We start from the raw sequence: 57671 nt of genomic DNA on the forward strand, positions 1-57671 counted from the left end.
GCCGGGTCGACCGCGAACTGGATGTTGCAGCCGCCGGTGTCGACCCCGACCCGACGGATGATGTCGATGCCGATGTTCCGCAGGTTCTGGAACTCGCGGTCGGTCAGCGTCAGGGCGGGCGCGACGGTGATGGAGTCGCCGGTGTGCACGCCGACGGGGTCGACGTTCTCGATCGAGCAGACGACCACCGTGTTGTCGGCGTGGTCGCGCATGAGCTCGAGCTCGTACTCCTTCCAGCCCAGGATCGACTCCTCGAGCAGGACCTCGGTCGTGGGGCTCGCGTGGAGGCCGTCCCCCACCATGCGGACGAGCTCGTCCTCGGTGTAGGCGAACCCGGAACCGAGACCACCCATCGTGAAGGACGGGCGGATGACGAGCGGGTAGCCGAGATCGAGCGCGAACGCCTTGGCCTCGTCGACGGTGTGGGCGATGTGGCTCCGGGCCACGTCGGCACCGGACTCGAGCACGAGCTGCTTGAAGAGCTGCCGGTCCTCACCGCGCTGGATCGCGTCGACCTTGGCGCCGATGAGCTCGACGCCGTAGCGCTCGAGGATGCCGGCCTCGTCGAGCGCGATCGCCGCGTTGAGGGCCGTCTGTCCGCCGAGCGTCGGGAGCACGGCGTCCGGGCGCTCGATCTTGATGATCTCCTCGAGCGAGTCGTTCGTGATCGGCTCGATGTACGTGGCGTCGGCGAAGTCCGGGTCGGTCATGATCGTCGCCGGGTTGGGGTTGACGAGGACGACCCGGACGCCCTCGGCGCGCAGGACGCGGCACGCCTGGGTGCCGGAGTAGTCGAACTCGGCGGCCTGCCCGATGACGATCGGCCCGGAGCCGATGACGAGGACGGATGTGATGTCGGGGCGCTTGGGCATCAGTCGTTGCTGCTTCCGGTCGTGGTGGCCGAGCTGTCGCTCGGCCGGTCGTGCGTCGGGTCGGCGGCGGGCGTGGTGGCGGCGGCCGTGGCGGCGTCGAGCGGACGCCCCTCGCGCCGGGCGATCACCATGTCCCGGAACCGGTCGAACAGGTACATGCTGTCGTGCGGGCCCGCCGCGGCCTCGGGGTGGTACTGCACGCTGAACGCGGGGATGTCGAGCGCGCGCAGGCCCTCGACGACGTTGTCGTTGAGGCTGAAGTGGCTCACCTCGACCCGTCCGAAGCCGATCGGCGACTCGAGCACCTCGCCGACGGGTGCGTCCACCGCGAAGCCGTGGTTCTGGCTCGTGATCTCGACCCGCCCGGTCGTCGTGTCGAGGACGGGCTGGTTGATGCCGCGGTGCCCGAACGGGAGCTTGTACGTCCCGAACCCGAGCGCCCGACCGAGCAGCTGGTTGCCGAAGCAGATGCCGAAGAACGGCCGGCCGTCACGCAGGGTCTCACGGAGGAGCGCGACCTGGGCGTCCGAGGCCGCCGGGTCGCCGGGGCCGTTCGAGTAGAACAGGGCGTCGGGGTCGAGTTCGCGCAGCCGGTCGATCGAGACGTCCTGCGGCAGCACGTGGACCTCGAATCCGCGCGCCGCCAGGTACCGCAGAGTCGAGGTCTTCACCCCGAGGTCGAGCACCGCGAGGGTCCCGATGCGGTCGCCCTCCGGCTCGAGCACGTACTCCTCGCGGGTCGAGACGGCCGCGGAGAGGTTCTGGCCCGTCATGTCGGTCTGCTCGCGCACGACACGGAGCTGCTCGTCGGGTCCGAGGTCCGCGTCCGCGCCGCTGAACACGCCGCCCTTCATGGCCCCGGCGTCGCGGATCCGGCGGGTGACCGCCCGCGTGTCGATGCCGGAGATCCCGACGATGCCGTCACGCTCGAGGTGGTCGTCGAGGCTCGCGTTCGCGCGGTGGTTCGACACGATGCGGCTCGGGTCCCGCACCACGTAGCCCGCCACCCAGATCCGACCGGACTCGGGGTCCTCGTCGTTCACACCCGTGTTGCCGATGTGCGGTGCCGTCTGCACGACGATCTGGCCGGCGTACGACGGGTCCGTCAGGGTCTCCTGGTACCCCGTCATGCCGGTGGCGAACACGACCTCGCCGAGCGTGCGGCCGCGGGCGCCGTAGGCCCAGCCCTCGTAGCGGGTGCCGTCCTCGAGGACGAGCAGTGCCCGTTCGCGTGTTGTCATCGTGTCGGTTCTCCTCCGTCGCCCGTGTCCGGGCCTCGCTCGCCCGTCACCGGGCTGGTCGTCTGGGTCAGTTCCCGCAGGGCCGCGAGCGGAGCCGCATCACCCGAGGGGAACCGGAAGTAGCTGTCGAGGTCCGTCGCACCTGCGGCGCCGGTCGCCCGCCATCGCAGTCGGACGAGTCCGCCGCGCTCGACGACGCGGTCGATCGTCCAGGTGGCGCGGTCCGCCCCGCGGACTGCACGACGATCCACGAACCGCTCGGGTTCGCCGGCGATCGAGAGCACGACGCCCTCGTCGTGGACCCTGAGCGCGGCGCGCCCACGGAACCCGAGGCCTCCGCCGACGATCCGCTCGAGCGGCTGGTCGGCGCGGGTCGTCGCCACGTACAGGCCGTCCCAGGAGCCGAGCGCCGTGTGCAGTCCCGGGGGCACCGGGACGGGAGGCACGACCGCGTCCTGCCCGCGTCCTCGCCGCCGCCACGTCCGCGCCATCACGACGAGCAGCGCGACGATCACGAGGAGGATCACGGCCTCCGTGGACCAGGTCATGCCGACACCGCCGTCGCGGCGCGCGCCGCTGCCGCGACGCGCTCGGCGTCGACCGCACGGCCGTCGAGGACCGTCGCGGAGCCGTGGTGGAACGTCGCCACCACCCGTCCGGGCAGGCGCATGCCGAGGTACGGGGAGTTCGTCGACTGGCCCGCCAGGTCCTGCCGCTGGAACGTCCGCGACGCTGCGGGGTCGTAGAGCAGTACCTCGGCCGGTGCGCCCGCCGTGATCGCCTGCCCCTGGCCGGCCACCTGCCCGATCCGCGCGGGCGCCGAGGACAACACGCGCGTCACGTCCGCCCAGTCGAGACCACCCGTGGCGACCACGGACTCGTGCACGACGCTGAGCGCCGACTCGAGCCCGACCATGCCGTTCGCCGCGGCCGGCCACTCGCAGCACTTCGCCTCGTCGGTGTGCGGAGCGTGGTCGGTGGCCACGATGTCGATCGTGCCGTCGGCCAGCGCGGATCGCAGCGCCTCGACGTCCTCGCGACGGCGCAGCGGCGGGTTCACCTTGTACCGGGCGTCGTAGCCGTCGACGCCGTCCGGGCCCCCGGCGATGAGGTCCTCGGTGAGGAGGAGGTGGTGCGGTGTGACCTCGGCCGTCACGGCGATCCCGCGGGACTTCGCCCACCGGATGACCTCGACGCTGCCGGCGGTCGACACGTGGCAGACGTGCAGCCGCGCGCCGACGTGGTCCGCGAGGAGGACGTCGCGGGCGATGATCGCCTCCTCGGCGACCGCGGGCCACCCGGCGAGCCCGAGCTCGGACGAGAGCGCGCCCTCGTTCATCTGCGCGCCGATCGTCAGACGCGGTTCCTGGGCGTGCTGCGCCAGGACGCCGCCGAAGCCCGTGATGTACTCGAGCGCCCGACGCATGAGGAGCGGGTCCGAGACGCACGAGCCGTCGTCGGAGAACACCCGCACCCGCGCTCGGGAGGTCGCCATCGCGCCGATCTCGGACAGCTGCGCGCCCTGGAGCCCCTGGGACACGGCCCCGATCGGGCGGACGGTCACGTAGCCGGCGGCGTCGCCGAGCGCCTGCACCTGCTCCACCACACCGGCGGTGTCGGCGACGGGCGAGGAGTTCGCCATGGCGTTGACCGCGGTGAACCCACCGACGGCCGCCGCGCGCGACCCGGTCAGGACCGTCTCGGACTCCTCGAAGCCCGGCTCGCGGAGGTGCGTGTGCAGGTCGACGAGCCCGGGCAGGACGAGCAGGCCGTCGGCGTCCACGACCTGCGCCGACCCTGCGTCGACCCGCGCGCCGACCTCCGCGATGCGGCCAGCGCGCAGGAGGACGTCGGCTCGGGTTCCGTCGGCGAGGGTGCCGCCGCGGATCAGGTGGGTGGTCGTCATGCCGTCGCCTCCTCGGCGGTCGGGGTGCTCGTCGTCGGGGCACCCGTGCGGTCCCCTCCGGTGAGGCAGAGGTAGAGCACGGCCATCCGGACCGACACACCGTTCGCGACCTGCTCGACGACGGTCGACCGGGGGTCGTCGGCCGCGATGCCCGCGATCTCGAGACCGCGGTTCATCGGCCCGGGGTGCATGACGATGGTCCGATCCGGCAGCGCCGCGAAGCGTCCCGCGGTGAGGCCGTAGTGCCGCGTGTACTCGCGGGGGTTCGGGAAGAACGCGTCGTGCATGCGCTCCTGCTGCACCCGGAGCATCATGACGACGTCCGGGGCCTCCGCCAGCGCGGCGTCGAGGTCGTGGTGCACCGCGGCACCGAACGGCCGTGGCGTGACCGGCAGGAGCGTGGGCGGTGCCGCGAAGGTCACGTGCGCACCGAGCGTGCGGAGCAGCCACGCGTTCGAGCGGGCGACCCGGGAGTGCAGCACGTCGCCGACGATGAGGACCCGCACCCCGTCGAGGTCCCGGCCCCGCGAGTCGGCGCCGTGGATCCGACGGCGCATGGTGAACGCGTCGAGGAGGGCCTGTGTCGGGTGCTCGTGGGTGCCGTCCCCGGCGTTCACGACGGCCGCGTCGACCCAGGCGCTGTCGGCGAGCACGCGCGGGGCGCCCGACGCTCCGTGGCGGATGACGATGCCGTCGACCCCCATCGCTCCGAGCGTCTGCACGGTGTCCTTGAGCGACTCCCCCTTCGAGACGCTCGATCCCTTCGCCGCGAAGTTGATGACGTCGGCGGACAGTCGCTTGGCGGCCGCCTCGAACGAGATGCGCGTCCGGGTGGAGTCCTCGAAGAACAGGTTCACGACGGTCTTGCCGCGGAGCGCCGGGAGCTTGCGGACCTCGCGGGTGCCGGTGTCGGCCATCTCCTCGGCGACGTCGAGCACCTCGATGGCCTCGGCACGCGGGAGGTCCCGGGTGGACAGCAGGTGCCTCATCGGACGGTGACCTCGGGCGCGGTCCGGGCACCCTCGATGACGACCTCGTCGACACCGTCGGTCTCGGCGAGGTGGAGCGAGATGCGCTCGTCCGCCGCGGTCGGCAGGTTCTTGCCCACGTGGTCGGCCCGGATCGGGAGTTCCCGGTGCCCCCGGTCCACCAGGACGGCGAGGCGGACGGCCCTGGGCCTCCCGATCGTCTGCAGCGCGTCGAGCGCGGCGCGCACGGTCCGGCCGCTGTAGAGCACGTCGTCGACGAGCACGACGACCTTGCCGTCGATGCCGCTCGCCGGGATGACGGTCCGGTGCGGCGCGCGACCGATGCCCCGGCCGAGGTCGTCACGGTGCATGGTGACGTCCAGGGTGCCGACCGTGCCGGCGCCCGTCTCGATCGACTCGAGCACCCGTGCGAGGCGCTCGGCGAGGACGGCGCCGCGCGTCGGGATGCCGAGCAGGACGAGGTCCGAGCCGCCGTGGTTCGCCTCGAGGACCTCGTGGGCGATGCGCGTCATCGCGCGCGTGATGTCAGCGGACTGCAGCACCGTGCGGGCGCCCATGCCGACCTCCTTCCCCGCCTCACAGGACGGCATTAAAGGACTCGATCGCCAGCAACCCTACCGACCCGGATCGGGCTCCGCCACCGCACCGGCGTCGTCGGCCGTCGTGGCCGTCCGTGCCCGCCCGCGGCCGGCGACCGCCCCGAGGACCCCGTTGACGAAGCCGGCGGAGTCGTCGGTGGACAGCGACTGGGCGAGTTCGACGGCCTCGGCGATCGCGACCGCGTCGGGGACCTCGTCGTTCCAGCGGATCTCCCACACCCCCATGCGGAGGATGCAGCGGTCGAGCACGGGCATCCGCGCGATCGTCCAGCCCTGGGCGTGGTCCACGATGATCCGGTCGATCTCCGCGCGGTCGTCGTCCACTCCCGTGACGATCTGGCGTGCGTAGTCCCAGCTCGAGGCCCGCTCGGGCTGGTCGAGGTGGCGGACGGTCTCGGTCGCGAGGACCTCGGCGATGGGCAGGCCGCGGACCTCGGCGACGTAGAGCATGTCGAGTGCGCGTTTCCGCGCCTTCGAACGGGCGCTCATCGAACCCCCGCCTCAGTCGTTGACGCGGCCGAGGTAGTCACCCGTGCGGGTGTCGACCTTGACCTTCGTGCCGGTCTCGAGGAAGAGCGGCACCTGGATCTGGTAGCCGGTCTCGACGGTGGCGGGCTTCGTGCCGCCCGTCGAGCGGTCGCCTTGGAGGCCCGGCTCGGTGTACGTGACCTCGAGCACCACGCTGGCGGGGAGCTCGACGTACAGCGGGTTGCCCTCGTTCATCGCGATGGTGGCCATCGACGACTCGAGCAGGAAGTTCTTGGCGTCACCGACGATCTCGCTCGGGATCGTGACCTGGTCGTAGGTGTCGGTGTCCATGAACACGTAGCCGTCGCCATCCGTGTACAGGTACTGGAAGTCGCGTCGGTCCACCGTCGCGAACTCGAGCTTCGCCCCCGCATTGAACGTGCGGTCGACGACCTTGCCGGACGTGACGTTCTTCATCTTGGTGCGGACGAACGCGCCGCCCTTGCCCGGCTTGACGTGCTGGAACTCGATGACGGACCAGAGCTGGCCGTCCATGTTGAGAACGGCGCCGTTCTTGATGTCCGTGGTGCTCGCCATGCGCGTGTGTTCCGTTCGATGTGGAGATGGTGGTGTTCGTCGGGTGGCCGGAGGCCTCGGACAAGTGTAGCGGAGCCGACCCGGTGCCCCTCCGGGCCGCCCGGGGAGGAGGGGCTAGACCCCGACCTCCTGGTAGGCGGTGAACAGGAGGGCCGGTTCCGGCCCCTCGAGCACGATCGGCTTCGCGAGGCCGTCCAGCACGATGAACCGCAGCATGCCGGCCCGTGCCTTCTTGTCGCGGCGCATCGTCGCGAGTAGGCCCTCCCATCGGCCGAGGGGGTAGGTCGTCGGCAACGAGAGCGACTCGAGCACGGTCCGGTGGCGGTCCACCGTCGCGTCGTCCAGGTGACCGGTCAGCCGCGCGAGTTCGGCCGCGAACACCATGCCCACGGCGACCGCAGCTCCGTGCCGCCACTGGTAGCGCTCCGCGTGCTCGATGGCGTGCCCGAGCGTGTGCCCGTAGTTCAGGATCTCGCGCTTGCCCTGCTCGGTGAAGTCCGACGAGACGACCCGCGCCTTGAGGTCGATCGCGAGCTCGACCACGCGACGGAACTCCGGGGTGGTCGGATCGGTGACGCGGTCGACGTCGCGCTCGATCGTGTCGAGGATCTCGGGCACGGCGATGAACCCGGCCTTCACGATCTCGGCGAAGCCCGTGAGGATCTCGTTCCTCGGCAGCGTCGTGGCCAGGTCGAGGTCGACGACGACGGCGCGGGGCGCGTAGAAGGCACCGACGAGGTTCTTGCCCTCGTTCGTGTTGATCCCCGTCTTGCCGCCGACGCTCGCGTCGACCATGCCGAGCACGCTCGTCGGCACCTGCACGAGCGCGACCCCGCGGAGCCACGTCGCGGCCACGAACCCGGCGAGGTCGGTGACCGCACCACCCCCGAGCCCCACCACGGCGTCCGTCCGCGTGAAGTCGGCCTGCCCGAGGATCTGCCAGCAGAAGGCCGCGACCTCGACCCGCTTGGCGGACTCGGCGTCGGGCACCTCGGCGATGAGGGCCTCCAGACCGGCGTCGACGAGACGCGCGCGGAGCACCTCGGCCTGCTCCGCGAGCGGCGCAGCGTGCACGATGAGCACCTTCGCGACGCCGCGCGGCAGGACCGTCGGCACCGCCTCGAGGAGACCGTGCCCGACGGCCACGACGTACCCGTCGTCCCCGCCCACCCGGATCTGCGTCGTGCCGTCCGGCAGCGCCGTGCTCGTCGTCATGGTTCCTCCTCTGGTGCCGGCGCGCCGGCGGCCGCCACTGGTGCCGATGCTGGTCCTGGTGTCTCGGCGGCGCGGACCCAGGCGACGACGTCGTCGACCACGCGGCTCATCGGACGCCGTGAGGTGTCCACGACCACGTGCGCGAGGGACGCGTACGTCGCTGCGCGCACATCCGCGATCGCGGTCCACGCGTCGATGCCGCCGACGGCCAGGAGCGGGCGGTCGGTCCCGACGATGCGCTCGGCGACGGCGTCGGCCGAGACGGTGAGCAGCACCACCCGGCACGTCGCGATGGCCGCACGGGTGGCGTCGTGCGTGACGGCGCCACCACCCACCGCCACGAGGCCGCCCGTGTCGAGCGCGGCGTCGACCGCGGCCCGCTCGAGGTCGCGGAACGCCGCCTCGCCGCGTTCGGCGAAGATGCGGTCGATGGATCCGTGTTCCCGCACGATCTCACGGTCGGTGTCGGTGAAGGGCACGCCGAGCGCCTTCGCCGCGCGCTTGCCCACGGTCGACTTGCCTGCGCCCATCGGACCGATGAGCACCACGGGCACCGCCAGCCGATGCAGCCGGGTCCACGTGTCGTCGTGGCGAGCGACGCCCGACGGTCCGGAGCCCGGCGGCGTCGCGCTCACAGGGACGGTGTGGGCTGCTGAACGTCGGCGGACGACGTCACGCCACGCGTCCGCAACGACGCCGGGATCGCCGCGAGGTACGCGTCGAGGTTCCGCTTGGTCTCGCCGACGGAGTCGCCGCCGAACTTCTCGAGCACGGCGTCGGCCAGGACGAGCGCCACCATCGCCTCGGCGACGACGCCCGCGGCCGGTACGGCACAGACGTCCGAGCGCTGGTGGTGCGCCGAGGCGTCCTCGCCGGTCGCGACGTCGACCGTGTGCAGTGCGTGGGGCACCGTCGCGATCGGCTTCATCCCGGCGCGGACGCGGAGGACCGTGCCCGTGGACATGCCGCCCTCGGTGCCGCCGGCGCGGTCGGACGTGCGGTAGATCTCGCCGTCGGCCTGGAACAGCTCGTCGTGGGCCGCGGAACCCCGCCGCGCCGCCGTCGCGAAGCCGTCACCGACCTCGACGCCCTTGATCGCCTGGATGCCCATGATCGCGGCGGCGAGCCGGGCGTCGAGACGCCGGTCCCACTGCACGTGGGACCCGAGCCCCGGCGGGAGACCGTAGAACAGCACCTCCACGACGCCGCCGAGCGTGTCGCCGTCCTTCTTGGCGGCCTCGACCTCGGTGACCATGCGCGCGCTCGTGGCGGCGTCGAAGCACCGCAGCTGGTCGTCGTCGAGCCGGTCGATGTCCGTGGGCACGGGCAGCGGCGCGTCGTCCGGTACCCGCACCGTGCCGACCTGCAGCGTGTGGCTCACCGACGTGATGCCGAGTTCCGCCAGGAACGACTTGGCGACGGCGCCGAGTGCGACTCGCGCCGCGGTCTCGCGCGCCGACGCGCGCTCGAGGATCGGACGCGCCTCGTCGAACGCGTACTTCTGCATGCCCACGAGGTCGGCGTGGCCCGGTCGGGGTCGGGTGAGCGGCGCGTTGCGACCGCGAGAGGCGTCCGTCGTCTCGACCGGCTCGGCGTTCATCACCTCGACCCACTTGGGCCACTCGGTGTTCCCGACGCGGATCGCGATCGGGCTGCCGAGGGAGGACCCGTGGCGGACACCGCTCGAGATGTGCAGCTCGTCCTGCTCGAACTTCATGCGGGAACCACGACCGTACCCGAGCTTGCGGCGCGCGAGGTCGGCGCGGATCTGCTCGTACGACACCGGGACGCCGGCCGGCAGCCCCTCGAGCACGGCGATGAGTTCGGGTCCGTGGGACTCACCTGCGGTCAACCAGCGAAGCATGGTGTCCATCCTCCCACAGCCCGAACGGCCGGCCGCCGCCCGGGATCACTTGTAGTCGGGGTGGGCCTTCATCCACGCCTGCCACTGGGCGACCGCGGCCTCGTGTTCCGCGTAGGTCGTCGAGAACACGGTCGCTCCGGTCTGCAGGTCGACCGTCACGAAGTACAGCCAGCTGCCGGCCGCGGGATGCATGACCGCGTTGATGGCGATGTCGCCCGGGTTCGAGATCGGACCGGGCGGGAGCCCCTTGTGCTGGTACGTGTTGTACGGGTTGCCCGCGTCCGCGCGCTCGGCGTCGGTCGTGGTCACCCGGTCCGTGTGCCCGGTGCCGTACGCGACCGTCGCGTCCGACTGGAGCGGCATGCCCTGGTCGATGCGGTTCTGGAACACCCGGGCCACCTTCGGGTAGTCGGCGGCGAGTCCGGCTTCCTTCTGCACGACCGAGGCGAACGTCACGACGCGCGCGCGTTCGGCCACCGGCACCCCCGCGTCGTCGAGGTGCTGGTTCATGGTGTCGACCATCGACTGGAAGTACTGCGTTGCCGTCCACGACGGGTTGATCGGGTACGTGGCGGGGAACAGGTAGCCCTCGAGGCTCGTCACGCCCGCAGGGAGGCCGTAACCCGAGACGTCCGCGGCGGCGGCGGTCACCGACGCCTGGGTGAGGCCGGCCTTGCTCACGAGTGACGCCTCGACGTCCTTGAGCACCGTGCCCTCGGGGATCAGGACGGTCGCGGTCACCTTGTTCGCGCTGTCCTGCAGCGCCGCGAGGGCCGCCTTCGCGCTCATGTGGTGCTTGAGCTGGTATGAACCCGGCTGGAACTGGACGTCCTGCTTGGTGAGGAGGAGCTGGTAGAACGCGGTCGAGGTCTTGACGACACCGCTCCGGTGCAGGGTCTTCGCGACGTCGCTGCCGATGTCGCCCTCCTTGATGGTGACCGTCACCTTGCCCGTGCCGCTCCCCGTGTAGTCGGTGGGTTCCTGCTTCTTCGTCAGGCTCGCGACGACCGACTGGACCTTCGGCACCACGAACAGGGTGGCGCCGGCACCCCCCGCGAGCACGATGGCGACGATCACGATGCCCGCGACGACCGCGCCCCGCGAGCGACGGCGGCGCGGCGGCTGCGAACGCCGGGAGGCCCCACCGCGACGCCCGGAGCGACGCCCGTCGCCGACTCCCCCGTCGCGGCCCGCCGCTGCTCCGACGGCGACCGCGGCGGCATCCTGCTCGGCCCGGCCGGGCGCGTCTCGGTCGGCGGTCTCGTCGTCGTGGTGGCCGAACAGCGCACGGACGTCGCTGTGGTGGTGGTCCTGTGGGTCGGTGACGACGTCGTCGCCCCCGCTGCTGCGGTCGGCCCGGGCCGCGGCCTCTCGAGCTGCGCGGCGGGTCAGGTGGGGAGGACGAGCATCGGCGGCGCTGGGTCCGAGCGGAGCTCCGGCGCGGTCCGGAGCGGAAGGTGCCCGGTCGTCGGCGGCCCCGACGGCGCGGTCGTCACGCTGCTGGTCGGCATCGTCGCCGGGCGCGATGATCGCACGCCAATCAAGGTCGTCTGCCACGCTGCTCGATGTTCCTCGGGTCGGTGTTGCTCGGATCGGGTCGCTCTCGCACGAGTCACGGGATCAGTGACCCCGGCGGAGTGCCTCCCGAGCGCTCTCGGTCGAGCGCATGTTGCAGAATGATAACAGCGGCGGCTTGATCGATGACGGCTCGCGATCTCCGGCTGTCCCGGCCCGCCTCGCGCATGCCCCGCTGGGCACTCACGGTCGACAGCCGTTCGTCCACGAGGCGCACCGGGACCCGCGTCGCGATCCGTGCGGCGAAGGCCCGCGCGTCCGTGGTCGACGGGGTGTCGTCCCCGGACAGCGACAACGGGAGCCCGACGATCACCTCGATCGCGTCGTACTCCGCCGCGAGCTCGAGGATCCGGGGCACGTCTCGCCGGTCATCGCGACGGACGGTCTCGACCGGGGTGGCGAGCAGGCCGTCGCGGTCCGACACCGCCACCCCGATGCGCGCCCGTCCGACGTCGACGCCGAGGCGTCTCCCGGTGCGCACGCCGGTCAGGCGCCGAGACGATCGGTGACCGCGCGGAGCGCTGCGGGGAGCGCCGCCACGTCGGTGCCGCCGCCCTGGGCGAGGTCCGGCTTGCCGCCGCCGCCCCCGCCGAGGACGCCGGCGGCCTCCTTCGCGAGGGGGCCCGCCTGGACGCCGTGCTGTCGAGCGGCGTCGTTGGTGGCGACGATGACGGCCGGTTTGCCGTTCACGACCGCACCGAGCACGACGACGGCCGCGTCCGTGCCGAGCTGCCCGCGCACGGCGGTCGCGAGGGACCGGAGGTCGTCCGACGAGTTCAGGCCATCGACCGTCTGCGCGACGACGGTGGTGTCACCGACCTTGCCAGCGGTCCGAGCGATGCCCGGGACGCGCTGCTGCAGGTTCGCCGACTCGAACTCGGCGATCCGCTTCTCGGCGCTCTTGAGGTCGGCCATCAGTCCGGCGACGCGGGCGGGGAGGTCCTCGCGCGGCGCCTTCAACGCGCTCGACAACTGCGACACGATGGTCCGCTCGACGGCGAGGTCGCGGAAACCCTCGAGCCCGACGAGCGCCTCGACACGGCGGTTCGTCGACCCGACGCTGCTCTCGCCCACGAGGTTGACGAGCCCGACCTGGGCGCTCGACGCCACGTGCGTGCCACCACACAGCTCGCGCGACCAGGGTCCGCCGATGTCGACCATCCGGACCTCGGACCCGTACTTCTCGCCGAAGAGTGCCTGCGCCCCGAGCGCCTTCGCCTCGTCGAGCGGCAGGACACGGGTCGTGACGTCGAGGTCGGACCGGATGGCGCCGTTCACGACGTCCTCGATCTCGGTCCGCGTCGCGAGGGACACGGGCTGGCTCCACGAGAAGTCGAGCCGCATGTACCCGGCCTTGTTGTACGAGCCGGCCTGCAGCGCGTCGGGCCCGAGGATCTCGCGCAGTGCCGCGTTCACCAGGTGCGTCGCGGAGTGGGCCTGGGTCGCACCGCGCCGGTACTCGGCGTCGACCACCGTGGTCGCGGCGTCACCGACCCCGACCTCGCCCGACCGCACCTGCACCGTGTGGCTGTACAGGCCCGCGACCGGCTTCTGCACATCGAGCACCTCGAGGTCGAAACCGTTGCCGACGATCGATCCCTGGTCGGCGTCCTGTCCGCCCGACTCCGCGTACAGCGAGGTCTCGGCGAGGACGATCTCGGCGATGTCGCCCGCCACCGCGCGGTCCACGCCCCGGCCGTCGACGATGATCCCGAGCACACGGGTCTCGGTCTCGAGGGTGTCGTACCCCGTGAACACGGTCTCGCCCTGGGCACGGAAGGCGCTGTAGACGCTGAGGTCCGCCAGCGCGCGCTTCTTGCTCTTGGCGTCGGCCTTGGCACGAGCACGCTGGTCCGCCATGAGGGTGTCGAACGCCGCGCGGTCGACACGCAGGCCGGCCTCCTCGGCCATCTCGAGCGTGAGGTCGATCGGGAACCCGAACGTGTCGTGCAGGAGGAACGCGGTGTCGCCGCCGATCGGGGCACCCCCGTCCTGCTTGGCGCGGTCGACGGCGACGTCGAGGATGGTCGTGCCCTGCTCGAGCGTGCGGAGGAACGCGTCCTCCTCGGCGAAGGCGAGCCGCGCGATGCGGTCGAAGTCATCGTGGACCTCGGGGTACGCGGCCTTCATGGCGTCGCGGGACGCCGGGAAGAGCTCCGGGAAGGTGGCGTCCTGGACCCCGAGGAGTCGCATCGCGCGGACCGAACGCCGGAGCAGCCGCCGGAGGATGTACCCGCGGCCCTCGTTCGACGGCTGGACACCGTCCGACATGAGCATCAGCGACGACCGGACGTGGTCCGCGATGACGCGCATGCGGACGTCGTCACCGTGGTCGGCGCCGTACCGACGACCGGAGAGCTCCGCGGCGCGGTCGAGCACCGGGCGGACCTGGTCGATCTCGTACATGTTGTCGACGCCCTGCTTGAGGAAGGCGACGCGCTCGAGACCCATGCCCGTGTCGATGTTCTTGCTCGGGAGCTCCCCGACGATCTCGAAGTCGTACTTCGAGCGGACGTCCTGGATCTGGTACTGCATGAACACGAGGTTCCAGATCTCGACGTAGCGGTCGTCGTCGGTCGCGGGGCCGCCGTCGGCGCCGTAGGCAGGACCGCGGTCGAAGAAGATCTCGGAGCAGGGGCCCGCCGGGCCGGGTTGACCGGTCGACCAGTAGTTCGTGTCCTTGTCGAGCCGCTGGATGCGCTCGTCCGGCAGCCCGGCGATCTGCTTCCAGTACCGGATGGCCTCGTCGTCGTCCTTGTACACGGTGACCCAGAGGTCCTTCGGGTCGAACCCGAGACCCCCGTCCGACTCGTTCGACGTGAGCAGCTCCCACGCGTACGTGATCGCCTGCTCCTTGAAGTAGTCGCCGAACGAGAAGTTCCCGTTCATCTGGAAGAACGTGCCGTGCCGCGGCGTCCGCCCGACCTCTTCGATGTCGTTCGTGCGGATGCACTTCTGCACGCTCGTGGCCCTGGGGAACGGCGCCGGCACCAGACCGGACAGGTACGGGATGAACGGGACCATCCCCGCGACGGTGAACAGCAGCGAGGGGTCGTCCGACACGAGCGAGGCGGAGGGGACGACGGTGTGGCCACGGTCCCCGAAGTACTCGAGCCAGCGGCGGCGGATGTCAGCGGTCTGCATGGTGCTTCCTGGTCGTGACGGTGGACTGGCGGGGTGACGGAAGGCGCCCCCGGGCGGAGACCGGGGCCGGCCGCACCGATGGGGTCAGGCGTGGTCGCCGGGGCGCGCCCGCAACTCGGCCTCGCGCGAGCGGTAGCCATCGGCGACGGCGGATGCGAAGGCCTTCGCCGCCGATCCGGCCCGGACCACGGGGCGCTGGGCAGCCTGCGACCGGTCGACCCGCCGCGCGAGGACGAACCCCACCACGAGACCGACGGCGACGAAGAACAGCTGCTTCACGTCCGGCTCCCTCCCACACCCGCAGGCGTGCCCTGCCCAGCTTAGTGCGGTCCGCCGGAACGCCGGAGGGCGGGCCGTCCGCTGTGGACGACCCGCCCTCGGCGGTGGTGCTGTGGATCAGCGGGCGGCGTAGTACTCGACGACCAGCTGGACCTCGCAGGTCACGGGGACCTCGGCGCGCTTCGGGCGACGCACGAGGCGGGCCTGGAGCTTGTCGATCTCGACCTCGAGGTACCCGGGCACCTTCGGGAGGACGTCCAGGTGACCACCGGCGGCGGCGACCTGGAACGGCTCGAGCGACTCGGAGCGCTGCTTGACGTGGATCAGCTGCCCCGGCTTGACGCGGAACGAGGGACGGTCGACGAGCTTGCCGTCGACCAGGATGTGGCGGTGCACGACGAGCTGGCGTGCCTGCGCGGTGGTCCGGGCGAAGCCGGCGCGGAGGACGAGCGCGTCGAGACGCTCCTCGAGGAGCTCGACGAGGCTCTCACCCGTCAGGCCCTTCGACTTGCGGGCCTCTTCGAAGACGATGCGGAGCTGCTTCTCGCGGATGCCGTACTGGGCACGCAGACGCTGCTTCTCACGGAGGCGGACGGCGTAGTCGCTGTCGGCCTTGCGGCGGGTGCGACCGTGCTCACCCGGCCCGTAGGGGCGCTTCTCGAGGTAACGGGCCGCCTTCGGCGTCAGCGGGATGCCGAGCGCGCGCGACAGGCGGGTCTTGCTGCGGGAACGTGACTTGGTAGACACAGGGTCCTTTTCTGTACTGAACGAACGGATCACGGTGGCCCCGCCGTGCGCACACGACGATCACCTGCGGAGCTCCGCTGACGCGGATCGGACCGCCCGTGACGGGATCCAGAGGGATGAGCCTGTGGGATCGGACGGCTACAGTCCGAACCGCGGTCACTGCGGTCCTCGACGCAGCCGCACGCGAGGACCCGGACGTGGGCGCGAACAGCATAGCAGGGCGGCCGCGGCCGTCGGAAGCAGCGAGGCCGTCCGTGTCAGGATCCGCGGATGATGCGCCGCAGTCGGTCGAGTCGCGGTCCGACCTCGCGCTCGTTCCCGTTCGTCGTGGGGCTGTAGTACTCGGTGCCCTCGAGGACGTCGGGGAGGTACTGCTGTCGCGCAACCCCGTGCTCGGCGTCGTGCGCGTAGACGTACCCCTTGCCGTGGCCGAGCCGCTTCGCACCGGGGTAGTGCGCGTCGCGCAGGTGGGTGGGGACGACTCCCATCCGGCCCGCCCGGACATCGGCGATCGCCGCGTCGATGCCGGTGTACGCGGCGTTCGACTTGGGTGCGGTGGCGAGGTAGACCACCGCCTCGGCGAGGGGGATGCGGCCCTCGGGCATCCCGATCAGCTGCACGGCCTGGGCTGCGGCGACCGCGATCGGGAGCGCCTGGGGATCGGCCATCCCGATGTCCTCGGACGCCGAGATGATCACCCGGCGCGCGATGAACCGCGGGTCCTCGCCCGCCTCGATCATGCGGGCCAGGTAGTGCAGCGCGGCATCGACGTCGCTGCCACGGATCGACTTGATGAACGCGCTGATGACGTCGTAGTGCTCGTCCCCCTGCCGGTCGTACCGCAGGAGCGCGCGGTCCACCGCGGCCGCGATCGTCTCGGCCGTGACGACGGGCACGGTCTCGTGGTCGTCCGACGCCGCGATCGCCGACTGCGCGGCCGCCTCGAGGGCGGTCAGGGCACGGCGGGCGTCACCCGAGGCGAGTCGGACGAGCGCCGCACGGGCCTCGTCACCGAGGACGACGGTCCCGGCCAGTCCACGAGGATCCTCCACGGCGCGGTCGACCAGGGTCCCGAGGTCCACGTCGGACAGCGGGCGCAGTGTCAGGAGCAACGACCGGGAGAGCAGGGGCGCGATGACCGAGAACGAGGGGTTCTCGGTCGTCGCGGCGATGAGGACGACCCAGCCGTTCTCGACCCCCGGCAGCAGGGCGTCCTGCTGGGCCTTGCTGAACCGGTGGATCTCGTCGAGGAACAGGACGGTGGTCGAGCCGTAGAGATCGCGGTGGGCGAGGGCGCGCTCCATCACCTCACGCACGTCCTTGACGCCTGCGGTGACGGCGCTCAGTTCGACGAAGGCCCGACCGGAAGAACGGGCGATGGCCTGCGCGATGGTGGTCTTGCCGGTGCCCGGTGGACCCCAGAGGATGACCGAGACGCCACCGGGACGGTCGTCCGCTCCGGACGCCAGGGACACGAGTGGTGATCCGCGCCCGAGCAGGTGCCCCTGCCCGGCGACCTCGTCGAGGCTCGTCGGCCGCATGCGCACGGCGAGCGGCGCCGCGCCCTGACCGACGCCCGGCGCGCTCTGCACGCCCGTCACCGACCGGTCCGCTGCCATGTCCCCCATGGTAAGCGGCGGCACCGACACGATGCGCGGGACCGGGAGGACGCCACCACCGCAGGCCGCGGCGATCGGTCATCGGGTCGTCCACTACGATCCTCCCTGGCACCGGGGCGGCCGGGACGCGGGACCAGGGCGGAGGACACGTGGCACCGAGGAACCAGGGCAGGGATGCCAGGGAGGCGCGCGACCGCCTCCGTCTGTACCAGGCGCGCCAGGGCCTCCACGACCGGCGACGCCGGAGGCGGCGGCGGGACGACCTCGTCGCACTCGTCGCACTCGTCGTCGTCGCGGCACTCGCCACGGGCTCACAGCTCGTGCACGACGAGCGGGCGACGGCCTCCGCATCGGCATCGGCATCGGCATCGGCATCGGCATCGGCGTCGGCGTCCGCCACGAGCACGCCGACCCCGTCCGCCAGCGCCACCGCGGCGGACACCGGGAACGTGCCGAGCGCGTCCATCGCGAAGGCCTCGACCTGGACCGGCAGGCTCACGCTCAACAAGACGGTCACGTTGGACATCGAACTCGACGGGAAGGCCGCACCCCAGTCGACGAGCGTCCTGGTCGACCTCATCCGCAAGCAGTTCTACGACGGCACGTCCTGCCACCGGCTCAGCGTCACGAAGGGGGCACAGTTCATCCAGTGCGGCTCCGCCAACGGCGACGGCACCGGGGACGCCGGGTTCGAGTACGGACCGCTCGAGAACGTCCCCGCGGACGGCGACTACCCGACCGGCACGATCGCCATGGCCAGGAGCAGCTCGCAGTACTCCCAGAACACGCAGTTCTTCATCACCTACGGTGACACGCACCTCGACGGCTCGACCGGCGGCTACACGGTCGTCGGCAAGGTGACCGCGGGGCTCCCCCGGCTCCGGAAGACGATCACGTCGAAGGGGATCGGCACCGCTGGCAGCGACGGTACCGGTGCACCGAAGGTCCCCACGACCATCACGGGCGCGACCATCGCCATCGAGCGGTGACCCACGGCCTCCCCGGCGGAATGGTTGGTCCTGTGTCGGAGGTGCCGCCGCCACCGGCCGCCCACGCCCCTGGCAAGTGACCCGTCGCCATCACAGCCCGTGCAATAGGCTGGCGTCCTGACCGGCCGACGGTGACGTCGGCGAGCACGACCACGATCGAGGCGAGACCTGTGGGACCTGACGAAGCAACGAGCTGGGGGCGAGTCGACGAGACCGGGACGGTGTACGTCCGGTACGGCGACGGCGAGCGTGCGGTCGGTGAGTACCCCGACGCCGCCCCGGAGGAAGCCCTCGCCTACTACGCCCGGAAGTACGCCGACCTCGAGGGTCAGGTGCGGATCGCCGAGCAGCGCGCGCAGCGCGGCGCTTCGGCGTCGGACATCGGCCGGACGGTCGAGCACCTCCGCACGGCGCTCGCCGACGCTCGGGTGGTCGGCGACATCCAGGCCCTCGAGCGGCGCGTGGACGTCCTCGGCGAGCAGGTCGGCTCCCTCGGTCGCGAGCAGGCCGAACAGGCCGAGCAGGCCCTGACCGACGCGCTGGCGTACCGACGGGGCCTCGTCGAGGAAGCCGAGGCACTGGCGGCGGTGGATCCGGCACGGGCGCAGTGGAAGCAGATCACCACGCAGCTCGACGACGTCTTCGCCCGGTGGCAGCGGCACCAGCACGATGGTCCACGGATCCCGAAGAACGAGGGCAACGAGCTGTGGAAGCGGTTCCGCACCGCCCGTTCCACCGTCGACCAGCACCGCCGTGCCTTCTACGCCGACCTCGACGCGCAGCACCGCGAGGCACGGTCCCGCAAGCAGGAGCTCGTCGACCAGGCCGAGGCGCTCGCGACCCGCGGCTCGGACGGCATCCCCGCGTACCGCCAACTGCTCGAGGACTGGAAGCACGCCGGCCGCGCGGGCAAGCGGTACGACGACGCACTGTGGAGCCGGTTCAAGGCCGCGGGTGACGTCCTCTTCGCGCAGAAGCACGACGAGGTCGCCCGCGAGTCCGAGGAGTACACGGCGAACCTCGACGCGAAGCTCGCGCTGCTGACCGAGGCCGAGCCCCTGCTGCAGGAGACCGACCGGGTCGCGGCACGCCGACGCCTGACCGACATCCAGCGCCGGTGGGACGAGATCGGTCGCGTGCCGCGCGACCGCGTCCGCAGTGTCGAGGACCGCATGCGTGCGATCGAGTCGCACGTCCGCGGGCTCGAGGACGAGCACTGGCGCGAGTCGGACCCCGAGCGCAAGGCCCGGTCCGCCGGGCTCGCGAGCCAGCTCGAGGACGCCATCGGCAAGCTCCAGGCCGAGCTGAACGACGCCGAGGCCTCGGGCGACACCGCTCGGATCAAGGCCGCGCAGGAGGCCCTGGACGCCAGGAGGATCTGGCTGGACGCACTGGGATCGTGACGTCGTCGGCGACCCGCTCGTCGGACATGCCCGGGTCGCGCCGCCGGCCGCTGGTCGACCCAGCAGCTAGTCGACGCCCAGGATCAGCCGGATCTCGCGGTCGTCCTGCCGCATCTGCGCCGCGAGCGCGTCCATGCCGTCGAACGCGACCATGCCGCGCACGTAGGCGACGAACATCACCGTGATGACGTCGTCGTACAGGTCGATGTCGACGTCGAGCAGGTGCGCTTCGATCTGCTTCTCGGGGACGCCCTCGAACGTCGGGTTGTTCCCGACGGAGACCGCGGCCGGGTAGGTCCGGCCCCGATGCAGCACCCGCGCGGCGTACACGCCGTCCGCGGGCACGAACCCCTCGCAGTCGGGATCGAGGTTGGCGGTCGGGTAGCCCATCTCGCGCCCGCGCTCGTTGCCGTGCACCACCGTGCTCCGCACGGCGTGGTCGCGGCCGAGCAGCCGCGCGGCCTCCGCGACGCGACCGACGGACAGCAGCTCGCGGATCCAGGTCGACGAGACGCGCCGTTCCCCCGCGGGCCGGCCGTCGTCGACGAGGTCCACGTCATCGATCAACCGGACGGAGAACCCGTGCTGCTCGCCGAGGCGCCGGAGCAGGTCGACGTCGCCGGCACCGCGGGCGCCGAACCGGAAGTCGCTCCCGACGAGCACGACCCGTGCGTGGAGGGCACCCACGAGGACGCGCGCGACGAACTCGGCGGCGGGCAGCGACTGCAGGGACTGGTCGAACGGCAGCAAGAGGGTCGCGTCCACCCCGGCCGCCTCGAGCAGCTCGCGCCGCTGCCGGATGCTCGTGAGCGCCGGTGGCACGTGCCCGGGATCGAGCACCGACAGCGGGTGACGGTCGAAGGTCACGACGGTGGACACGAGGTCGTGTTCACGCGCGGCGTCCTCGAGCTGCGCGATGACGGCGCGGTGCCCGACGTGGACGCCGTCGAACTTGCCGATCGTGACCGCGCTCGGACCGAAGCCCGCCGGGACCTCGGCGAGGTCGGCGAAGTACTGCATCGTCACTCCCCCGAGGTCGCGGCGTCGGCACGACCGGCCGCGGCCCGTTCCGCGTCCGGCTCGGGCGCGACGCGCGACGACGACGGGTCCGTCGCGATGGCCTGCACAGCGGCGCGGTGGTGGGTCCGCAACCACCACAGCCCGGCGACCGGCAGGACGAGGGGCACCCAGTAGTACCCGGCTCCGAAGCCCGACCACACGGTGTCGTCGGGGAACAGGGCGTGGTCGAACAGCGACAGGAACCCGATGACGACGACTCCGACCATCTCGAACCCGATCGTCACCCAAGCGACGCGGTACCAGGTGCGGCCCGGGGCGATGAGCGCGACCATCGCGACGATGTAGACCACGGCGGACAGGGCACTCAACGTGTAGGCGAACGGCGCGTGGTGGAACTTCTCGATGATCTGCACGACGCTGCGTCCGGTCGCCGCGAGGGCGAGGATGCCGTAGACGGCGATGAGGACGCGACCGATGCCGGTCGCGCGAGAGGACTTGGTCGGCATCGCCCCGATTCTAGCGGCCGGGAGGCGCGGCTCGGTCTGGCGCCGGCCGGTCACGCCTGGGCGAACCAGATCTGGGACATCCGGTAGACCATGACCGCGACGGTGAAGGCTCCCGCTCCGAGCACCACGGTGCTCCACCGGGTGCGGTCGATGAGGGCCCAGACGATCGCCGCAGGTGGGACGAGCAGCACCGACACCGCGTACACCCCGAACTCGAGCGCGTTGCCCCTCGGCGGGTTGCCCACCACGGGTTGCACGATCGCGACGACACCCTGGGCGATGAGCAGGAGCTCGATGAGCACGAGCGCGCCGACGGTCGGGTCGTTCGGCTTCCAACCGATCAGGCCGACCACGACGCAGAACAGGCCGGTGAGGGCCGCGAAGCCGACCTGGACCCAGGTGAACCAGTCGATCATGCGTCCGCTCCTGTCGGGAAGTTCGTGATGACCCGCAGCGCGCCACGTCGGACGGACACGAGTCCGACGAGGCGGTCGTCCGCCGCGGCGACGGCCGCGACCGGACCGTCGGTGTCGGCCAGGTCGGTCGGCACCCGTTTGCCGTCGCTGAGGTCCCGTGCCGCTGCGGAGTCGAGCACGACCTCCCGGAACAGGACGCGGGCGACGTCCGCCGGACGGCGCAGCCGGGCCCGGACGTCGAGGTCGTCGTCCTCGAGCACGACGGCGTCGGCGACGGCGAACGCTCCGATCCGGGTCCTGCGCAGTGCGGTGAGGTGGCCACCGGTCCCGAGGGCCACCGCGACGTCACGGGCGAGGGCGCGGACGTAGGTGCCGGAGGAACACTCGACGTCGACGTCGAGGTCGACGACCGGGGTCTCCACGCCCTCCACGACCACGACCAGGTCACGCCGGGCCAGGACGTCGAAGCGCGCCACCGTCACACGTCGCGGTTCCAGCTCGACGGTCTCGCCCGCGCGCACCCGGGCGTACGCCCGTCGGCCGTCGACCTTGATGGCGCTGACCGTGCTCGGCACCTGCGCGATGGTCCCCCGCTGCGCGCCCACGGCCTCCTCGAGCCGGACGTCGTCGAGCGCGTCCGGGAGCAGTCCGGGGGACGCGACCACGGCACCGTCGGCGTCGTCGGAGTCGGTCGCGACACCGAGGCGGATCGTCGCGGTGTACCGCTTGTCGAGGCCGACCAGGTGCGTCAGCAGACGTGTCGACGGCCCGACACCGAGGACGAGCAGACCCGTCGCCATCGGGTCGAGGGTCCCGGCGTGCCCGATCTTGCGGATGCCGAAGCGTCGGCGCGCGATCGAGACCGACCGGTGGCTGGAGATGCCGCCCGGCTTGTCGACGAGGAGGATCCCGTTGGGGGCCGGTTCGAGCACCGGGAAAGGGTAGCAGCGCCGGCGCTCAGCCGGCGTCGCACAGGTCGCCTCCGGCTAGCACGCGTCCGCCCAGTTCCGCCGCGGGTGCTCGGGGTCCGTCACGTCGAGGACGGCCGACGCAGCACCCTTCGGGTCGTCCTGACGGACGTACGTGGCGAACGGGTCGTCGGCGCGCGGCTCGGACCGATCGTCGCGCTCGACCCACAGGGACCAGCGCCAGAGGGACCGCACGGAGCGCGACAGCAGACGCTTGCCCGTGACGACGAGGATCCCGGGGTCGGTGCCGATCGTCCGGAACGGATCGACGACCTCGGCTCGGAGGCCATCGGCATCCGTCGAGGACGCCGCGGCGTGCATGGCCTTGACCCCCTGCTGCTCGAGTGCCGCGACGAGGCCCGCTGCGACGCGCTCCAGGTCGACGTCCGGCCCGCCGTCGACGGCGATCACCGTCCGAGCGGCGCCCGCATTGTGCGCGACCTCCGTCGCGATCGCCTGCATGGTGTCGGTCTCCTGCGGTGCCCATCGTGCCATCGCTCCACCGTAGGCTCTCCTGGTGGTCCCCGTTCCGCGCCCCGAGCAGCCCTCGGACGTCTCCCCAGACGTCGTCGCCCGGGAGGCCCGACCCGGCCCCGACATCGCGACCCCGCTCATCGCGTGGTTCCGCCAGCACGGCCGCGACCTCCCGTGGCGACGACCCGGGTTCCCCGCCTGGGGCACGATGGTGAGCGAGATCATGCTCCAGCAGACACAGGTCGCACGGGTCGTCCCACGGCTCGAGGCGTGGCTCGCGCGCTGGCCGACGCCGGCCGCCCTCGCCGCCGACCCGCCGTCCGAGGCGGTCCGTGCCTGGGACCGGCTGGGCTACCCGCGACGCGCGCTCGCGCTGCACGCCGCGGCGACCGCCATCGTCGACCGACACGGGGGCGTCGTCCCATCGGACGTCGACGCCCTCCTCGCGCTCCCCGGCATCGGCGACTACACGGCACGGGCGATCGCGGTGTTCGCCTTCGGGCTGCGCCACCCGGTCGTCGACGTCAACGTCCGCCGGGTCCTCGCCCGGGCGTTGCTCGGGCAGGCCGAGCCGGGGCCGGCGAACGCTCGACGTGACCTGCCGCTGATGGCTGCGGTGCTGCCTCCCGACCTCGAGGACGCGGCTGCGACGAACGCGGCGGTCATGGAGCTCGGCGCGCTCGTGTGCGTCGCGAAGCGGCCCGCATGCGACGTGTGCCCGATCTCCGATCGATGCCGTTGGCGCGCGCAGGGGCACCCCGCGCACGACGGCCCGCGGGCGCCCCGGCAGTCGCGGTTCGCCGGGAGCGACCGACAGGTCCGCGGGCTGATCATGGCCGAACTCCGGGCCAGCGACGTCCCGGTGACCCTGGACGAGATCGCGATGGTGTGGCCCGACGCCGAGCAGCGCGACCGCGCGCTCCGATCGCTGGTGCGGGACGGGCTCGCCGTCGGGTCCGACGCCGTCGGCTACTCGCTGCCCGGGTCCGCCTGACGGGTGACGACGTCGGCCGAGTCCTCGTCGTCGTCCTCGTCGTCGTCGTGTCGGTACGGGTCGGCGTCGCCCGCGTAGGACGCGGCCGACGCCTGTGCCCGCGCCGCGGCGTCGCGGTCACGCGCTTCGGCGAGCAACGCGTCGATGTGCGCAGCGTTCTCCGGCACGGCGTCGGCGATGAACTCGAGGGTCGGGGTCAGCCGAGCCGTGATGTTCTTGCCGACCTCGCTGCGGAGCATGCCGGTCGCGGACTTCAGCGCCGCTGCGGTGTCCTGCCGCTCCTCGTCCGAGCCGTACACGGTGTAGAAGACGGACGCGTGCTGCAGGTCGCCGGTCACCTGGACGTCCGTGATCGTGACGAATCCGAGACGCGGGTCACGGATGCCCTTGTCCAGCCGCCTGGCGACGATCTCCTGGATGCGGTCCGCCATCTTGCGGGCGCGCTGTGGGTCGGCCATGGGGTCCTCCTGGTGGTGTGGGAACGAGGGCGGGGCCCCGCCGGGACGCGGTGTGCGTCCCGGCGCGGCCCCGCCGGACCAGCGGACTCAGCCGCGCGGCTTCTCGACCATCTCGATGGTCTCGATCTCGTCGCCGATCTGGATGTCGTTGTACTTGCCGAGACCGACGCCCGCCTCGAAGTCCGTCCGGACCTCGGTGACGTCGTCCTTGAACCGGCGCAGCGACTCGATGGCGAGCCCGTCGGCGAGCACGACGCCGTCACGGATGACGCGCGCCTTGGCGTTGCGCGTGATCGTGCCGGACCGGACCACCACACCGGCGATGTTGCCGAACTTCGACGAACGGAACACCTCGCGGATCTCCGCCACACCCGACTGGACTTCTTCGAACTCGGGCTTGAGCATGCCCCGCAGGGACTGCTCGATGTCCTCGAGTGCCGAGTAGATGACCGAGTAGAAGCGGATGTCCACACCCTCGCGAGCGGCACGTTCCCGTGCCTTCGTGTCGGGGCGGACGTTGAACCCGATGATGATCGCGTTGTCGACCGTCGCGAGGTTGACGTCCGACTCCGTGACCGCACCGACACCGCGGTGGATGATCCGGAGCTGGACGCTCTCGTCGACCTCGATCTTGAGCAGCGACTCCTCGAGCGCCTCGACGGCACCGGAGACGTCACCCTTGATGATGAGGTTGAGCGCGTCGACCTTGCCCTCTTCGAGTGCACGGGTGAAGTCCTCGAGCGAGATGCGCTTGCGGGCCTTGGCCAGCTGGGCGTTGCGCTCGACGGCCTCGCGCTTCTCGGCGATCTGGCGGGCCGTGCGGTCCTCCTCCGTCACCAGGAAGGTGTCACCGGCACGCGGCACGCTCGACAGACCCTGCACCTGCACGGGACGACTCGGCGTCGCGGCCTCGACCGCGTTGCCGTTCTCGTCCATCATCGCGCGGACGCGGCCGTAGGCGGTACCCGCGACGATCGCGTCGCCGACGTGCAGCGTCCCGGACTGGATGAGCACGGTCGCGACCGCACCGCGTCCCTTGTCGAGACGCGCCTCGATGGCGACACCGCGGGCGTCCTTGTCGGGGTTGGCACGGAGATCGAGTCCCGCGTCGGCCGTGAGCAGCACGGCCTCGAGCAGGGCGTCGATGTTCGTGTTGTTCCGCGCGGACACGTCGACGAACATGACGTCGCCGCCGTACTCCTCGGCCACGAGCCCGTACTCGGTGAGCTGCTGGCGGACCTTGGCGGGGTTCGCGCCTTCCTTGTCGATCTTGTTCACCGCGACCACGATCGGCACGTTCGCCGCCTGGGCGTGGTTCAGGGCCTCGACCGTCTGCGGCATGATGCCGTCGTCGGCCGCGACCACGAGGATCGCGATGTCCGTCACCTGGGCACCACGGGCACGCATGGCGGTGAACGCCTCGTGACCCGGGGTGTCGATGAACGTGATCGGGCGCTCGATGCCCTCGTGCTCGGTGATGACCTGGTACGCACCGATGTGCTGCGTGATGCCGCCAGCCTCACCCGCGACGACGTTCGCGTTCCGGATCGCGTCGAGCAGGCGGGTCTTGCCGTGGTCGACGTGACCCATGACCGTGACGACCGGCGGACGAGCGACGAGGACCGAGTCGTCCTCGTCGTCGAGCTCGGCGTCGAGGTCGATGTCGAAGCCCTCCAGGAGCTCCTTGTCCTCGTCCTCCGGGGAGACGATCTGGATCTTGTAACCGAGCTCCTCGCCGAGGACCTCGAAGGTCGCCTCGTCCAGCGACTCGGTCGCGGTCGCCATCTCACCGAGGTGGAACAGCACCGTCACGAGGTTGCCGGGGCTCGCGTCGATCTTGTCCGCGAAGTCCGAGATGCTCGCACCACGACGCAGCCGGACGACCGTGTTGCCGTCGCCGCGCGGGACCTGCACGCCGCCGATCGACGGCGCCTGCCGCATCTCGTACTCGGCGCGCTTCGTCCGCTTCGACTTGCGAGCGCGGCTCTTGCCGCCACCACGACCGAACGCACCAGCGGTGCCACCACCCGGACCACGGCCACGACCGCCACCGCCGGCCGGACGCGCGGGTCCGAAACCGGGGCGCTGGAATCCGCCACCGGCACCGGCTCCGGCACCACCGGGACGCTGGAAGCCACCGCCCTGGCCGCCACGGCCGGGCCCACCCGGACGCTGGCCGAAGCCGTTCGGACGCGCACCCTGACCAGGCCCACCCGGACGCGGAGCACCGGGGCGGGGAGCACCCGGACGCGGCGGCTGCGGACGCGGGATGCCACCCGTACCGCCACCCGGACGCGGCATGCCCTGGTTCTGCGAGAACGGGTTGTTGCCGGGGCGGGGCGGGCGCGAGCCCATGCCCTGACTCGACGAGTAGGGGTTGTTGCCCGGGCGCGCGCCGCCCGGCTTCGGGCCGGGGCGTGCGGCGCCCGGCTTCGGCGCCGTCGACGATGCGGCACCGTCGACCTTGTCGGCCTGGTTCTTCTGCGCCTGGGCCTTCTGAGCGGCCTCGGCCTGCGCCTGCCGCTCGGCCACCGACATGGGGGCGGCCGGACGCGGCGCGTCGTTCACCGAGGGCTGCTCCGCTGCGACGGGCGCGGCGGGCGCGGGTGCCGGTGCAGCGGGGCGCGGTGCCTGCGGGCGCGGCGCGGCCTTCGGTGCCGCCGGCTTGGTCGCCGACGACGACGTCGCGCCGGATGCCTCGAGCGCCGCGCGGAGCTTGCGGGCGACGGGCGGCTCGATGCTCGAGCTCGGGCCCTTGACGAACTCGCCGAGCTCCTTGAGCTTCTCGAGCGCGGTCTTGCTGTCGACACCGAGCTCGCTGGCGATCTCGTGTACGCGTGGTTTTGCCACTGTTCTCCTTCTCGGGTCCCACCCGAGAAGGGTGGGACTCACTGAGTGATGGGTCTCATTTCGAGCCGCTCATCAGTTGTCCATAAGCCGTTCAGCCTGTCCTGTCGTGTCGAGGTCCCGTGCCGGGTCCTGGCCCGACCGGAGTCGTTCCAGGTACTCGCGGACCGCCGACGTGTCCGGTTCACGATCCAGCCGCAGCGCGCGTCGGAAGGCCCGACGCGAGACGGCCAGCTCGTACGCATCGACCGTCGGGGTGATCCACGCGCCCCGGCCTGGCATGACTGCCTTCGGATCCACCACGACGCGGTCGCCACGGGCGACGACTCGGAGGAGGGAGGATCGGGGTGCACGGCGACGACTGCCGATGCACGTTCTGACGGGTTCCACTCTACTCCCTGCCTCGGACGGACGCGATCCCGGCGCGCCAACGAGGCGGTGCGGTCAGCGAACGACCGCGCGCGCTCCGCATCCGGCGCTCAGTCGCCCTCGAGGATGGAGTCCGGCTGGATGTCGATCCGGGCACCGGTCAGCTTCGCCGCGAGGCGGGCGTTCTGCCCCTCTTTCCCGATGGCGAGCGAGAGCTGGTAATCCGGGACGAGGGCGCGGACCGCCTTGGTGGACTTGTCGATCACGAACGAACTCGTGACCTTCGCCGGGGAGAGGGCGTTGCCCACGAAGGTCGCGAGGTCCGGCGAGTAATCGACGATGTCGATCTTCTCGGCCCCGAGCTCGTTCGTGACCGCACGGACGCGCTGGCCGAGCTCCCCGATGCAGGCACCCTTGGCGTTGACGCCGGGCTCGTTCGCCTTGACCGCGATCTTCGTGCGGTGACCTGCCTCGCGCGCCATGGACACGATCTCGACCACGCCCGACGCGATCTCGGGGACCTCGAGCGCGAAGAGCTTGCGGACGAGACCCGGATGCGTCCGGGACACGGTGATCTGGGGGCCCTTGTGTCCCTTGCCGACACTCGTCACGTACACGCGGAGCCGCTGACCGTGCGGGTAGGTCTCGCCAGGGACCTGCTCCTCGGGCGGGAGGATGGCCTCGATCGTGCCGAGGTCGACGTGCACCATGCGTGGGTTCGGCCCCTGCTGCACGACGCCGGCGACGATGTCACCCTCTTTGCCACGGAACTCGCCGAGGACCTTGTCGTCGCCGATGTCCCGGAGCCGCTGGTTGATGACCTGCTTGGCCGCGAACGCCGCGATGCGACCGAAGTCGTTCGTCTCGTCGACGGACTCACCGACGACGGTGCCGTCGTCGTCACGCTCGGGGACGTAGACACGCACCTGGCCCGACTTGCGGTCGAGCTCCACCCGCGCCTGCGGGTCGGCCGGCTCACCGTTCTCGGCTGCGTGCTTCTGGTACGCGGTGAGGATGGCCTGCTCGATGATGGTGACGAGTTCGTCGAACGGGATCTCCCGCTCCCGTTCCATGAGCCGCAGCACCGCGAGATCGATCTGCATCGAGGGCCTCCAGTATTCAGATGATGGGAACCCCGCGCTCGGACACCGCGCGGAAGGCGGCGTCCAGGATAGCGCACGTCGACCGACCGCCGGCGCCGCACTTCCTGTCCGACGACCGGGAGGCACGACGCAGGCCCGTCGATCCGGACCGGATCGAGTGGACGGCGCGATCAGATCGCGCGCACGGCGGCGAGCACCTCGGCGACCGGGACCTCGCGACGCTCCCCCGCCGCACGGTCCCACAGCTCCACCACGCCGTCGCCCGCGTTCCGGCCCGCGACGACGACCACCGGGACACCGATGAGCTCGGCGTCACCGAACTTGACACCCGGCGACACCTTCGGCCGGTCGTCGTACAGGACGTCCATCCCGGCGCGCTCGAGCTCGGCGATGATGCCCGACGCGACGTCGTAGGCCACCTGGTCCTTGCCGGTGGCCACGACGTGGACGTCGAAGGGCGCGACGTCCTTCGGCCAGACGAGCCCACGGTCGTCGTTGTGGGCCTCGGCGAGGATCGCCATGATGCGCGTGATGCCGATCCCGTAGGAGCCCATCGTCACCGTGGCGAGCTTGCCCCGCTCGTCCTGCACCTTGAGACCGAGCGCCTCGGCGTACTTGCGCCCGAGCTGGAACACGTGCCCGATCTCCATGCCGCGCGCCGTCTCGAGCGGACCCGAGCCGTCGGGAGCGGGGTCCCCCAGTCGCACGTCCGCGACCTCGACGACGCCGTCGGCCACGAAGTCGCGCCCGGCGACGAGCCCCGAGACGTGACGCCCGGCGGTGTTCGCGCCCGTGATCCACGTGGTGCCGTCGACGACCCGCGGATCGAGGAAGTACCGGAGTCCGGTCTCGCTGTCCGCACCGAGGAACTGCCGCACCGAGCCCTCGGTCCCGTGCCCGGCAGCGGCCTCCTCGATGAACGACGCGGCCGTCGGACCGATGTAGCCCTTGACGAGCGACCGGTGCTTCGCGAAGTCCGCGTCCGTCGCGGGCTCGACCTCGGCCGGGGCGAAGGCGACCTCCGCACGCTTCAACTCGACCTCGCGGTCGCCGGGGAGCCCGACGACGACGATCTCGCGCGTGCCGTCGAGGTGGGTGAGCGCGAGCACCACGTTCTTCAGCGTGTCCGATGCGCTCCAGCCGCTTCCGTCGCGCCGCGCCACCGCGTTCGCGTGCTCCACGAGGCTCGCGATCGTCGGCGTCTCGGCCACGGGCAGGAGGACGGGTGCCGGGAGTCCGGTCGTGGGCGACGCCTCGGGCACCGGGGTCGTGTACGCCTCGATGTTCGCCGCGTACCCGCCGGCACTCCGCACGAACGTGTCCTCGCCGACGGCGATCGGGTGCAGGAACTCCTCGCTCCGGCTCCCACCCATCGCGCCGGCGTCGGCCTGCACGATCACGTACTCCAGGCCGAGGCGCGTGAAGATCCGCTCGTAGGCGTCGCGCATGACCTGGTAGCTGGCGTCGAGCCCGGCGTCGTCGATGTCGAACGAGTAGGCGTCCTTCATCGTGAACTCGCGCCCGCGGAGCAGACCGGCACGAGGCCGGGCCTCGTCGCGGTACTTGTCCTGGATCTGGAACAGCGTGACCGGCAGGTCCTTGTACGACGAGTACAGGTCCTTGACGATGAGCGCGAACATCTCCTCGTGCGTGGGCGCCAGCAGGTAGTCCGCACCCTTGCGGTCCTGGAGGCGGAAGATCCCGTCCCCGTACTCGGTCCAGCGGTTCGTCGCCTCGTACGGCTCGCGCGGGAGCAGTGCCGGGAAGTGGACCTCTTGTGCGCCTGCGGCGGTCATCTCCTGGCGCACGATGGCCTCGATCCGGCCCTTGACCCGCAGCCCGAGCGGCAGCCAGGCGAAGATGCCGGGCGCCTGCCGACGGATGTAGCCCGCGCGGACGAGCAGCTTGTGGCTCCTCACCTCGGCGTCCGAGGGATCGTCGCGGAGCGTGCGGAGGAAGAGGTGCGAGAGCCGTGTGACCACGCGGAAAGCCTACCGGCCGCGCAGGACGCCCGAGCGGCCCGCAGCAGGACCACCCGCGCGCCGTCCGGTCCGACGCATCTACGCGGTGACGACCTCGGGGCTGCCGACCTCTCCGGCGGGCATCTCGGCCGCGAGGCGGTTCGCCTCGGCGATCAGGGTCTCGACGATCTCGGCCTCGGGCACGGTCTTGATGACCTCGCCCTTGACGAAGATCTGGCCCTTCCCGTTGCCCGACGCCACGCCGAGATCGGCCTCGCGCGCCTCACCCGGTCCGTTGACGACGCAGCCCATGACCGCGACGCGGAGCGGGACCGTCATGCCCTGCAGGCCCTCGGTGACGTCGTTCGCCAGCGTGTACACGTCGACCTGCGCCCGGCCGCAACTCGGGCACGAGACGATCTCGAGCTTGCGCTCGCGCAGGTTGAGCGACTGCAGGATCTGCAGTCCGACCTTGACCTCTTGCGCGGGCGGTGCGGACAGCGACACGCGGATGGTGTCGCCGATGCCTTCACCGAGGAGGATCCCGAAGGCGGTCGCGCTCTTGATCGTGCCCTGGAACTCCGGTCCGGCCTCGGTGACGCCGAGGTGGAGCGGCCAGTCCCCCCGCTGCGCGAGCAGTCGGTAGGCCTGGACCATGACGACCGGATCGTTGTGCTTGACGGAGATCTTGAAGTCGTGGAAGTCGTGCTCCTCGAACAGCGAGGCCTCCCACACCGCCGACTCGACGAGGGCCTCCGGCGTGGCCTTGCCGTACTTCTGCAGGATGCTGGGCTCGAGCGACCCGGCGTTCACACCGATGCGCAGCGAGACGCCGGCGTCTTTGGCTGCCTTGGCGATCGCACCGACCTGGTCGTCGAACTTGCGGATGTTGCCCGGGTTGACCCGGACGGCCGCGCAGCCCGCGTCGATCGCCTGGAACACGTACTTCGGCTGGAAGTGGATGTCCGCGATCACCGGGATCTGGGACTTCTTCGCGATGATCGGGAGCGCGTCGGCGTCGTCCTGGCTCGGGACCGCCACGCGCACGATGTCGCAGCCGGACGCGGTGAGTTCCGCGATCTGCTGCAGGGTGGCGTTGATGTTCGTGGTCGGCGTCGTGGTCATCGACTGCACACTCACGGGTGCGTCGCCGCCGACGAGGACCTTGCCCACCTTGATCTGGCGCGACTTGCGGCGCGGAGCGAGGGTGACGGGGGCCTTGGGCATACCGAGATTGACTGCTGGCACGGTCGGCAGCCTACGCGTTCCCGGTGACAGCCCGGTGACCGGCGGCCGACAGTCCGCTGTCGGCGTGCCTCCCGGGCCGGGGCGACGGGCGGGGCCGACGGCGGGGCCTCCCGGTCGACCTCAGCCGAACACTCGGACCGGACGCACGATGTCCGCGTAGATGAGGAGCAGGCTCATGCCCCCGAGCAGGACGACGACGGCGAACGTGAGCGGCATCGTCTTGGCCAGGTCGATCGGGCCCGGGTCCCCGCGGCCGAGGAGCTTGGCCGTTCGACGCTTGACGGCCTCCCACAGTGCGCCCGCGACGTGCCCGCCGTCGAGCGGCAGCAGCGGCACGAGGTTGAGCACGAAGAGACCGATGTTGAGCGCGCCGAGCAGCGACAGGATCGTGTAGATCTTGTCGACGACCGGGACGCCGCTCGCCGACGCCACGGTCCCGATGGCGCGGCCGACGCCCACGACGCTCACCGGGCTGTCCTGCGCGCGCTGTTGCGATCCGAACGCGGCGTTCCACACCGCGACGAGTCGCTGCGGCAGGTCGAGGATGAGCGACGCCGACGCCTCGGTCTGTGCCCAGACCGCGGGCAGGACCGCCGCCGGCGACTGCCGGACGAGCGTCTGTCCGATCGAGACGCCGACGACGCCGACGCGTTCCGTCTTCGTGCTGCCGTCCTGCTCCTTCGCCACCGTGCCGTCGGCGCGGTAGACGTCGCGCGTCGCCAGCCGGGGCGTCACGGTGATCGTGCGCCGCTGCCCGTCGCGGAGGACCGTGAGTCGCACGGGCGAGCCGGCCGACCGCTGCAGGATCGTCGTCAGCTCGGTCGTCGAGACATCCGACCGGCCGTCGACCGCGAGCACCGCGTCGCCGGCACGCAGTCCTGCCCGCTTCGCCGGGGACACCGGATCGTCACTCGTGCACCGGGTCGACTGCGACGTCGGCAGCACGCACACGGTCGTGCCCGCGATGCTCGTCGTCGGCGCGCCGAAGCCGCACAGCAGGACCGCGAACAGCACGATGCCGATCACGAGGTTCATGGCCGGGCCCGCGATCATGACGATGATCCGCTTCCACGGTGTCAGTCGGTAGAACGCCCGCTCGTCCCCCTGTTCGGCGATCTGCTCCGCGCTGGCGTCTCGGGCGTCCTGCACCATCGCGCTGTAGAACCCGGTGTTCGTGATCGGTGCGGGTCTGCCGGACGCCCGCGGGGCGAGCATCCCGACCATCGAGATGTAGCCGCCCAGGAGGATCGGCTTGACCCCGTACTCCGTGTCGCCGCGGCGGAACGACCACAGCGTCCGCCCGAACCCGAGCATGTACTGCGTCACCTTCACGCCGAAGAGCTTGGCGAAGAACAGGTGTCCGAGCTCGTGGAGGCCGATCGAGACCAGCAGGCCGACGACGAACACGACGACGCCGAGGACGAACAGGAGCACGGATCCGGGGGTCACCGGGGTAGCGTACGGGACCCTCGCCAAGCAGCAGCCGAGGGACCGCTGAGCGGCGACTGCTCATCGCGGAGTCACCGTGCCGTGTCGGGCATCGACGACGGGTCGGGAGACGGGCGTCCTGCCGGGAGGCGCGGTGCGCGCGTCAGCGACGCAGCAGACGATCCGCCTCGGCGCGCGCCCACCGCTCGGCCGCGAGCACGCCTTCGAGCGAGGACTCCCCCGCGTCGTGTGCGTCGACGACCCGCTCCACGGTGTCGACGATGTCGAGGAACCCGATCGTGCCCGCGTGGAACGCCGCGACCGCCTGTTCGTTCGCGGCGTTGAACACCGCCGGATAGGTCCCGCCGCGCTCCCCCACCTGCTTCGCCAGCCGGACGGCGCCGAAGGCGTCCTGGTCGAGCGGCTCGAAGGTCCAGGCGGACGACCGTGTCCAGTCGAGTGGCACGCCGACGCCCGCGACACGGTCGGGCCACCCCAGACCGAGCGCGATCGGCAACCGCATGTCGGGCGGGGAGGCCTGCGCGATCGTCGAGCCGTCGACGAACTCGACCATCGAGTGCACGATCGACTGCGCGTGGACCGTCACGTCGATGCGGTCGTACGGGACCCCGAACAGCAGGTGCGCCTCGATCACCTCGAGGCCCTTGTTGACGAGCGTCGCCGAGTTCGTCGTGACGACGAGACCCATGTCCCACGTCGGGTGCGCGAGTGCCGCGGCCGGGGTCACGTCGGCGAGCTCCGCCCGTGAGCGTCCGCGGAACGGGCCTCCCGAAGCCGTCAGCACGAGCCGGCGGACCTCGGTGGCGGACCCCGCGCGGAGTGCCTGCGCGATCGCGGAGTGCTCGCTGTCGACCGGCACGATCTGACCGGGTGCCGCCGCCGCCTGCACGAGCGGACCCCCGACGATGAGGCTCTCCTTGTTCGCCAGCGCGAGCAAGGCACCCGTCTCGAGGACCGCGAGCGTCGGGCCGAGCCCGACCGACCCGGTGATGCCGTTGAGCACGACGTCCGCCTCGACGGCACGAACCAGCCGTTGGGCGTCGGCCGCGCCGAACGCGACCTCGGTCACGCCGAACCGCTCGGCCTGCTCGGACGCCAGTCCGCGGTTGGTGCCGGCCACGAGGCCGACGACCTCGAACCGATCCGGGTTGCGTGCGACCACGTCGAGGGCCTGGGTGCCGATCGACCCCGTGCTCCCGAGGACGATGACCCGACGCTTGCCGTCCGGGTGCGCGCTCGATCCGGCGCTCGTCACGCTCAGCCCTTGGCGAGGATGTCGACGACGAACACGAGGGGCGCGTTCTTCGGGATGTTCGATCCCTCGGGCGGGTTCGCACCGTACGCGTCCGCGGCCGGGATGGCGATCATCACCTGGGAGCCGACCTTCTGGCCGACGAGGCCGGTCACGAACCCCGCGATGAGCTGGCCGTCCTGCACGGTGAAGCTCGCCGGCTGTCCGCGCTTCCAGGTGGAGTCGAAGACCTTGCCGGTCGCGTAGACCTCGCCCTTGTACTGCACGAGCACGGTGTCACCCTTGGCGACCGTGTCACCCGAGCCGAGCTTGATCACCTCGGTCGTCGTCTTGGCGGGCGCAGCCGTCTTCGGGATCGTGATGGTCGGCTCGCCGCTCGAGGCGTCCTTGACGGTGGGGAGGGAGGGGTCCTGCGTCTGCGGGTGCCCGGTCGACTTCTTGGCGGTCGTGCCGATGACGTCCGCCACCACGACGATCTGGCCGGTGGTGCCGAACCCGAGCGCCTTGCTCGAACCGACCATGGCCAGGCGCGACCCCACGTTCGCGCAGCCGAGGACCTGACCGAACCCGGTGCCACCGACCGAGAGCACCTGTGGGTCACCCTGATCGAACCCGACGGAGCCGAGCTTCTTCGCCGTCTTCGCCTGGTACACGGAGTACGAGACCTTGATGAAGTCGCCGTCGGCGAGCGCCTTGCCGCCACCCTTGACGACGCGCGACGCCTGCGTGGGGCTCGCCGACAGACCCTTGGCGAACGTGACCTTCGGCGCGGTCGTCCCGCCGAAGTCCCCCGAGACCCGGATGCTGCGCGACGCGGAGCCGGGCGACGGGCAGGCCGCCGACGACGAGCTCGCGCTGGCCGAGCTGGAGGCACCACCACCCGACCCGGACGAGGAACACGCGGCGAGGCCGAGGACGACCGCCGGGACGATCAGGAACGGGACGAGACGGAGACGCTTCACGAGGACCTTCGGTTGGGGTTGAGGTGCGTTCGGGCGGACGACGGCCGCTTCGACCGGACCAGTCTGCCGCACCGTTCCCGTGTGCTCGTCAGCGCACGCGGATCACGGGCTCGTGCCGGACCGGGAACGAAACGGACCGGGCGATGAAGCACAGGGACGAGGCCCGGGCGTGCGCGGCGGTCGCGTCGGCCACGCGGTCCGGCTCGAGGATGGTGACCACGGGTCGGAGCAGCGCGTCGGTGAGCTCGCCGGAGCCGTCGGGGTGGACGTCGAGGTGCCCGGTGGCGCGGTCCTCGTACTCGACGACGGTGATCCCGGCGAGCGCGGCGACGTGGAGATAGCTCAGCATGTGGCACTGGGCGAGCGCCGCCACGAGGAGGTCCTCGGGGTTCCAGCGGTCCGCGTCGCCGCGGAAGGGCTGCGCCGCCGAGCCGGGGAGGTCCGGTTTGCCCGCCGCGGACACCACGTGGTCGCGGCCGTAGGCACGGTGGTCGGACGTGCCGGTCCCCCGGTCGCCGGTCCACCGGACCTCGACGGTGTGGTCGTGGTCGAGCATGGAGCCTCCTGCCGAGGGGGTGTGACACCGCGGTTACACTCCCCATCATGCCGGGAACCGCCGACGTCCGCTCCGACCGCCACCCCCTCACCGCGGACGGGTCGGTCGAGCTGGCCGTCGTGTCCCGCTCGGGCTTCGACGAGAGCCGGCACGTCGGCGCCGGCGTGGTCGTCGACGCGGACGGGCGGATGGTGGACGTGGTGGGCGACGCAGCCGCGAGCGTCTGGACGCGGAGCACGCTGAAGCCGTTCCAGGCGATCGCGGTCCGTCGGACGGGAGCGCGGTTCGAGGGAGCGCAGCTCGTGCTCAGCACCGCGAGCCACGCCGGTACGCCCGCGCACCAGGAGGTCGCCGCGGCGATGCTCGCCGCATGGGGTCACGACGAGGACACGTTGGGATGCCCCCCGGACTTCCCCTTCGACGGCGCGACCGCACGACGGATGACCGCACCCCGTCGTCTGGCGATGAACTGCTCCGGCAAGCACGCGGCGATGCTGGCCTCCTGCGCACTGAACGGATGGGACCGGTCGACCTACCTCGCCGTGGACCACCCGCTGCAGCGCGTGGTGGTCGACACGGTGGAGGACCTGACCTGTGAGTCGGTCGACGTCGTCGGCGTGGACGGCTGCGGTGCGCCTGTCGTCCCGTTGACCCTGCACGGCCTGGCCCGCGGCATCGCGACCGTCGTCGGCCCGACGGACGCGGACGGTCGGGCGTTGACGACGGCCGTGCTCGCGGAGCCGTGGGCGATCGACGGGCCGGGTCGCGCCAACACCCTCACCATCGAGCGTCTCGGGGTGTTGGCGAAGCTCGGTGCCGAGGGCGTCATGGTCATGGGGGTACCCGGCTCCGGTGCGGTCGCCGTGAAGGTGCTCGACGGATCACAGCGCGCCGGCACGCTCGCGGCGCTGACGCTGCTCGCCCGTTCCGGCATGGTCGACCCCGACGACGCGCGTGCCGTCATCGCGGCGTCCGTCCCGTCGGTCCTCGGTGGTGGGCAGCGCGTCGGGGGCGTGCGGCCCGGGCGCGGCCTCGTGGCCTGAGGTCGCGGGCGACGGACGGAGCTCGACCGGCGGTCGGCCTGGGACCGGCGGCAACACCGGCACGATGCCATCGGCACCGTCCGCCACGAGGTCGATCGGCTCGACGGACCCGCCGGGCAGCAGACGGCAACCTCCGGCGTCCACGAGCAGCCGGGTCCGGACGGCGGGCGGCACGTCGGCGCGCGTCGGGGCGAGGACGACCCAGCCGAGCGCGCCGGGCGGACCGTGCCTGGGGTGCACGACGGCCACCGCGGTCCCGTCCGACGTCCAGCCGAGCGCGCCGGCGGGCGGCCGCCCGGCGGCCGGCAGGCCCGACACCACCTCGTCGCCCACACTCCGGATCTCGACGTGCTCGCCTCCGGCGCCGTCGGCCAGCGCCGTCACGACCGCACGGAACACGGCGCGTGCGGCGACGCCCCGGCCGACGACCGCGAGGCCGCCGGCCACGTCGGCGACGACGGCGGACCAGCCGATGACCTCGTCAGGCACGCCGTCGACGTGGTCCCGCATCGCACCGATCCGGGACGCTGCCCCGCTTCGCTCCGGCCGGTGACCGAGGAGCACGGGCAACCGACCGAGGTCCTGAGCATGCTGGGCACGGTCGATGTCGAGGCCGGGTGCGCCATCGGGAGTCAACGGGGCCGGACCCGCCCGCCCCGTCGGAGACGGTCCACCACCCGGCCGACGCGACGCCCAGCGGACGGCCACGAGCGCGGCTGTGGTTGCGATGACACCGACGATGCGGGAGACGGCGGCATCAGCCGTCCCCGGGAGCGCGGACACGGCGCTGCCCAGGGCGACCACCGCCGTGGCGAGGGCCAGGACGGCGCGGCCATGGCCCTCCTGACCGTTCTGCATGGCACGAGCGTGACGCACACCGGACGCGACCCCGGCACCGAGGGGGCGCGCGGTGTGGGACCTCCGGATCCCCGCCGTCTGTGGAGGAGGAGCGTCGCCCGCCCTGACCTCGCGTGTTCTCGGATCCGGCCGTCGGCAGGGTCGACACCGCGACCCGTACGTGGACGCCGAGCCGCGTCGGGAGGGTTCAGGCCGCGTGCTCCTGGTCCCCGGTACCGGGGCTCGACGATCGCGTGCGAGGCCGCGCCGACGTGCTCGTGTGCGACCATCGCGGCCTCGACGCCCTCGACGGACGAGCTCTTGTACAGGGTCGGCTGATGCGCCCGCGAGGAGCGCCCCGGCGATCGGGAGCCCTCGAGCGCGCGATGGCGGAAGCGCGGATCGACCGCTCGTGGAACCGACCGCGGATCGCCGGGACGAAGGCCGAGTCGAGGGACACCACGACGCCAGCACGTCATCCCGGCCCCCGAAGGCCCCGTCCGGTCCGCCCGACGCGGCGCCTTCCGCCTACTGCACCAGGAAGAACTGCTCGCCGATGTCGACCCGTGCCCCGCGCTCGACTCGGTAGCGGCGTCCGGGCTCACACCGGCGGATGCTGCCGTCGATGTGCCGGATCACCGTGCCGTTGCCGGAGAACCGGTCGGACACCCACAGGTCGTCGCCCTCCCGCCCCAACTCGAGGTGCGTCTTCGACACCGACTTGCCGGGGTCGACGATCGTGATGACCTCGTCGATCCGCTCACCCGGCTCGGGGCGCGGGAGGCGTCCGAGCAGCCCGGAACCGACGAGTCCGACCCGCTCGCCCGTGCTGAAGTGCAGGACGACGGGAGCGCGCTGGGGCGAACGGGCGACGATGCGTGTCGCCTCGACGTCCTCGCCGTCATCGTCCTGCCGCCGTCGACTCCACGTGCGGAGGGTGTCCTCGGCGATCGGCGACGGTGGGATGGGTGGGAGCGTCGGGCGCAGCGGTGCGGCCGCGGGCGGCTCGTCGAGGCGACCCGGCATCGGCGGGAGGTCGTCCGACGGCGCTGAGGCGGCATGTCCGGCACGCATCCGGGACGCCGGATCCGGCACGGCAAGGGGTGCTGCGTCTCCGGAGTCGGCCTGCGGCAGCGGCTGCGCGTCAGCGACGTGGTCCGCGTCGGCGTCCTGGTCCGGGTCGCCCTGGTCCGCCTCGGCGTCCTGGTCCGCGTCGGTGTCCTGGGGCGCGTCGGCCTGGGACACGTCGGTGTCCTGGGGCGCGTCGGCCTGGGACACGTCGGTGTCCTGGTCGGGGTCGGGAGCGTCTACAGCGTCGGACCCGGCGTCGGTACTGGCCTCGTCCGCGCTCCCGGACACGGGGTCCGAGTCGTCCACGATCGACCAGTCGGGTCGCTCCATCGGGAGCGGCACCACGGGGCCCGTGTACGCCGCGGTCACGGCCGGCACGACGGCGCCGCACTCCTCGCAGAAGATGTCGTCCGGCTCGAGGGGGTGCCCGCACACGTGGCACGTCGCTCCCTGCGCTCCCGGCGCCACGAGCGGCACGGGGCGTGGCGCGACGCGCCGCTCCGGGAAGGGCATGATGACCGCGGTGTCGCCCGGTCCCGGGACGTCCGTGGTGACGCCGGCTGCCCGGGATCGCGAGTCGTCGTCCCGGGTGCGATCGTCCTGGCCACGGGCGTCCCCGCGGCCCTCGAGTCCGTCGTGACCCTCGGCATGGCCGTGCCCCTCGGATCCGTCCTGCCCCTCGGATCCGTCCTGACCCGCGGCTGCGTCATGACCGCTCGCGGCTGCGTCATGACCGCGCCCGGCGTCGTCCGCGCGGCCGTCGACGGCGGCGGGAGCGTCTCCGGCGTTCGAGCGCTCTCCCGGCACCGCGTCGTCGTCTCGGTCCACCGGGTCGGCTTCCGTGCCGAAAACGGCTGCGGTGTCGGCATCGTGGCCCGCATCAGCCGCTGCGGTGGGCCGGTTCCGCCCGACCCACCACGTGGGAGCGGCGGGTTCGGGAACGACCGGATCGGGGACGCGGCGCTGCGGCGTGGGCGGCGCGACGAGCGTCACCTCGGGGTCCTCGTCGAGCTGATCCGCCCGGGTGGCCGCACCGGGTGTGTCCACCGGAGCGCCGTCGTCGACCCGACCGGCTCGGTCGTCCGGGCGGTCGTCGACCGGAACGGGCCGGATGCGGTCCGGGTCGAGCGAGGGTTCCGTGCGTCGGCCGGCCCAGCTCGCGAGACCGCTGTCCGAGCCGTTCACATGGCTCGGTGCGCTCCGCGGCGCGAACCGACGGTCGCCGTCGTCGTCCGGGTCGTGCGGGCGCCGGATCTCGTCCCCACCGCGACCGGACTCGTCGCGCCGGTCGGACGCGCCGGTGAGCCAGGCACGCGTCGCGGGGTCGAGCGTGGTCTCCGGCAGCCAGGCATCGGCCGCGGGGTCCGGTCGCCCGGCCGAGGGGGCCGGCGGGCGGAGCGGCGGTGGTTGCGGGGCGCGTCCGGGCTCCGGTTCGACGGAGCGACGTGCCGTCGCCACCGACACCGACCGACCACACTCACCGCAGATGATGGCCCCGTCCGGGAGCGGCGATCCGCAGTGCTCACATCTGATCACTCGTGACCTCTGTCCTCGTTCGAACTCCCGCCATGCTACCCAGCGGAACCCGGCGTCGAGGACGACCGAGCCGGAGCGGACGCGCGCGGCGACCGTGGCCGACGCAGGGAACGGAGCGACGTGGCGGCCCGGAACCGCTGCCACCGCGTCCGGCCGTCCTGCAGCGCCCGCACCGCGGTGTCGGTCGCGGACCACATGCGGTCCGCCGTGGCACCGTCCGCGTCGGCGGGGCCGAACACGACCCGGTCGGCGAGCGCGGCCAATCCCGCTGCCGCCGGGTCCGGTGCCATGCCCGCGACGTCCCGCCGCGTGGCCGCACGTCCGATCGGGACGCCTCGGTCGGTCAGGGCGTCGCGGTACTCGTCCCAGGCGCCGACGACCCGTGCGCGGCCCGTGGGAGCACGACGGCGGCGACGTCGACGCAGGCGTTTGCGGGCGACGACCACGGCGAACGGCAGTGCGACGAGCGCCGCGACGGCCAGCGCCCCGATGACCCAGGGCAGCGCCGCCAGCAGGATCCGGAGCCACAGCGGCGCCTCCGGCGGGGTACCGCGGTCGCTCTGTGGCGGGGTCTGGGTGTCCTGGTCCTCCTGTGCCGCGGGCGGTGGCGGGACGACCGTCTCGGGTCGTGTGACGGGCTGCGGGGTCTGGTCCTGGTCCTCGGGGATCGCCCGGACGGGCGGGTTCGGGTCGATCATGACCCAGCCGTACTGGGCGGTGTCGACCTCGATCCGAGCAGTGACGTCCGCACCACGGAAGGTCGTCCGACCGGTGTCGACGCCGTCGGCCCCGGAACCGCCCGACGCGAACCCGAGGACCACCCGTGCCGGGAACCCGAGGTCCTGCGCCATGAGGGACGCGGCGACGGCGTACTGTTCGCCGTCCCCGATCATGAGCGGCGCGGTGAGGAGCTCGGTGATGCGGTCGGCACCATGGCCCGAACGGCTCGGTCGGTCGTCGCCCACACCGTGGCTGACGTACCCGTGCGTGCGCAGCGCCGCGATCACGGCCGCGAGCTTGCGACCCGTGCCGGTGACGCCCTTCGTCGTCGCGGCGACGGTGTCCGACACGGCCTCGGGGACCTGTGTCGGGGTCGGGACCCGGGCAGCACCGGGGCGCGCGCCGGCGAGCTCCCCTGCGGACGGTCGGGTGGGGACCACCGCGGTCAGCGAGTAGGCGGTCCCGCGGCCCACTCCGCCGACGACGGCCGCGGTGCCGGTGCTCCGGTCGTAGTAGAACGCGTTCCGTTCGGCATCGGCGTGGGAGCCGGTGAATCGGATCTGTTCGAGGTCACCGACCGTGGGCACCCAGACCCCGCCGTACCCGCGTACGTGCACGTCGACGTGCACCCGGCGGCCTCGGACACCGCTCGTGTCGACGGACGTCGGGACCCGACTGAACGTGCCGGACGCGGAGGCACCCGACGGCCCGCCGACGGAGTACACGACGCCGTCGTAGGTGTCGAGCGTCGCGATCCGGACGAAACCGTCGGCCGGGAGCCCGGTGACGGTGAGCTGCGGGGCGTCCGCGGTTCCCGCCTCCTCGTACGCGCGGAACCCGCTCAACGGGCTGACGTAGTCGCGGGGGTCGAACGGCGCGACGACGCTGCTCCGTGCGACGCGGCGGTCGGCGTGCGGGGTCGCGACCACCCCGAGCCCACTCGCGAGGACCCCGGCGGCGACGATGGTCGCGAGTCCCACGAGCGACGGGCGCACGATCGACCGACCGACGTGAACCCGGCTCCCGGCGGTCCCCGCGACCGCGACCGCGCGACGCACCCGCCGGGACACGAGCGCCCACGCCAGGGCCGCCCCCACGAGCACGACGCCGGACACCACGGGGTAGGCGAGCCGCGTGGGGCCGACGAGGACGCCGACCGCGAAGAACGCGAGCGGTGGAAGCGCCGCGATCTCCGGACGGGGTGTCCGGAGGGCGATGGTCACGCCGACGACGACGACGACGAGCGCGGACGCGAAGTAGGGCACGAGGAGCGCCTCGTAGTCGCCCACCGGCGGCCCGATGGTGAGCAGGCGCTTCCACCCGAGGGCGACCGACGAGAACAGGTCCACGAGACCGGCCGGAGTCGGCAGGACCCCGGCTGCCTCGGTCGGGACCGCGGCGGGCACGCCGACGAGGGTGAACGCCGCCACCGTCAGTGCCAGGAGCACCGGGCCGGGGAGGCGCCACCACGAGCCCGCCAGCGCGATCAGCGCCCCGGCGACCACCGCCGCGACGCCGGCCCCCACCATGGCGGACGACCGGTAGAGCGGCCACCACGCGACACTCGCGAGGCCCACGAGCAGCACGACCACGAGCGTGCCGCCGACGACGCGCAGGACCGCGGGACGCCGCTGCCGGCGCTCGCGCTCCGCCCGACGCGAGGAGACGTCGGCGGCGGCCGCGACCGGCTGGGCGCTCACGCCGCTGCCGATCGTCGCAGGGCGTGCCGGAGGTCTTCGAGGTACCCGATCGTGATGACGGTGAGTCCGGGCACCCGGACGACACGCGGCGGCGACTCGGTCTCGCAGATCACCGCGACGACCTCGACGCCGACGGGGAACCGGGTCGCGGCGAGCCGCAGCGCACCGAGTCCGACGGCGGAGCCCACGACGAGGAAGGCGACGGACGTCCCGACGCTGTCGTCACCGACGATCCGGGCCACCTCGCTGGTGGGCAGGGAAGCATCGGAGGCCGCGACGCGCGCGAAGTCGTCGAGCAGCAGCGACGGCGATCGTGTCGTCAGCGGGTGCACCGCGTACACCCGACGCCGCGCGAACTCCGGTGTCCGCGCTGACACGACCACGGTGACCTCGCGACCGTCACGGATGGCGCGGTCGCCGAGGGACGCCGCAGCGCTCACGGCGAGCTCGAACTCGTCGTCGTCGCCGAACTCGCTCCGGGCCGTCCCGAGCGCGACCACGAGGTGCGATCGGCGTGTCTCCTCGAACTGACGGACCATGAGCGCGCCGGTCTTGGCCGTCGACTTCCAGTGCACCGTGCGCGGGTCGTCGCCCGGCTGGTACTCGCGGATGGCGTGGAACGCGATGTCCGCGGGCGACAGGTCGCGCGTGACCTGCCCTTCGAGGTCGCGGACGAGACCGGTGCTGGTGGACGGGATCGCGATCGTGCGCGGGTGCACGATCACCTGCTCCCGCTGCGTCCAGACGACCTCGCGTCGGACGAGGCCGACCGGGTCGGCACGGACGCCGCGGACGGGCCCGACGTCGAGGACGCCGCGGCGGAGGGTCGGGACCGGGACCTCCCGCTCGACCGTGTCCTGCGGGGCGATGCCCGGCAACGCGACGTCGACGAGTCCGGGTCCGACGGGGACCTCGACGCTCGTGGCGACCGTGGGCACGCGGCCCGGGTTCTCCGCCGTGATCCGGACCGTGGCCGTGCCCCCCACCGCGACCCTGCGGGTGGGCAGGTGCATCCGGACGGCCAGGCGCGACCGCCCGACCAACGCGACGAGCGCCACGACCGCGAGCACGACACCGGTCCAGCCGACGGCGACGACCTCACGCAGCCCGTACCGGTACCCGAGGACGAGCGCGACCGCCGTGAGCACCGCCACGGTCCAGCCGAGTCCGGTGACGACCGACGCGACCTGCCCCCCGACCCGCGCGCCGAGCCTCCCGACCGCTCGCGCGAGACGGGCTGCGCCCGCCACGGCATCCGCCGCCCCGCCTCGGGAGCCGCCGACCAGGTGGGTGCGCGCGTTCGTCGCGCCGAGCGTCGCGGTCCGTTCGACGCCCGGGCGACGCGACCGGGTCCCTCCCGGCCGACGGGACGCCGTCCCGGTCGGGGCCCGGTCGCGGGTGGCGCGGTCGGTCACGGAGCCACCCGGTCGACGGGCGGCGGTGTCTCGACCACGAGCTGCGCGACGACGCTCGTCGTGCTGACGCCGTCGAACTCCGCCTCGGCGTCGAGCACGATCCGGTGTGCCAGGACCGGCTCGGCCAGCGCCTTGACGTCGTCGGGGGTCACGTAGTGCCGTCCGCTGAGCGCGGCGAAGACGCGGGCTGCTCGCATGAGCCCCATCGCGCCCCGCACGCTGACGCCGAGACGCACCTCACTCGACGCTCGGGTGCCGTCGACGAGTCGCGCGACGTAGTCCGCGATGACGGGGTCGACGTGGACGGTGCGGGCGAGCGCGGCCATCTCGGTGATCGTGGCGGCGGGCACGACGCTCGCGAGCGGCACCGACGCGGAGGGTGCGGACGGGGTCTCGAGGATCCGCACGGTCGCCGCGTGATCCGGGTACCCGATCGACGTCTTCATGAGGAAGCGGTCGAGCTGCGCCTCGGGCAGACGGTACGTTCCCGCCTGTTCGATCGGGTTCTGCGTGGCGATGACCATGAACGGTGCGGCGAGACGATGCGTCACGCCGTCCACGGTCACGGCGGACTCCTCCATCGCCTCGAGGAGCGCGGACTGCGTCTTCGGGCTCGCTCGGTTGATCTCGTCGGCGAGCACGACGTTGGCGAACACCGGACCGCGGTGGAACTCGAACTCGCTCGTGCGCTGGTCGTACACGCTGATGCCCGTGATGTCGCCCGGCAGCAGGTCAGGCGTGAACTGGATCCGGGCAGTCGAACCCTGCACGCTCTGCGCGAGCGCTCGGGCCATGCTCGTCTTGCCCGTGCCCGGGACGTCCTCGAGCAGCAGGTGCCCCTCGCTCAGCATCGCCGTCACCGCGAGTCGGATCACGAAGGTCTTGCCGAGCAGCACCTGCTCGACGTTCGTGACGATGCGGCCGGCGACGTCGGCGAACCAGGTCGCCTGCTCGGGGGTCATGCTCATGCGGATGTCGTTCCTCTGCGGTGGTGGTGACGTCGGTCACGCGCCGTTCAGCCGTCGGTCGATTGTGGAACGGCCGGCGTGGTGATCGGCGCCGACGCGCCCGTCGGGTCCTGCTGTCCGTTCACCGTCGCCTGCACGCGGATCGTGTCGTACCCCACGGGCACCGGGTCCGTGGTGGTGAACGCTTCGCCCGTCACCGGGTCCGTGTCGGTGCACAACCCCGAGGCTCCACCGATGCAGTAGCTGACGTCGTAGCCGGTGGGCGCGAGCCGACCGTCGTTGTCCGGGGCGTTCACGACGGGCGCCTGGCCCTGCACGGCGCTCGCGATGGTCGCACGCGTGGTGAAGGGCTGGACGGACACGGGGTCGCTCGTGCTGCAGTAGTCGTCCGACGCCGTCGCGCAGGCCACCAATTGGATGGCCGCCTGGTCACCGTACCCGGTGCCGGTCGACCACGTGTCCCCGGTCAGCGGCACCGCCGAGCCACCGTTCACGGTGTAGGCGTAGTGGTCCACGCGACCCCTGGCCGAGGACACCCCGCTGATCCGGATCTGCCAGTTCGGCGAGGTCGGGTCCACCTGCTCGACGTCGACGCTGCCCGTCGGCGTCGCCGGCGGCGCGTAGCTCGTGACGCTCGTCGGGGCGCTGGCGCTGCAGAAACGGCCGTTGTCGGCGTACGCGACGTACTGGTAGTCGCCGTCGCCGCTGATCGTGTCGGTGTCGGTCGCTCCGAACGTCGCACCGGCTCCCGTCGGCGGGCAACCGGACGGGATCGCGGCGCCCGGATCGAACCGGGCGATCGTCAGGCGCGTGGCCGTGCCTCCGGCCCAGTCGGCCTCCGCGGAGGACAGCCGCACCGTGGTCCGTCCTTGGCCGTCGGGGCTGCCCGTGGCCGAGAGCGACGGGGTTGCCGGCTGACCGACGGCCGTCGCGGCGGCGGACGTCCGCTCGTTCCAGTCCGCGGTCGAGAGGACGAGGGCCGCGTTCCGCGCCGACACGGTGGCGGTGTACTGGCCGCCCGGCTGCAGGCCGTCGAACGAGGTGGACGTGGTCGCCGCGCCGACCGTCTGCGCCTGCGTGCCGGACGGCCCCTCGAGGGTGACGACGTAGTTCGAGACCGTGGACCCCGTGCCCGGTCGTGGGACGGCCGCCCACTGCACGACGAGCCGACGTGGCGTCTCCTTGGCCGGCGTGACCGTCACCGAGGCCGGGGCCGCCGGGATGAAGTCGTCGCTCATCACGGCGCTCGCCCCGGACGGCTTCGAGCTGCCGGCCGCGTTCACCGCGGTGACGGTGAACGTGTACCGCTCCTGCGGATCGAGGTCGGTGAGCGTGCAGACGGTGCTCGCACCGCAGTCGTGCGTCGCGGTGCGGCCACCCGAGGTCCGGCTGGTCACGCGGTAGTCCGAGATGGCGGCGTTGTTGGCCGCCGGTGCGTTCCAGGTGAGCGACAACGACCCACCCTGGTACGTCCCCGTCCTGGTGGGCACGGAGGGCTGCTCCGGGACGTCCTGGACCGACACGGTGACGTCGCCCCAGACGTACCGGTCGCGGTCGTTCGTCGCGTCCGCGACCTCGTACTGCAGGTGGGTGTCGACGGGGCGAGCGGACGCGGCCACCCGGACCGTCAGGCGCGCACGGTCGGCGCTCGGGGTGATCGACACGCCCGCGGGGACGCCGCCGGACAGTCCGCGGATCGCGACCACCCGCAGGGGCCGACCGGGGAACGGGTTGGTCGCGGCGTCGTTCGCCAGGACGTCGACGTCGGCGGTCTGTCCACGCTTGACGACGGCGCGGTCCGCGGCCGGCTGCACGAGCGGACGGGTCGACGCCACGACCTCCACCGCGATCGTGCCGCTGCGACCCGCCGCACTCCGGTCGGCGACGCCGACGCCGACGGAGGCCGTCGAGCCCTTGGTCGCGTCGTCGTCGACCGCGAGCGTCATCCGCTGCCCGCTGATCGTCGCCGTGACGCCGCTGGCGGGGCGGCTCACGACGTCGTAGCGCAGCTCGCCGAGGTCCTTCGGGTAGGGGTAGTCCGTCAGCCTCGTGAGGTCCACCGTCCGGCGGTCACCCGGCTGCAGCTCGATCGTGCTCCCGGTGAACGACGGCGGCTGGTTGGTGCGCGGGGTCACCTTGATCGGCAGGACGAGCGTCGCCACGCGGCCCTTGCCTCCGTTCGCGTCGGAACCGTCGGTGACCTCGAACGAGATCGAGGCGTTCCCGTAGTAGAGCTTGGCGGAGGTGAACGACAGGGTGGTCGGGTCGACGACGAGGTCGGCCCCGTTCGCATGGGTCGCCTTGACGGTGCTCGGGTCGGTCACGTGCGCGACGGCGCCGTTGGCCGTCACCACGTACTTCGACAGCGGGATCTGGACCGTCGACTCGCTCCGCACCGTGATCGCCGGGGCGGTGCGGTCGATCTGCGGCAGCGCGTCGTCGAGTCCGGGCACGTGCACGAACGCGTACGAGACGACGTCAGGGTGGTCGCGACGCGCGACGGAGAACGGGATGATCCGGGACCGGGCCGTCACCGGGACCACGATCCGGCCCGACCGCGTGACCCGCGCGCCGTCCGCGTAGCCGCGGACGAGCCCGACGCGGAGGTCCGCGGTCGAGCCCTCGGCGAAGAACGTGTTCGCGAGGACGTCGACGGAGACCGCCTTGCGATGCAGGATGTCGACGAGGTCGAGGGTGGAGTCCGAGACCTCCGGCCGGAGCGGTGCGGCGTCCCGGTCGACGGTGACGGTGAGGAAGGCCGTGCTCGCACCGCCGTCGTCGTTCGCGACGGTGTAGAGGACCGCGAAGTCGCCGCGTCGGGCCGCCGGCGGGGGCGTGACCTTGACCTCCTGGTGCCGCAACACACGGGCCTCGAGACCGGGACCGTTCGGCTCGGCTCGCGTGACCCGCAGGTCACCGCCGTCCGGATCGGAGTCGTTCTCGAGGACCCGGACGGTCACGCTGCCGCCCGGCCGGATGGTGACGTGGTCCGCCTGGGCGACCGGGTTCGACGCCTGGTCCGCCCGCGGCGCGATGCCGACGCGGATGGTCCCGGTCGCACGGGCGCCCAGGGCGTCGACCACCGTGTAGGTGAACTGGTCCGTCCCTGCGGAGTAGTCCCCCGCCGCGTAGTCGAGCGTGGACGCGGTGACGTCGCTGACGGAGCCCTTGTCCGGGTTCGACGCGACTCCGACGAGCTGGACGGAGTCGCCGTCCGGGTCGATCCCCGACAGCGGCACGGTCACCCGCACCGTCTGCCCCGCCACCGCCCGCGCCGTGATCGTGTCCGGGACCGGTGCGGCGTTCGTGGCGGCGTCCCGCTCGCGCACGGCGATCGAGACGACGGCGTCCGCGTGTTGGCCGTCCGGTCCGTCCACGCGGTACACCGCCGTGTAGTTGCCAGGGGTGTCGGGGGCGAGGTACCGGAGGGTGTCTCCCGACACGAACAGCAGACCGGCACCGGCCGGCAGGTTCTGCACCAGGTCCGGCTCGAGCGTCAACGGCTCTCCGTCCGGCTGCGTGTCGTTCGCGAGCACGTCGATCGTCGCCACGTCGCCGACGCGGACGGTCGCGCTGTCGGGCTGGGCGACGGGTGGTTGGACGTGGTCCGGTTCGGGGACCTCGATGACGGTCACCGTGCCGGTGCTCGACGCGAGCCCGTTGGTCTCGGTGTAGGTGAAGGTCACGGGCCCGGAGAGCGGAGCGATCAGCGTCACCCGGACGGTGTGCTGGTCGAGCACGGTGGCCTGCACGCCGCTGCCGCCGTCGACCCCGCTGAGTCCCGTGACGAGCAGGACGCCCCCTGCCGGGTCGATGTCGGTGGCCGTGACGTCCGTGTCCTTCGTGGAGAGCGTGTCCACGAAGACCGTCTTCGGCGTCGTGATGGGCGCGGTCGAGGCGTCCGGCGCCGCCTCGACGGTGACGCGGACGACTCCGGTGGCGGTCTTGGTGCCGTCGGTCACGGTGTAGGCGAGCAGGTGGTCGCCCGGTACGGCGCTCGATACGACGAAGGTGCCCGCGTCGTAGCTCGGCGTCAGCGTGGTCCTGGCCACCGCCGGGACGCTGGTCAGGGTCACCGTGCCGTTGCCGCCGCGCACGTGGTCGAGCGGGTGCACCGTCAGGGGTTCACCCGCGTACGCCTGCACCGCGAACGAATCCGCGGACAGGGGCGCCTTGCCCTGTGCGTCCACGTCGACCGTGAGGGTCCCCCGTCCCTGCAGGCGCCCGTCGCTCACGACCAGCTGCACGGTGCGCTCGCCGGTGCGACCGGAGTGGTCGGTCACGTCCACGACCCCGTCGGGCGTCGTGGTCACGGTGTCGCCGTCCGCCGCGGAGGCAGAGGCCAGGTAGACGGGGTCGCCGTCGGGGTCGACCCAGTCCGACAGCACGTTCGTCGAGACCGTGCCGGCACGGACGACGACGGCGTGGGTGTCGCGGACCTGCACGGGAGCGCCGTTCTGCGCGGGGGTCTTCACGGTGACGCTCACGGTCGCCGAGGCGGTGCCGCCGTTGCCGTCGCTGATCTCGTAGCGGAAGCGGACCGTGCCCGTCGCTCGCGGCGAGAGGGTGATCTGGAGCTGTTGCCGCTCGTCGATGCGGGCGAGCGTCCCCGTCGTACGATCGATGCTGCCGAGGTCCTCGATGACGATCGGGTCCCCGTTGGGGTCGTAGTCGTTGAGGAGCACCGGCAGGACCGTCGTCCGGCCCGGCCGCGCACCGAGGACGTCGTCGGTTGCGACAGGCGGCTTCTGCTCGGTGTCCGCCGTCGCGTCGTCGGACGAGGCCTGTCGTTGCTGCCGGTCGTCCTGCTTCTGGATCAGGTCGCCCCAGTTGTCGATGAGCTGCCCACTCCGGTCGATCGCCCAGGTGCGCCCGGACTCCGGGTCGTTGGCCACGACCGTGTCGCCGTTGTGCTGCACGGTGAGTGACGCCCCCGACGGCACCGCGTCGAGTCGTTGCACGGCTCGACCGTCGCACGTGTCCACGGCCTGGCCCCCGCTCCACGCGCCGAACGTGCACGAGCCGTCGACGTAGGGGCGCGCGGGCGTGCCGGAGACGCCGAGGCGCACCGCCGTCACCCCGCCCGAGGGTGAGACCCGCAGGAGTCCGGCAGCACTCGCCACGGTCACCGCGGTTCCGGACGACGAGGACCGTTGGAGGGTCGCCCGACCGCTCACCCGGTCGCCGAGGGCGACGCGCCGGCCGTCGATCGCGAGCACGGAACTCGTGCGGTCCAACACGGCCAGGTGGTCGCCGACCACCGCGGTCTGGAGGTCGTGCTTCCGGGACATCGCGACGTCGAACGTCCGCCGGACGCTCAGGGACGTCCCCACCGCGACGAGCGACGCGGTGCCGGTGCGGGGCGAGTAGACGGCCACGTCCGAGTCATCGGCATCGAACACGGCGTCGGCACCGAGGGTGAGGTCGGCCTTCGTGGCGGTGTCGAACGCACCGATCGCGTCGGCAGGGGTCGCCCACAACTGCCCCGTGTCACCGTTGCCGATCACCCCCGTGCCGCCGGCCAGGAACACCTGCGGGGATCCCGAGGGCAACGTGACCGGATCCCCGAGGGTGGCGTCGGCGACGTCCACCCGCGTGAGCGTGCCCTTCGTCTCGTCGACGCTCCACACCCGGTGGCCTCGCTGCACCACCGCGAGGGTGTCCGAGGCGGCCGCGACCGCCGTGTTGAGCTGGAGCACGCCGGTGTTCGCGCGGCCGACCGCTCCGTACTGTCCGCTCGGGACCCACACGGTCCCGTCGCCGAGGTCCACCCGCTGCGTGTGGTAGCCGCTCGAAACGATCGCGGTGGTGGCGACGACGACCATCACCACGAACGCGACGATCGTGGTGATGAGCACCGAGCGGTGCCGTCGCAGTACGACGCGCAGCACCTAGTCGTCCCCGATGGTGACGCACTTCTGGGCGCTCTGGTCGCCGTTCTTGCCGTCCCGGTTGACCGCGACGGCGACGCATTCCTCGTCGCCCCGCTTGCCCGAGACGACGAAGCTCCGCCCGGTCTGCTGGCTCGTGCCGCCGTTCGAACTGATGACGTACGTGTCACCGGCGCGTGTGCCCGGGTCACCCCAGCGGAACGTGACGGTCGTGCCGACGGTCGTCGCCCGGATGTCCGACACGGTCGGGATCGATCCCGAGCCGGTCCGGGTCAGCACCAGCGTCGCCGACACGGCGACCACGGCGACCACGACGGCGGCCAGGGCGGCCCACAGCAGGGTCGACCGCGACCGCCGGCCGACCCGGGCCGTCGACGCGCTGCGGTGCACCGTGCCGACGCTCCGGGACGCCGTGGTCGTGAGCCCGCCGCGCGGGGACTGCCGCGCACGGCGCCGACGGCCACCGGCGACCGGCGCGGCGACGTTGCGGAGCATGGTGCGGTCCGTGGCGTCACCGACCGACGCCATCGCCCAGTTCTCGACCTCGACCTCGGCCGGGGTCTGCGGGAGACCGAGTTCTGCCTCCACCTGTTGGAGTCCGCGGACGAACTCGATCGCCGTCGCGGGCCGCTGTTCCGGGCGTCGGGACATCGCCGCCGCGAGGAGCCGCTCGAGCGACGGGGGGACGTCGGGCCGCCCGGTCGGCTTCGGCGTGCCCTTGTCGATGCGGCCCATGAGGTCGTCCGCACCGTTCGCGCCACCAGGTACCTCGAAGGGGCTCCGGCCGGCGAGCAACGAGTACACCGTCGCGGCGAGCGAGTAGACCTCGGACTGCACCGAACCGCGGGACTCGTCCATGAGCACCTCGGGCGCGGACCACGGGATCGACATCCCGATCGGTTCGTCCGGGTCGGCCTCGCCGATGGAAGCGGCGATACCGAAGTCCGACAACACCGGGCTGCCGTACGCGGTGCGGAGGATGTTGGAGGGCTTGACGTCCCGGTGCAGGACGCCCTCGCGGTGCGCGGTCTCGAGGGCGGACCCGACGCGGACACCGATCGCGAGGACCTCGGACACCGGGACCGGGTCCCGACGGTAGCGCTCGCTCAACGACGCCGAGCAGAGCTCCATCACGAGGTACGGCCGACCGTCGGCCGCCACGCTGGCCTGGAGCACCGTCAGGATCGACGGGTGGGTGCTGAGCCGCGCCATGAGGTTCGCCTCGGACTGGAACGACTGCCGCACCCGGTCGTCGACGACCTCGTCGAGGAGGACCTTGACCGCGACCTGGCGACGCGGCATGTTCTGCTCGTACAGGAACACGTCGGCGAACCCGCCCGATCCCAGGACGTGCACGTACGTGAAGCCGGGGAGCACGGGTGGCGTGGACGGCAGGCGGCGGGCCATGACCTCTCCTTACGACCACGTGCTCCGAGCGCGACCGCGATCCGGCCCGCAACCCCTCGATTCTACGGAGCGGTCCCGGCGTCGTCGGTCGGTCTGTGGACAACTGCACGGCGTCGGCACCCCAGTTCGGGGGTGGTGACGGACCTCAGGCGGACCGGTGGCGGGGCAGCGTGTCCTCGACGTCGTCGGCGTGCGGCGCGGCGTCGACCTGCAGGACCACGACCGTCACGTTGTCGCGGCCACCGGCGACGATCGCGTCACCCACCAGGCGCTCGGCGAGCTGCTGCGGGTCGTCCACCTTCGCCGCGATCCGGGAGATCCCCACGTCGCCGATCTCCTTCGTGAGACCGTCGGAGCAGATGATGTAGCGGTCACCCGCGTGCAGCGGCAGCGTCCAGAAGTCGGGCTCCGGCGTCTCGCCGAACCCGACCGCGCGCGTGATGACGTTGCTGTCCGGGTGAGACTCGGCGTCCTCGGCGCGGAGCAGCCCGGCATCCACCATCTCCTGGACCACAGAGTGGTCGACGGTCACCCGTCGCATCGCGCCGTTCTCGACACGGTAGGTCCGCGAGTCCCCGACATTGAACACGAGCGCCGCGGGGACGCCCCCTGCCGCGATGATCGCGACGCCCGTCACGGTGGTGCCGGCACCGATCGCGTTGCCCCCGGCCGCGCGCTCGATGTCCGACGTCGCGCGCACGAGCGCGGCCTGGATCGCGTCCTCCGAGGCGAAGACGTCGCGGAGCGCCCCGAGACGACGGACCACCGCGTCGCTCGCCCGGTCCCCCGCGAGGTGGCCGCCCATGCCGTCCGCCACGACGAAGAACGGCGACTCGACGAGGTAGCTGTCCTCGTTGTGGTCGCGACGCCGACCGACGTCGGTCGCGGCCCCCCACGAGAGCGTGAGGGCACCGCCGTCCGCACCGGGCAGGGCCAGGGAGTGCGCCGACGTCGGTCGGCCGAGTTCCGTCACGGGTGGGTCGCTCTCAGTCGTGGTGTCGTGGGATCGGTGGGAGGTCGAGGGGGTCACCGGCCAGACCGCCGCGGGTCGCTTCCGGGATGCGGAGGTGACGGGACAGGATCTCGACGGTGTTGCCGTCCCCGATGTCCACCACCGTACCGGTGAGCACGACGATCGCGGCACCGGAGGGCATGCGGAACGGACGGGCACCGGGCGCACGCACGACCGTGCCGTTCGTGGACGCGAGGTCCTCCACGACGACGGCGGTTCCCTCAGCGCGGACGGCGAGGTGCGAGCCCGAGACCTCACCGTGCCGGGAGGGCACGGTGACGAGCAGCGGCCGTGCGGTGAGCGGCACCCGCGGTGGTGCGGGACGACGACCGATGACCACCGGCCGGTCGAGCCGGACGACCTGTTCGCCGACCCGGATCGCCGGGACGCGCCCGGACTCGACGCCGTCGGTGCCCGGATGCGGCGACCCGGTCGTGGTCGACCCTGCCGTGGGCCGCGCCGGACCGCCGTCGTCACGGGCGTGCCGCACGTGGGGATGCGGCGGGGACGGCCGCGTCACCGGACGTCCAAGGATGGTGTCGTCGTCCTCGCCCATGTCCACCTCCCCGGATCGGTCGTTCCACCGTAGTCGACCGTGCTCCCCTGCCCGCGAGGGCGGCACTCGTCACACTGTCGCGGGTTCGAGGGTCTCCGCCACGAGGTCCCATCCGTCGGACGTCCGATCGAGCCCGATCCCGACCGTCCGAGCCCAGTCGGCGAGGTCCGACATGGACCCCGGCTCGATCTGAGCCCGACCGAGTGCGGAGACGAGCCGGCCCTTCGCGGTCTTGTTCCAGTGGTTCAGCGCGCGGCGACGGCCGTCCGTTCCCTCCGACACGACGCGGAGCCGGACCGATCCGGACACCGGCCCGAGCGCACGGTACCCCTCGGAACGGAGGTCGAGCACGACGCCGTCGACTCCGCGCGATCCGAGCGCCCGCGCGGTCGACCCCGGCCACACGCTCCCCAGGCGGAGGTTCCCCAGCCGCGCGTCGTGGGACAGGCGGTAGGCCGGGATCGGATCACCAGCCGCGATGGGACCGAACATCGCGGACTGCACGATCACGTGTCGCTGCCACCACTCGCGGACCGCCGGCGGCGCGGAGGACGCGTCGAGTGGGTCGTACAGGACACCCGTGTACCGCTCCACGGCCGGGAGGGTCGGCGCACCCTCCAGGGAGAGGTTGCGGAGACGCTCCCCCACGGATCGCGGACCGAGTCGCAGCGCGTACCGCGCCGACTCGTCGTCAGAACTGACGGAGCGGGCCGCGGCGATCACCGCGACCCGCTCACTGGTCAGTTCTGGGAACGACAGCGCACCGAGGTCGAAGGGGCGCGTGTCGTCACCGCCCTCCCGCTTGGTCTCCGACGGCGGGAGGAGGATCGTCAGTCCGCTCAGGCCCGTCCTCCGGTGGACGCGAGGGCGGCCTGGCGCGCCACGATCGTGACGGTGTCGTGTTCGACCGACAGGAAGCCGTCTTCGGCGTCCGCGTGGACGGTGCTCCCGTCGGCGCGCGAGATCCGCACCTGCCCCTGCGCGAGGATGGCGAGCATGGGCTCGTGCCCCGCGAGGACACCGATCTGCCCCTCGGTCGTCCGGGCCACGACCATGGTGGCGTCGCCCGTCCAGACCTCTTGGTCGGCCGACACGACGCTCACGGTGAGACCGGCCATGATCAGCGGTTCTCCTTCTGGATCTGCGCCCACTTCTCCTCGACGTCGGAGATCGCACCGACGTTGAAGAACGCCTGCACGGCGACGTGGTCGAACTCGCCGTCCGCGATGGCGCGGAACGACTCGATCGTGTCCTTGAGCGGGACGGTGGAGCCCTCGACGCCCGTGAACTTCTTCGCCATGTAGGTGTTCTGCGAGAGGAACTGCTGGATCCGACGAGCACGCTCGACGGTGATCTTGTCCTCTTCGGAGAGCTCGTCCACACCGAGGATCGCGATGATCTCCTGCAGCTCCTTGTTCTTCTGGAGGATCTGCTTGACGCGGGTCGCGGTCTCGTAGTGGTCCTGGCCCAGGTAGCGCGGGTCGAGGATGCGCGAGGTCGACGCGAGCGGGTCGACCGCCGGGTACAGGCCCTGCGACGCGATCTCACGCGAGAGCTCCGTCGTCGCGTCGAGGTGTGCGAACGTCGTGGCCGGCGCCGGGTCGGTGTAGTCGTCGGCCGGCACGTAGATCGCCTGGAGCGAGGTGATCGAGTGGCCCCGCGTCGAGGTGATGCGCTCCTGGAGCACACCCATCTCGTCGGCGAGGTTCGGCTGGTAGCCCACCGCGGACGGCATGCGACCGAGCAGCGTCGAGACCTCGGAGCCCGCCTGCGTGAAGCGGAAGATGTTGTCGATGAACAGCAGCACGTCCTGCCGCTGGACGTCGCGGAAGTACTCGGCCATGGTCAGGGCCGACAGCGCCACGCGGAGGCGCGTTCCCGGCGGCTCGTCCATCTGGCCGAACACCAGGGCGGTCTTGTCGAAGACCCCGGCCTCGTCCATCTCGCCGATGAGGTCGTTGCCCTCACGGGTGCGCTCACCGACGCCCGCGAACACCGACACACCGCCGTGGTCCTGGGCGACGCGCTGGATCATCTCCTGGATGAGGACGGTCTTGCCGACACCCGCACCACCGAACAGGCCGATCTTGCCACCCTGCACGTACGGGGTGAGGAGGTCGATGACCTTGATGCCCGTCTCGAACATCGTGGTCTTCGACTCGAGCTGGGCGAACGCCGGGGCCTTGCGGTGGATGGGCCAGCGCTCGGTGATCTCGATGTGCTCACCGGGCTGGGCGTTGAGGATGTTCCCCGTGACGTCGAACACCTTGCCCTTGGTGACGTCACCGACCGGCACCGAGATCGGCGCACCGGTGTCGCGGACCTCCTGGCCGCGGACGAGGCCGTCCGTCGGCTTGAGGGCGATCGCGCGCACCAGGTCGTCGCCGAGGTGCTGGGCGACCTCGAGCGTGATCTCCTGCTGGTTCTCGCCGAGCGTGATCGTCGTGTGGAGCGCGTTGTAGATGTCGGGGATCGCGTCGTGCGGGAACTCGATGTCGACGACGGGGCCCGTGACGCGGGCGATCCGGCCGACGCCGGGTGCCGACGACGACTCGACCGCGATGGTGGCGGTGTCGGTCATGGCTGGTGCCTTCCTGGGGGTGGTTTCTGACCCTGGTGGGGTTACTTCTTGGTGCCGGAGAGCGCGTCGGCACCGCCGACGATCTCGGAGATCTGCTGGGTGATCTCGGCCTGACGCGCGTTGTTCGCGAGCCGCGTGAAGTCGCGGATCAGCGAGTCCGCGTTGTCACTGGCGGACTTCATCGCGCGCTGGCGAGCAGCGTGCTCCGAGGCGGCGGACTGCAGCATCGCGTTGAAGATGCGGCTTTCGATGTAGACGGGCAACAGGGCGTCGAGGACGGCGTCCGCGTCCGGCTCGAACTCGTACAGCGGGAGCGGAGCGTCGTCCGCCGGAGCGTCGACTCCCTCGACCACCTCGAGCGGCAGCAGTCGCACGACCTGCGGCTCCTGGGTCACGAGGCTCACGAACCGGTTGAACACGATGTGGATCTCGTCCACACCGCCCTCGGACGTCTCCTGCAGGAACTTGCCGACGACCGCGTCGCCGATCTCCTTGGCCGTCGAGAAGGACGGCTGGTCCGTGCCGCCGATCCACTGCCGCTCCGAGTCACGCTGGCGGAACGAGAAGTACCCGACCGACTTCCGGCCCACGAGGTAGTAGACGACGTCCTTGCCCTCGCTGCGCAGCAGCGACGCGAGCTCCTCGGTCTGCTTCAGCACGTTCGAGCTGAACGCACCGTTCAGCCCGCGGTCCGACGTGAACACGACGATCGCGGCACGCGTCGAGCTGGCCGGTTCGGTCGTCAGCACGTGCTCGACGTTCGAGAAGGTGGCCACGGCGGACACGGCACGCGTCACGGCCCGCGAGTACGGGCCGGACGCGGCCATGCGGGCCTGCGCCTTCT

The 57671-nt window shown here is 72.0% G+C and carries 48 protein-coding genes (2 of these 48 running past the window's edge); 4 read left to right on the forward strand and 44 right to left on the reverse strand.

What is annotated here, in order from left to right:
- From carB to DEI86_RS03485, 17 genes are all read right to left on the reverse strand, one after another.
- Window positions 1-872, reverse strand: partial view of a carbamoyl-phosphate synthase large subunit gene (carB, locus tag DEI86_RS03405; protein WP_111009152.1) — the beginning only. 2401 nt of this gene lie to the left of the window's left edge; only the first 872 of its 3273 coding nucleotides appear in the window; the start codon lies at window positions 870-872; its stop codon lies off the left edge, out of view.
- Complete coding sequence (gene carA, locus DEI86_RS03410) at window positions 872-2113, reverse strand: glutamine-hydrolyzing carbamoyl-phosphate synthase small subunit (protein WP_111048821.1); 1242 nt, start codon at window positions 2111-2113, stop codon at window positions 872-874. Before carA ends, carB begins: the two co-directional genes overlap by 1 nt.
- Window positions 2110-2661 carry a hypothetical protein gene (locus DEI86_RS03415; RefSeq protein ID WP_111048822.1) on the reverse strand — a complete coding sequence of 184 codons (552 nt, stop codon included), beginning with the start codon at window positions 2659-2661 and terminating at the stop codon, window positions 2110-2112. The genes carA and DEI86_RS03415 overlap by 4 nt, the downstream gene beginning before the upstream one ends.
- On the reverse strand, window positions 2658-4019 hold the full coding sequence (locus tag DEI86_RS03420; RefSeq protein ID WP_111048823.1) for a dihydroorotase: 1362 nt from the start codon (window positions 4017-4019) through the stop codon (window positions 2658-2660). The genes DEI86_RS03415 and DEI86_RS03420 overlap by 4 nt, the downstream gene beginning before the upstream one ends.
- Complete coding sequence (locus tag DEI86_RS03425; RefSeq protein WP_111013251.1) at window positions 4016-5008, reverse strand: aspartate carbamoyltransferase catalytic subunit; 993 nt, start codon at window positions 5006-5008, stop codon at window positions 4016-4018. Before DEI86_RS03425 ends, DEI86_RS03420 begins: the two co-directional genes overlap by 4 nt.
- Window positions 5005-5565, reverse strand: coding sequence for a bifunctional pyr operon transcriptional regulator/uracil phosphoribosyltransferase PyrR (gene pyrR / locus DEI86_RS03430; RefSeq protein ID WP_181434791.1), 561 nt, complete (start codon window positions 5563-5565; stop codon window positions 5005-5007). Before pyrR ends, DEI86_RS03425 begins: the two co-directional genes overlap by 4 nt.
- Before the next feature lie 57 nt (window positions 5566-5622).
- Window positions 5623-6096 carry a transcription antitermination factor NusB gene (gene nusB, locus DEI86_RS03435; protein WP_111025650.1) on the reverse strand — a complete coding sequence of 158 codons (474 nt, stop codon included), beginning with the start codon at window positions 6094-6096 and terminating at the stop codon, window positions 5623-5625.
- Between the two features lie 12 nt (window positions 6097-6108).
- The gene (gene efp, locus DEI86_RS03440) at window positions 6109-6672 is read right to left on the reverse strand and encodes an elongation factor P (RefSeq protein WP_111009159.1); all 564 of its coding nucleotides are present in this window, start codon (window positions 6670-6672) and stop codon (window positions 6109-6111) included.
- 114 nt (window positions 6673-6786) lie between these two features.
- Window positions 6787-7887, reverse strand: a complete 1101-nt coding sequence (gene aroB, locus DEI86_RS03445; RefSeq protein WP_258368474.1) for a 3-dehydroquinate synthase — start codon at window positions 7885-7887, stop codon at window positions 6787-6789.
- On the reverse strand, window positions 7884-8441 hold the full coding sequence (locus DEI86_RS03450) for a shikimate kinase (RefSeq protein WP_111048896.1): 558 nt from the start codon (window positions 8439-8441) through the stop codon (window positions 7884-7886). The genes aroB and DEI86_RS03450 overlap by 4 nt, the downstream gene beginning before the upstream one ends.
- Window positions 8442-8518: 77 nt before the next feature.
- The gene (gene aroC, locus DEI86_RS03455; RefSeq protein ID WP_111048824.1) at window positions 8519-9751 is read right to left on the reverse strand and encodes a chorismate synthase; all 1233 of its coding nucleotides are present in this window, start codon (window positions 9749-9751) and stop codon (window positions 8519-8521) included.
- Between the two features lie 45 nt (window positions 9752-9796).
- On the reverse strand, window positions 9797-11308 hold the full coding sequence (mltG, locus tag DEI86_RS03460) for an endolytic transglycosylase MltG (RefSeq protein ID WP_258376454.1): 1512 nt from the start codon (window positions 11306-11308) through the stop codon (window positions 9797-9799).
- A 55-nt stretch (window positions 11309-11363) separates the two neighbouring features.
- Window positions 11364-11807, reverse strand: a complete 444-nt coding sequence (gene ruvX / locus DEI86_RS03465) for a Holliday junction resolvase RuvX (protein WP_181435103.1) — start codon at window positions 11805-11807, stop codon at window positions 11364-11366.
- A 5-nt stretch (window positions 11808-11812) separates the two neighbouring features.
- On the reverse strand, window positions 11813-14470 hold the full coding sequence (gene alaS / locus DEI86_RS03470) for an alanine--tRNA ligase (protein WP_111035909.1): 2658 nt from the start codon (window positions 14468-14470) through the stop codon (window positions 11813-11815).
- Window positions 14471-14554: 84 nt separating this feature from the next.
- Window positions 14555-14749, reverse strand: coding sequence for a hypothetical protein (locus DEI86_RS03475; protein ID WP_111009162.1), 195 nt, complete (start codon window positions 14747-14749; stop codon window positions 14555-14557).
- Window positions 14750-14866: 117 nt separating this feature from the next.
- On the reverse strand, window positions 14867-15496 hold the full coding sequence (gene rpsD / locus DEI86_RS03480; RefSeq protein WP_111009163.1) for a 30S ribosomal protein S4: 630 nt from the start codon (window positions 15494-15496) through the stop codon (window positions 14867-14869).
- A 257-nt stretch (window positions 15497-15753) separates the two neighbouring features.
- A complete protein-coding gene (locus tag DEI86_RS03485; RefSeq protein ID WP_111048898.1) occupies window positions 15754-17115 on the reverse strand; it encodes a replication-associated recombination protein A in 1362 nt (453 codons plus the stop codon).
- 149 nt (window positions 17116-17264) lie between these two features.
- On the opposite strand from DEI86_RS03485, the gene DEI86_RS03490 reads away from it, so the two are divergent.
- Together DEI86_RS03490 and DEI86_RS03495 are read left to right on the forward strand one after the other, a co-directional pair.
- Complete coding sequence (locus tag DEI86_RS03490) at window positions 17265-18104, forward strand: peptidylprolyl isomerase (RefSeq protein ID WP_111048825.1); 840 nt, start codon at window positions 17265-17267, stop codon at window positions 18102-18104.
- 170 nt (window positions 18105-18274) lie between these two features.
- Window positions 18275-19507, forward strand: a complete 1233-nt coding sequence (locus tag DEI86_RS03495; protein ID WP_181439687.1) for a DUF349 domain-containing protein — start codon at window positions 18275-18277, stop codon at window positions 19505-19507.
- A 66-nt stretch (window positions 19508-19573) separates the two neighbouring features.
- On the opposite strand, the gene DEI86_RS03500 is transcribed toward DEI86_RS03495, so the two are convergent.
- The 5 genes from DEI86_RS03500 to DEI86_RS03520 are packed head-to-tail and all read right to left on the reverse strand — an operon-like array spanning window position 19574 to window position 22912.
- A complete protein-coding gene (locus tag DEI86_RS03500) occupies window positions 19574-20527 on the reverse strand; it encodes a bifunctional riboflavin kinase/FAD synthetase (RefSeq protein ID WP_111035965.1) in 954 nt (317 codons plus the stop codon).
- Window positions 20528-20529: 2 nt separating this feature from the next.
- Window positions 20530-21033, reverse strand: a complete 504-nt coding sequence (locus DEI86_RS03505; protein ID WP_111035911.1) for a hypothetical protein — start codon at window positions 21031-21033, stop codon at window positions 20530-20532.
- 50 nt (window positions 21034-21083) lie between these two features.
- Window positions 21084-21449: a hypothetical protein gene (locus DEI86_RS03510; RefSeq protein ID WP_111035912.1), complete on the reverse strand. Its 366-nt coding sequence runs from the start codon at window positions 21447-21449 to the stop codon at window positions 21084-21086.
- Window positions 21446-22381, reverse strand: a complete 936-nt coding sequence (gene truB, locus DEI86_RS03515; protein WP_111048827.1) for a tRNA pseudouridine(55) synthase TruB — start codon at window positions 22379-22381, stop codon at window positions 21446-21448. Before truB ends, DEI86_RS03510 begins: the two co-directional genes overlap by 4 nt.
- A 54-nt stretch (window positions 22382-22435) precedes the next feature.
- Window positions 22436-22912, reverse strand: coding sequence for a hypothetical protein (locus DEI86_RS03520; RefSeq protein WP_111013244.1), 477 nt, complete (start codon window positions 22910-22912; stop codon window positions 22436-22438).
- 103 nt (window positions 22913-23015) lie between these two features.
- Between DEI86_RS03520 and DEI86_RS03525 the strand changes: the two genes are divergently transcribed.
- Entirely contained in the window at window positions 23016-23885 is an 870-nt protein-coding gene (locus DEI86_RS03525; protein WP_111048899.1) for an A/G-specific adenine glycosylase, read from the forward strand.
- Here DEI86_RS03525 and rbfA read toward each other — a convergent pair.
- The 10 genes from rbfA to DEI86_RS03575 all read right to left on the reverse strand — a co-directional run bounded on the left by rbfA (window position 23861) and on the right by DEI86_RS03575 (window position 36090).
- The gene (gene rbfA, locus DEI86_RS03530) at window positions 23861-24343 is read right to left on the reverse strand and encodes a 30S ribosome-binding factor RbfA (RefSeq protein WP_111035914.1); all 483 of its coding nucleotides are present in this window, start codon (window positions 24341-24343) and stop codon (window positions 23861-23863) included. The genes DEI86_RS03525 and rbfA overlap by 25 nt on opposite strands.
- Before the next feature lie 87 nt (window positions 24344-24430).
- On the reverse strand, window positions 24431-27193 hold the full coding sequence (infB, locus tag DEI86_RS03535; RefSeq protein WP_111013242.1) for a translation initiation factor IF-2: 2763 nt from the start codon (window positions 27191-27193) through the stop codon (window positions 24431-24433).
- A 72-nt stretch (window positions 27194-27265) separates the two neighbouring features.
- The gene (locus DEI86_RS03540; RefSeq protein ID WP_111048828.1) at window positions 27266-27580 is read right to left on the reverse strand and encodes a YlxR family protein; all 315 of its coding nucleotides are present in this window, start codon (window positions 27578-27580) and stop codon (window positions 27266-27268) included.
- An 89-nt stretch (window positions 27581-27669) separates the two neighbouring features.
- Window positions 27670-28662, reverse strand: coding sequence for a transcription termination factor NusA (gene nusA / locus DEI86_RS03545; RefSeq protein WP_111013240.1), 993 nt, complete (start codon window positions 28660-28662; stop codon window positions 27670-27672).
- Between the two features lie 170 nt (window positions 28663-28832).
- A complete protein-coding gene (locus tag DEI86_RS03550) occupies window positions 28833-30644 on the reverse strand; it encodes a proline--tRNA ligase (protein WP_111048829.1) in 1812 nt (603 codons plus the stop codon).
- A 78-nt stretch (window positions 30645-30722) separates the two neighbouring features.
- Window positions 30723-31871 carry a flavodoxin-dependent (E)-4-hydroxy-3-methylbut-2-enyl-diphosphate synthase gene (gene ispG, locus DEI86_RS03555; protein ID WP_181434785.1) on the reverse strand — a complete coding sequence of 383 codons (1149 nt, stop codon included), beginning with the start codon at window positions 31869-31871 and terminating at the stop codon, window positions 30723-30725.
- A gap of 120 nt (window positions 31872-31991) precedes the next feature.
- A complete protein-coding gene (locus DEI86_RS03560) occupies window positions 31992-33320 on the reverse strand; it encodes an RIP metalloprotease (RefSeq protein WP_258376455.1) in 1329 nt (442 codons plus the stop codon).
- Between the two features lie 142 nt (window positions 33321-33462).
- A complete protein-coding gene (locus tag DEI86_RS03565; protein WP_111048831.1) occupies window positions 33463-34575 on the reverse strand; it encodes a 1-deoxy-D-xylulose-5-phosphate reductoisomerase in 1113 nt (370 codons plus the stop codon).
- Between the two features lie 2 nt (window positions 34576-34577).
- Window positions 34578-35534 carry an FKBP-type peptidyl-prolyl cis-trans isomerase gene (locus DEI86_RS03570; protein ID WP_146242826.1) on the reverse strand — a complete coding sequence of 319 codons (957 nt, stop codon included), beginning with the start codon at window positions 35532-35534 and terminating at the stop codon, window positions 34578-34580.
- Between the two features lie 88 nt (window positions 35535-35622).
- Window positions 35623-36090: an OsmC family protein gene (locus DEI86_RS03575; protein ID WP_111009180.1), complete on the reverse strand. Its 468-nt coding sequence runs from the start codon at window positions 36088-36090 to the stop codon at window positions 35623-35625.
- A gap of 47 nt (window positions 36091-36137) precedes the next feature.
- Here DEI86_RS03575 and DEI86_RS03580 point away from each other — a divergent pair, with 47 nt between their 5' ends.
- Complete coding sequence (locus DEI86_RS03580; RefSeq protein ID WP_111048832.1) at window positions 36138-37133, forward strand: asparaginase; 996 nt, start codon at window positions 36138-36140, stop codon at window positions 37131-37133.
- 1365 nt (window positions 37134-38498) lie between these two features.
- On the opposite strand, the gene DEI86_RS16780 is transcribed toward DEI86_RS03580, so the two are convergent.
- The 12 genes from DEI86_RS16780 to DEI86_RS03645 all read right to left on the reverse strand — a co-directional run.
- Entirely contained in the window at window positions 38499-40499 is a 2001-nt protein-coding gene (locus DEI86_RS16780; protein WP_258376456.1) for an FHA domain-containing protein, read from the reverse strand.
- A 113-nt stretch (window positions 40500-40612) separates the two neighbouring features.
- Window positions 40613-42997 carry a transglutaminase domain-containing protein gene (locus DEI86_RS03595; RefSeq protein WP_111048833.1) on the reverse strand — a complete coding sequence of 795 codons (2385 nt, stop codon included), beginning with the start codon at window positions 42995-42997 and terminating at the stop codon, window positions 40613-40615.
- Complete coding sequence (locus DEI86_RS03600; protein WP_111013234.1) at window positions 42994-44412, reverse strand: DUF58 domain-containing protein; 1419 nt, start codon at window positions 44410-44412, stop codon at window positions 42994-42996. Before DEI86_RS03600 ends, DEI86_RS03595 begins: the two co-directional genes overlap by 4 nt.
- Complete coding sequence (locus DEI86_RS03605) at window positions 44409-45380, reverse strand: MoxR family ATPase (protein WP_111013233.1); 972 nt, start codon at window positions 45378-45380, stop codon at window positions 44409-44411. The genes DEI86_RS03600 and DEI86_RS03605 overlap by 4 nt, the downstream gene beginning before the upstream one ends.
- Before the next feature lie 47 nt (window positions 45381-45427).
- Window positions 45428-51271: an Ig-like domain-containing protein gene (locus DEI86_RS03610; protein WP_111048834.1), complete on the reverse strand. Its 5844-nt coding sequence runs from the start codon at window positions 51269-51271 to the stop codon at window positions 45428-45430.
- Window positions 51272-52678, reverse strand: coding sequence for a serine/threonine-protein kinase (locus DEI86_RS03615; RefSeq protein WP_111013231.1), 1407 nt, complete (start codon window positions 52676-52678; stop codon window positions 51272-51274).
- Window positions 52679-52823: 145 nt separating this feature from the next.
- Window positions 52824-53651: a PP2C family serine/threonine-protein phosphatase gene (locus tag DEI86_RS03620; RefSeq protein WP_111009188.1), complete on the reverse strand. Its 828-nt coding sequence runs from the start codon at window positions 53649-53651 to the stop codon at window positions 52824-52826.
- A gap of 13 nt (window positions 53652-53664) precedes the next feature.
- Window positions 53665-54246, reverse strand: a complete 582-nt coding sequence (locus DEI86_RS03625; protein WP_111025662.1) for an FHA domain-containing protein — start codon at window positions 54244-54246, stop codon at window positions 53665-53667.
- 69 nt (window positions 54247-54315) lie between these two features.
- Window positions 54316-55089 carry a YaaA family protein gene (locus DEI86_RS03630; protein ID WP_111013382.1) on the reverse strand — a complete coding sequence of 258 codons (774 nt, stop codon included), beginning with the start codon at window positions 55087-55089 and terminating at the stop codon, window positions 54316-54318.
- Window positions 55086-55364 (reverse strand): F0F1 ATP synthase subunit epsilon, encoded by a 279-nt coding sequence (locus DEI86_RS03635; RefSeq protein ID WP_111009190.1) that lies wholly within the window; start codon window positions 55362-55364, stop codon window positions 55086-55088. Before DEI86_RS03635 ends, DEI86_RS03630 begins: the two co-directional genes overlap by 4 nt.
- 2 nt (window positions 55365-55366) lie before the next feature.
- Window positions 55367-56827 carry a F0F1 ATP synthase subunit beta gene (gene atpD / locus DEI86_RS03640; RefSeq protein ID WP_111048835.1) on the reverse strand — a complete coding sequence of 487 codons (1461 nt, stop codon included), beginning with the start codon at window positions 56825-56827 and terminating at the stop codon, window positions 55367-55369.
- A 41-nt stretch (window positions 56828-56868) separates the two neighbouring features.
- Window positions 56869-57671, reverse strand: the 3' portion of a protein-coding gene (locus DEI86_RS03645; protein WP_111013230.1) for a F0F1 ATP synthase subunit gamma. Its footprint extends 100 nt past the window's final position; only the last 803 of its 903 coding nucleotides appear in the window; its start codon lies beyond the right edge, outside the window — the gene reads right to left on this strand; its stop codon occupies window positions 56869-56871.

The organism is Curtobacterium sp. MCBD17_028 (assembly GCF_003234875.1).
GTDB lineage: Bacteria > Actinomycetota > Actinomycetes > Actinomycetales > Microbacteriaceae > Curtobacterium.

Bases quoted from the DNA above. Each gene is read 5' to 3' on its own strand.
- carA (WP_111048821.1), bottom strand. From the start codon at position 2,113: ATGACAACACGCGAACGGGCACTGCTCGTCCTCGAGGACGGCACCCGC.
- DEI86_RS03415 (WP_111048822.1), bottom strand. From the start codon at position 2,661: ATGACCTGGTCCACGGAGGCCGTGATCCTCCTCGTGATCGTCGCGCTG.
- DEI86_RS03420 (WP_111048823.1), bottom strand. From the start codon at position 4,019: ATGACGACCACCCACCTGATCCGCGGCGGCACCCTCGCCGACGGAACC.
- DEI86_RS03425 (WP_111013251.1), bottom strand. From the start codon at position 5,008: ATGAGGCACCTGCTGTCCACCCGGGACCTCCCGCGTGCCGAGGCCATC.
- pyrR (WP_181434791.1), bottom strand. From the start codon at position 5,565: ATGGGCGCCCGCACGGTGCTGCAGTCCGCTGACATCACGCGCGCGATG.
- nusB (WP_111025650.1), bottom strand. From the start codon at position 6,096: ATGAGCGCCCGTTCGAAGGCGCGGAAACGCGCACTCGACATGCTCTAC.
- efp (WP_111009159.1), bottom strand. From the start codon at position 6,672: ATGGCGAGCACCACGGACATCAAGAACGGCGCCGTTCTCAACATGGAC.
- aroB (WP_258368474.1), bottom strand. From the start codon at position 7,887: ATGACGACGAGCACGGCGCTGCCGGACGGCACGACGCAGATCCGGGTG.
- aroC (WP_111048824.1), bottom strand. From the start codon at position 9,751: ATGCTTCGCTGGTTGACCGCAGGTGAGTCCCACGGACCCGAACTCATC.
- alaS (WP_111035909.1), bottom strand. From the start codon at position 14,470: ATGCAGACCGCTGACATCCGCCGCCGCTGGCTCGAGTACTTCGGGGAC.
- DEI86_RS03485 (WP_111048898.1), bottom strand. From the start codon at position 17,115: ATGGCAGCGGACCGGTCGGTGACGGGCGTGCAGAGCGCGCCGGGCGTC.
- DEI86_RS03500 (WP_111035965.1), bottom strand. From the start codon at position 20,527: ATGCAGTACTTCGCCGACCTCGCCGAGGTCCCGGCGGGCTTCGGTCCG.
- DEI86_RS03505 (WP_111035911.1), bottom strand. From the start codon at position 21,033: ATGCCGACCAAGTCCTCTCGCGCGACCGGCATCGGTCGCGTCCTCATC.
- DEI86_RS03510 (WP_111035912.1), bottom strand. From the start codon at position 21,449: ATGATCGACTGGTTCACCTGGGTCCAGGTCGGCTTCGCGGCCCTCACC.
- DEI86_RS03520 (WP_111013244.1), bottom strand. From the start codon at position 22,912: ATGGCACGATGGGCACCGCAGGAGACCGACACCATGCAGGCGATCGCG.
- rbfA (WP_111035914.1), bottom strand. From the start codon at position 24,343: ATGGCCGACCCACAGCGCGCCCGCAAGATGGCGGACCGCATCCAGGAG.
- nusA (WP_111013240.1), bottom strand. From the start codon at position 28,662: ATGCAGATCGATCTCGCGGTGCTGCGGCTCATGGAACGGGAGCGGGAG.
- DEI86_RS03575 (WP_111009180.1), bottom strand. From the start codon at position 36,090: ATGCTCGACCACGACCACACCGTCGAGGTCCGGTGGACCGGCGACCGG.
- DEI86_RS03580 (WP_111048832.1), top strand. From the start codon at position 36,138: ATGCCGGGAACCGCCGACGTCCGCTCCGACCGCCACCCCCTCACCGCG.
- DEI86_RS03605 (WP_111013233.1), bottom strand. From the start codon at position 45,380: ATGAGCATGACCCCCGAGCAGGCGACCTGGTTCGCCGACGTCGCCGGC.
- DEI86_RS03615 (WP_111013231.1), bottom strand. From the start codon at position 52,678: ATGGCCCGCCGCCTGCCGTCCACGCCACCCGTGCTCCCCGGCTTCACG.
- DEI86_RS03625 (WP_111025662.1), bottom strand. From the start codon at position 54,246: ATGGGCGAGGACGACGACACCATCCTTGGACGTCCGGTGACGCGGCCG.
- DEI86_RS03635 (WP_111009190.1), bottom strand. From the start codon at position 55,364: ATGGCCGGTCTCACCGTGAGCGTCGTGTCGGCCGACCAAGAGGTCTGG.
- atpD (WP_111048835.1), bottom strand. From the start codon at position 56,827: ATGACCGACACCGCCACCATCGCGGTCGAGTCGTCGTCGGCACCCGGC.